Raw genomic sequence first — 49,332 nt, forward strand, 5'->3', positions numbered from 1 at the left:
CACCGTAAAACCTTGTGCTACTCCAAATCCCTTGAGATGTTGAAATGTTCACTCCGTTTGCTGCTTCACTATTTGAAGTATCGAGCTATTCCTCTACCTACTTAACCATTACGCTTTCAGCAACGCCGAAAAGTGAATCAACTTTAATGAGGGAAATCTCTTAAAGAACTGCACTATCCCCTTCTCCCCACTCGCAGGCTAGCGACAGTAATAAACCTCTAACGTTAGAAGTAAGCACTGATAAGGCTTTACTCCGACTTCTCCTCCGACACCATCTTCTCTCTCAATGCCTGCTCCAGGTTATGACGCTCAATTAGCGCCCGATTTTCTGCTTTATTCAGCCAGTCTTCCAACGCTTCGGTCAGGACATCACTCAAATTCCAATCCTTACCGCTATTTTTGAGCGGGACGATCGCCCGTATCAAAAAATCGATGCGAGGTGGGATGTAGGCACGAAAAAGCCTTGGCTTCTCTTCTTCAGGCACACTAAGCACACAGTAAATCTCAAGTCATTCTGCCATAGTCGATTTTCAGGCAGACAAAAATGACTTAGTGCATTTATGCATAAATGCATAAATGTGGTATTTTTGAATCAAGAGCTTCTTGGAGGTCTCAAGCAGATTCCATGAGGTTCCCCTTCGCCCTCTCATTCCCTTTCATCACTATGAAAATCAGCCGAGTTGAAATGAATAGAACAGCTTTGTTTAAGGTTAGTAGTCACGCCATCGCACTGAAATCTGTTCAAGGAGGAAGCAAAACATGCAGTTTCTTCGCTCCATCCCAACGGTTTTTCTAGTTGCCATCAGTATCTTGTTCTTTACGGCTGCACCAGCCGCCGCTGCTCGTGGTCCCGATCCCTGTGAAGGGCGCGATCGCGGTACAGGCATCAACCGCGAAGAACTAAGCAGCTTGATTAATCAGACATTTCCCATACCGATCAACAACCTGAACACCATCTTGAGCGAGTCCCCCACCTGCTGGATTAACCAAAGTGGAGCTGCTTATCGCGCCAAGTGGGACCCGCAGAGTTTACTCATTGTTCTTGTAATCGATCGGACAGATAGAACTGCTGTGACCTATGATTTCTACTTTATTGGCCAATAAGGGTAATAGGTACAATACAGGGGCACAGCCTTACTCGTGCGATTAGCTATGAAACTGCGAGAACTCAAAGAGCGGGTATTTGAAGAGTGGAAAGATCACTGCTGGTTTAAGCGGTCGGTCATTCAGCCTGAGCTGTTTAAGGCAGAAATCAGGAAAGACTTTGGCGATCTTCGCCGTAAAGTTACTTGGGAAAAGGCACTTTGCCGGTTTCGGGCGCTCAACGCCAAAATTGGCTTAGTCGATGCCTACACGCTCATCCTCTCCACCTTCAATTTCACTCCCGACGATTGGGACTACGAGTACCGCCACCAGATCGTTGAAGAGTTTCTCATGCTCCCTAACGGACTGGAGCTAATCAAGCTCGGTTTAGAGCAATTGCTATCGGTAGACTTTACATCAGAGGAAAGAGGTAAGGCTCATGGGTTTTTTGAACTGGTTCGGACAGCAACCAGAGGAGAACTCTCAGGAATCACAACTAAGTCTCCTCGGCAACTCGCAGCCCGTGCGAGGGCGAGTTGATGGAAAGACGGTCAGAAAGGATTTTACGCAAACGGTTCAAGATAAGGGCGGCGACAAGAGAACCCAAGCCCATGCCACAGAGAAGATGACGCGATCGCTTTTTGGGTGCAGCACCGAAGAACTCTATCAGGAAACTGGCGGCAGAGAAGGCGATCGCACAACGCTCCCCCAGGATGCTCAGACCGCTTACATTGTTGGTGAAACTGCTGCGACTCATAGACTCAAAGCAACGCCAATCGAAGGAAACAGATCTCAGAAACACGTTCAGATTGTAGATACGGTTGAAGATGCGTCCAAAGACGTGAAGGGCATCTTCCCCTGGAATTGGTAGAAGTTTTCTCCCTATTCCTATTCTTTTTCAAGCTAAGGCTAAGAGATCATGCAGGGTAAAGCATACAGAACCTTTGACTCTCTATGCCCCTGCATGGCTCCGATCACTGGCGCTGTACTTCCTAATACTCCGATGGCAGAAACAGTACTCCCTGTTGGTAGTACAGCTTCAAGCTTTGGAGCGGAAAGTCTGTGAAAGGAATCTCCTGGGTGACAGCAACATCTCCCTGGTCTCGCTCACACATTAGTCGTGCGGAGCGATCGGGGTTTACTGTCAGTGTCCAGAACTGGATGCCCTGAAGCATCGGGTCGTCCCGGATGCGCGGGTCATTCTGCCAGGAGGCGATCGCATCAATTAATCAGTAGGCCCCACCACGTTCAGCGACGTAGCGAACGCCCTCGGTATAGCGAACGTTAAACCCTGGATGGTGGTAGAGCGCCTCGCTGCCAATAAATTGGGCGAGATCTCCTTCCGTAAGCGGAGTAGTGGGTTGAGTCATAGGGGGATAACCGTGTGAAGTTTACTCCCTAAAGGTGTTTTGCGTTCACCCTTCAGAGCCACCCTGGAAACCTTCTCGCTTGAAAACCGTAGAAGCTTTACCCAGCATGGTCTCTTGCCTTGAAGCAATCTCTTCTACCCGTGCCCTAAAAGTACGGACAGAGTAATAATTTTGAGTTGATGCTTTCAAGCATTATTTCAGTACGAATAGCAAGAAGCCCTTTCCCCGCTTCGGTAGGATAGTGGGTACTCCAAGGTGTCAAGAGTTCGCTTCGCTGCTCCGTTGTCGCACTCTTGACACCTTGGGGTCTCTCCCACATTCAGAGAAGCGTCGGGAAAAAGGCAAAAAATGTTTCATATCCCTTACTAGCTTCCTGCACTGGCCTGATAGATAGCGCTGAAGCTGAAGCAAAATTTCTCTTGACTCGCTCGTGATGCTCCTAGTACGCAAAGAGTGTGTTCTATCTCTACACCGAACACAGCTACTCGTAAGGAGAAAGGTTTTTATGAGCGTTGAAACTCTTGACGTGATTGTTACGGTTTTGATGTGGACAGTCTTTTGGTTTGGAGTGGTTTATGTAGGTGGGGGTTCTTTGCTCTACGCTTGGGATCGCAGTAGCACAAATGCTCATGCTGCGTGTGCGGTTCCTGTGAAGAGTTCAGTTGCTTCAATCCCCTTGTCCTTCACTCAGGAAAGTGCAGAGCAGTTTTTTGTAGGAAGTGGATCAGTGCCCGTTTTTGATTTCTGGCAGGATAGTCAGAGTTATCGAGATCCAAGCTATCTAAACTTGTGGAGCCTTCCTGCTACAGATGGGGCAGTTACGATCGGTTGGAATTCGGCAGCATTGTTTGACCAAGTTTCAACTGAGCAGCGAGAGGGCACAGCGGAACAAAAAGAGTTTGTGCTCAACCTTAAAGGGATGAAGGTCTATACGCTTCACAAAAAAAAGGCTGTGCTCATGAAGGATCTGCCATTTCAGGTACCAGAAAGGATTCAACGGCGAAAGTTACGAGGTGAAGATGCGGTGTATCTTCGCGATCTTGAGACTTTTACGACCGTAGTCGGTTAAAATGAAAACCCTTTGGCGGCAGGGAAAAAGGGAAGACTGGCCGCCACCTTGATCACGATTTTTTAGAAGTCGCTGTGGTTCACAGTACTATCTAGCGACTGTTCTAATTAATGGTTCTAAAGTCAATAATAAGGCAATAGTAAAATTTGTCTTATTGAATGCGCTTCATACGAAATAACGCTACACAATAGTTGAATTAGTTTCTTGATCACTCCCTGCTTTACACAGATAGCTCCCTTCCTTACTGGGTAAAACAACATGGCAGCTAAGCCTTAGTAAGCTGCTAACAATTTCAGACAGCTGGACGTAAGCAATTCAATGAAAAGGGGCTCCTTTGCATTTTGTCTTTCCTATCCATGTTAACTAGCGAACAAATTCAGTTGGAGATTCAAAACCGATTCGGTTTTATTCCTCCCTTTTTTAGTCCAGCCCAACATAGTCCACGAATTCTAAGCTATCTCTGGCACCAAACTCTCTTTGCTTACATTGAGAATCCGCTCCCTGCTCTATTTAAAGAAAAACTCTCTGCCTATCTTTCGCGCTTCTGTACAATTCCCTACTGCATGATTTGTCACAGTTGTACCTTAAGACCTTTAGGTATGCAGGCACAGGAGGTACTGGCACTACTAGAGTCACCACCTCCATCTGAGGTGAATCTTGAGGAACATCTCAACGTTTTGCAGTGTGAAAGAGAACTAACACTTCGTTTAGAACCAGGTTCAGCACTCGAAGCTAGTTTGTTAGCGTGCTGCACTTCTATCTTCCTAAAACCAGAAGTATCTGAATCTTGTCGAAGAGAGTTACTCCGTCTATTAGGGCCTCTGAATTACGAGCATCTCATTGCCTTAATTGCTTACGTAAAAACTTGTCACATGTGGGTCGAAGCTCATCCTGAGATAGCGTATGAAGCAGATAAACGAGTTACAGAGCACCTTGGGTTACTACTACACGAAGAGCCTCGATTAGCTGAGTTTTTTGCTAATTACAAAGAGCGAGTACGGCAAGAATTCCAAAGACAACGTCAACAGCAAGCTGCGCTACCGCCAAATCGGCGTAATGACACTGCCAGTCAGCAGATCACAAGCATCTTTGAAAGCATAACTGATGTTTTCTTTTCGCTTGATCATCAATGGCAATTTACTTATCTCAACGGACATGCAGAGCAATTCTTTCTAAGCAATCGAGCTGCCTTAATTGGTAAGAATATTTGGGAGCTTTCAAACTCATCGATTTTGCTTCCATATCGACAGCAGTGTTATGACGCTCTGACGCAACAAGTCAGTACTACCGTTGAAGTATTTTGTGATTCTCTTAATACCTGGTTTGAAGCTCGTATCTATCCAACCCAGTACGGACTCTCGATATATCTTCAAGACATTACACCTCGAAAGCAAAAGGAAGATAAGCTACAAGCATACATGGCTCAAATAGAGCAAGCATTGAAATTTGACTCAATGCTAAAGCGCATTACTGACAAGGTTCGTGACAGTTTGGATGAAAGTCAGATTTTGACAACTGTTGTTCGAGAATTAGCTCTTGGGCTAGAGGTAGATGGTTGCGATACGGCTCTCTACGATCTTGAACAAGGTACCTCAACTGTCTATTATGAATACTGTCCCTCGTTACCTTCTAAGCAAGGAAGCGTACTGCTCATAACAGATCATCTTGAGCTTCATAATCAGTTTCTTCAAGGTCAAAGCCTCCAGTTCTGCTTGCTATCTTCTAGCCCCGTTTGGTTAGGTCAAAATCGTTCCATTTTCGGCTGTCCTATTTCTGATGAACACGGCGTTCTTGGTGATCTATGGCTATATACTCACCCAAACTATATCTTCAGTGACCCAGAGATTCGATTAGTACAGCAAATATCGAATCAATGCGCGATCGCTATTCGCCAAGCTCGACTCTACCAAGCAGCTCAAGTGCAGGTGGAAAACTTAGAGAAACTGAACCAACTCAAAGATGATTTCCTCAGTACCGTTTCTCATGAACTGCGAGCACCAATGGCAAACATTAAGATGGCAATCCACATGCTCAAAGTGCCTTCAACTCAAGAGCAGCGGGAGCGTTATCTGAAAATTTTAGAAACGGAATGTAAACGGGAGACGGAATTAATCAATAACCTTCTTGATTTACAACAGCTAGAAGCAGATGCGCTTCCCCTTTCATTTGAAACACTGCATCTGCAAAACTGGCTACCTTCAGTCATTGAACCGTTTCAAGTACGTGCCAGTGAGTGTCAGCAAAGTTTGATATTCAATTGGTCTGGTAACTTACCCCCTCTGTTTTCACATCCTCCCAGTCTGGAACGAATCCTCGTTGAATTACTGAATAACGCTTGTAAATATACCGCTGCTGGAGGAAAGATTGCGTTGAATGTTATTCATGCTCCCTACTCCGGTGACAATTTGTCTAATAGCTTATCCGCAATTGTTTTTACAATAGGCAATCAATCTGAAATTCCTGTAGCAGAGTTGCCTTACATCTTTGATAAATTCTATCGAATACCTCAAGCAGATCCTTGGCAGCAACGAGGAACTGGACTAGGGCTTGCTTTAGTTCAGAAGTTAGTAGAGAGATTAGCAGGAAGTATTGAAGTTACAAGCAACAACGAATGGACTGAATTTACTCTTCGATTCTTCGGAAATCAAAGCTGATTCTTGTTCAGAGGTTAAATAAGGCTCTCATAGTTTTTCCACCAAGTAATTTGCGTTCAAAGTAAAGATAGTAAAGGATACTTACATCGATCAAAAATTGCTGCTTGACTCAGGTACAATGCTTACGCATTGATTTCAGAAGTAAAACTGCCATGAAGTTGCCGAGAAATCTTCAGCTTTTGTCGCGCCGACAGTCTCTTCGGCTTATAGCTGGTGCTACGACTGGTCTTATTTTACATAGCTGTGCTCAATCTACTGAAACGGATTCATCTCAAGCAGAAGTAGTCTCAGCATCTATTGGAATTACTTCTTGGATTGGAAATACACCGCTTCACATTGCTCAGGAGAAAGGATTCTTTGAAGAGCAGGGGCTTCGATTAGATGCAAAGGTCTTTAGCACTATTTTGGATGCTTTTCCTGCGTTTGAAGCTGGGCACTTAGATGGATTAAATCCTGTAACGACAGAAGCTGTTTTACTTACCTCACGAGGGGTAGATTATCGAGTCGTTTTAGTTTGCGATACTTCAGTTGGAGCCGATGGAATCTTAGCTCGTAATAGTGTTGCTAGTATTAAAGATTTCAAAGGAAGGCAAGTTGCTGTCCAAAAAGGTGGAGTTGGGCACTTCTTTGTGCTTCAAGTTTTAGAGGATGTAGGCTTAAGCAGCAACGATATTACTGTTATCGATGTACCTCCCGATACAGCGGCAGTAGCTTATCAATCCGGTGAGGTAGAAATTGCCTACACCTTTTCACCTTATATGGAAGAAGCAAATGCTGCCCAGAGCGATGGACGTATCATTTATACCTCTGCTGAAAAACCTGGTGCGATCGCTGACCTGTACATCTTCAAAACACAATTTGTTGAGAACCAAGCGAAAGCTACAGAAGCTTTTGTAAGAGGCATCCTTAAAGGCTTAGATTTCTTAGCTCAAAATCCCGAAGAAGGATTAGCAATCGCGAGTAAAGAGTTGGGTATTACACCTTCTGAACTGGAGGCTCAGTTAAAAGGTTTAGAACTACCGGATTTGCAAACTAATTTAGCGATGCTAAGCGATTTCGACAGCGATCTGTATCTTCAAAATGGAATGGAGAACTTAGCTAATTTCTTGAAGAGTAACAACGAAATTCAAGAGACTCCAGACCTTTCTCAAGTGCTAGAGCCCCGCTTTGTTGAATCGGTTGGTGCTAGTTCCTAGAAATTTTGCTACAGAAACGATACCTAAAACTGTTTGATGCAGTATTAGAAGATTTTCTGAATCTGTTCTTTAATCTCGTCTAGGTCAATGTAGTGATCCGTCTACAAAGGCAGAAAGTTTCTGTCGAATAGAGCGGTTTTAGTGCAATTGTAAATTCTTAAAGCATTAATGAAGCCTGTATAAAGCTTTGAGATTTTTTCTTTCCTAAGGGAGACACTATATAGACCACCCTCTAGAGTTAAGTTGAAATTGAACTCTTTGGGGTTAACTATAGTGAATAAAATATATATTGAAGTTGTTGATACAGATTTTTTTCAGTTCTCAGTACCCGTATTTAAGATAGGGCAGAAGGTTAGAACATCTCAAGGTTCAACTGGCTACATTGTCGGTCTTGATTTCTACCCAGAAGCTAAAACTTGGGCGTACGGAGTCTATTTTACAGATGGGAAAACCCGGTTAATCGAGGAAGATTGGTTCAGTGCTGAGCAGATAGTTGCATCCGACTAGAAGGCATCAGTTTTTGTTCATTAGGAACATGTTTCGCACTTATGTTGCATATGTTATTTTAGGCTCAAGGTATTTTTGCCTGCTTACAGAGTTTCACCTGCTCGCTGCCGGTTTTGAGTCTTTGTACCTTTGTAGCCATGAAAGATACCTTCTTCAGATTAGCTTGCCGAATCAAGTCTTCAGATATCATAGCCAGAAGCGCTGATTATCATGACTTAGAAATCCTTGAACGCCAAGTCATAGCGCTCAATGCAGAACGAGGTCAGACTCATGAATACTTTGTTGAGAGAGTAAAACTCAATGCTTTAATGCCTTGGGAGGTCGTTGCACTAGCAGAACGAGGAATGATTAGCCTGGATCAGCTAGAACGGTATTCAAAGACAGATGCCTACCGCAGCCACACCACAAGCATCAAAGAATTGATTCAGAGAGTACAAGTCAAAGGACTTGAGCAGTCATAAGGCCGGAACCCCTCAGAGTACTCGCCGCTTCTTGGACATTTCCTTGTCGCCTATCTCTAAACCACATCGCCTGAAGGGGATAGTTGAATCTAAAGAAAACCTTAAGAACAGAAGACGGCGTTCTCATATAACTTACATTATCTTTACAGATGGCGAAGTTTCTTCGCAGTTGTTCAAACGGGGTTAGCTTTCATAAAGACCCTGACCATAGACTGCTATAAATACTTAGTGCAGTGCCAGTTCCAATCTAATAGGGGCTGGCATTGTGCTGTTAAATCTTGCTAGGAACCATCTCTAACGCAGCTTGCAGTAACACATCTGGGTCAACAGGCTTAGCCAAATGCTGCTGAAACCCTGCTGCAAGCGCTTGCTCTCGATCTGATTCTTTAGCATTAGCGGTCAGGGCGATCGCTGGCACCTGCCCTCCTTGCTCAACCGTCAACCCTCTGATTCGGCGAATTAGCATGTAACCATCTTCGTCAGGCATACTCACATTACTAACTAGAATGTGTGGTTGCCACTCCAGAACTGATTGGAATGCGTAATTAGCAGAGCTAACGGCTGCTATCTCTGCACCATAAACCTCAAATAAGAAAGCGAGAAACTGGAGATTGTCGCTATCATCATCTACGATTAGCACCTTCAAACCATCCAGCCTGAGATCACCATTGGGGGACATGGATCAGGAACCTTGATAGAAGTTGTGGGAAAAATTTGATATTCCCACAAAAACTTTGTCTTTCGTTAATCCTGCTTCACAAGTTTGAGAATCTCTTGAACTAGCTCATCCGGGTCTACTGGTTTAGGCATAAAATGCTGAAAACCTGATTGTATCGCTCCTTCAGCATCAACTTCCCTGGTGTAGGACGTTACAGCAATGGCTGGAAGTTCGCTCCACGCTCCTTCCAACTGCCTGATCTGTTCGATCAACCAACGTCCATCCTCTTGAGGAAGCCGAACATTGCTGACCAAGATGTCTGGTTGCCGTTGTCCCAACCTCGCTAGAGCTTCAATAGCAGAGGTGGCTAGGACAACCTCGGCTCCGTACTCCTCAAGAATGACCGTTAAAAGTTCAGCCATGTCAGGCTCATCCTCAACAAGAAGCACTGTCAGTCCTGCCAAAAGCGCTTTGTGTGGGAGAGCCTTATCTCCTGTACTTTTCATAGTCGTATCAGAGAACACAACTGCTTCATGAAGACTTATCAAGCGGTTTCTTGTCTCTCCCATGCGATAGATATCGCAAAAGCTGAGTTAGCAATTGTGTCACAGTCTGGAGAGTGATCGCTTTAGTATCCCTTATGACAGAAGGTATTTCACTCTCGCCCTTGTATAGCAGACGAGAAAATTTTGTGCTTAAACCATTAGACCCTGATGAGTCAGTTCAAGAAATTCTTAGGCTTGCTGGGGAATTAGAACATGGAAAGAGCGAAAACGATCCCTAACCCATGATTCTCCTAAGAAAGACTCAGCGATTTGTTTCTAAACTGGTAGAACTATATCTGAGAAGCCAATGCATCCGTAGAATGTCTGGAGTTGAAGATGCCCTTCATCATCTCTTGACTGCCCACAACCCGCCAAGACTCGATTCATGCGAAAACGATGATAGTTCTTAAACATTTGAAGCAAATCGATGAAGCAATCTTCTGTTTCGCCGTATCGAGAGTTAAGAGTTTGATCCAGTTGATGAAGGTTATGCCAGGGGCATTGCATCATGATGTGATGGGCATTGTGGTAGCCACAGTTCAAAAGTAAGAAGTTGAGCCATACGTAACGATGAGAGAGTACGTAAGAGAACGTATTTGCTTGTTCGTAGTCTTGGTCACGCTTTGGTGCAATTTCATCCGGTCTAAACGTTTCGTAAGTATGGAAAAAAGCACCTGTAAACTGAGTGACAACATGCATTCCCGTGTAAGACAGAAAATAAAGTATTACAGCTTTGGGAGATAGTATTCCTAGTGCAGTAAACATCGTCCCTCTAAGCAACAGAAGTACTACGACCCTCAGCCGTTCATCATGTCGTTGAGGATTCCAAAAGGGTGCTGTCAACGCTCGCCACTGCAATAGAAAAGCAATAGCTGGAAAGTACAACCCTTCCAATAGCAGAATGAGTCTTCGAGCAACTGTAGGAAGCTTTTGAATAAGATCCTCAACATCAACAGTGGAAAATTCAGCATGTTTTACGTGATGGGCAATATGCCACCGTTTGAGCTCCCGAAACCGAGCGTAGCAGCCGCCATTTAACCAAAGTACAATGTTGCCAGCGATAGTGTTGGCTTGCCTCTTCTTAAAAACCGAATCGTGCATGAATTCATGCGCCCAAAAAACAGTCAATGCGAGGCTATAGGTTAGCAGGAAGACTCCTAATCCGTTCAGCCAAGCATTTGCAGATAGAAGTAAAGCGGTACCACCGTAATAGCCGCATAGGGTACCAGTCAGAGCGATCGCATTCCACAGCGGTTTTCTACAGAGGTAAACGGTTGCATCTAAATCTGTCAGAGAAGAGAGCATAGTGCTACCTCAGTTACTCAACGTTTAACTTGGAGTTAAGAAAATTAGATGAAGTCAAAAGAATATTTTAGAGTAAGGAATGACAATCAGTTTCAATTTGGTATGGGGAGTTAGACTTGACGATTCCTCTGCCAAATTAGGGGATGTTTTGAGGTTTAATAATCAGGATGGGTTCAAAGTTCCCAACAGCGCAGCGATAATCACAGCAACTTACAAAAATTGCTCTTTTATTATTTCCCGTTGGACTGGCTTAGCAATTCAAAAAACTGGCTGTAAAAAGATTTGAACCGCTGAGAGCCTTACAGGATAGGAGTGAATGAGTCAAAATTTGTAATCTCCTATAATATAGAGTCGCTGACACAGTGGGTCAGCGCTGTCATTACAAGCAGGCTATTCTAAATGGCTCCCATTCGCGTTACTCTCATTGAAGATCATGACCTCACCCGGATGGGACTCCGAACAATGCTCAGTCAGCAGGATGACCTTGAGGTAATCGGAGAAGCTGCAAGTGGTCCTGAAGGTCTGAAATTGCTGCTGAGAGCTAAACCAGATGTTGCCATCGTAGACATTAATCTCCCCGGTATTGATGGAATTGAGTTGGTACGCCAGTTCAGGGAATCGCTGACTGATGAGCTACCTGATGCGGCTCAAACAAAAGTGTTGATGTTGACGATGCAGGATAATGAAGCAGATGTCCTCGCTGCCTTTGCCGCTGGAGCAGATTCCTACTGCATGAAGAATGTGGATGCAGACCATCTGTTTCGAGCTGTTCAAAGCACCCATGAGGGCAATAACTGGATTGACCCAGCGATCGCCCGAGTTGTGTTAGACCATAACAGTCAAATTCAGGCAGAAATTGCAAGTACCGCTGCTCAACCTAACACCGTCGAGATTACAGCAGACACCGAACACATCGACATATTGGCAGTTGCTCCTCTTACTGATCGAGAGTTGGAGGTCCTCCAGCTCATTGTGGAAGGATGTAGCAATGCCGAAATTGGAGAACGGTGCTACATCACTGTTGGCACCGTTAAAACCCACGTTCGTAATATCTTAAATAAACTCAGTGTGGATGATCGAACTCAGGCAGCCGTGCGAGCGTTGCGGGGTGGGTTAGTAACTTAATTCGTTCATTGAATAATTGAACCGTAACCCTAGATAGCTTTAAGCCATGCCTCTATAGGCTTACGAAAGCCGTTTAATAGTCAAAATGCGGAGCGGCTCAAAAATTTAGAATTGATCACATGCTGCGCTTAGCAAGATTAACTGAGATCGCCTGATGGAATATGAATTTATAAGAACGACCAGTTCTGTAATAGTCCAAGCAAGGATAATTGCTTACTACCGTTTCTTCAGACTGTAAAATGCTTTTGACTATGAAATGACTATGAGAGCTAGCAACATACTGGGAAATCGTTGCCTGAGAAGGATTCCATTCGACTGCTTACTTCCTTCACACGGAAGGGGTCACTGGTTCAAATCCAGTATCGCCCATAGATTTTTCTCCTATCGCTGTCGTTCTTAACGATTAAGTATTAAGCTTGCAGCATTATTATCGCTTTTAGCTTAGAAAGCTGAAGCATGGACCGACCGTAGCATATAAAGTGGGCTAACTTTTGCTGCCTGCCTTTCTTAGGCAATCAGTCGGTTAAATGTAATTCGATCGCAAATACCGACTCAGATGTTTCAGCTTTGCAAGGGGGCTAAACAATGTTGGGAGCAGAACGGATGTTACTGTCTCGCTACAGTGTGGCTGTGCTGGTAAGCTTACTGGCGTTGCTCGTAAGGTTTCTGCTGATACCAGTGCTTGGATATGAAGCACCGCTATTGGTCTTCATTATTCCTGTCATGATTAGCGCCTGGTATGGGGGGCTAGCTCCTGGGATGCTAGCAACGGGTTTAACTGCTCTTGTTGGCACCTATTTCTTTGTCTCGCCTTACTTTAGCTTCAACATTGATGGGTTGGAGAACGGTGTACGAATTATCATTTTTCTGATCGAAGGAATACTGATCAGTAGCTTGAGCGAAGCACTGAGAAGAGCCAGGCAGCGGGCAGAAAGAACAGCAGTGGCGTTGCAGGAAAGTGAGGACCAATATCGTCTTCTGGTGGAGGGTGTGAAAGACTATGCCATTTTCATGCTTGACCCCAATGGTCGGATCACAAGTTGGAATACAGGTGCCGAACGACTGAAAGGCTATTCTGCTCCAGAGGTTTTGGGACGGCATTTCTCACTCCTGTTTGCACCAGAGTCCGTTGAGCAGCACCAACCGGAACAGCAGTTGCACACTGCCACTATTGAAACTCGCTATGAAGGACAGGGCTGGCGACGACGAAAAGATGGATCGCTATTTTGGGCAGATGTAGTACTCACTGCCTTGCATGGCGATCGCGGCAATTTACGAGGTTTTGTAGAAGTCACGCGAGATGTCACCGCACGGAGGCAAGCTGAATCAACATTACAAAAAACACTGAAAGACTTGTCTGACGTCAAATTTGCTCTCGATCAAGCGGCAATTTTAGCAATCACGGATGCTCAAGGAACCATTACCGAAATTAATGATAAATTCTGTGAACTCTCCAAGTTCTCTAAAGAAGAACTGATTGGGCAAAATCACCGCATTATTAATTCTGGCTATCATGCCAAAGAGTTTTTCCACAATCTTTGGAGAACAATTACTCAAGGTGAAGTATGGCACGGTGAAATCAAAAACCGCGCCAAGGATGGCACCTATTATTGGGTTGACACAACCATTGTTCCGTTGCTTGATGAGTCTGGTAAACCCGTTCAATACCTTGCGGTACGGTTTGATATTACTTCCCGAAAGCAGGCAGAAGAGGCTTTAGCTCAGGAAAAAGCCACCAGTGATTTGGAGCGCAAACGTTTACGGGCGATTCTCGATATTCTGCCCGTTGGAGTGTTTATTGCTAACGCTAATGGAACGATCATTGACATGAATCCGGCAACTCGTACCATTTGGGGTGAAGAAGCTCCAATGCCAGGAAGCGTGGAAGAATACCGAGAGTATAAGGGATGGCGGTCTGGAACAAATTATCGTCTTTCTAGCCAAGATTGGGCTTTAACCCGTGCCCTTCAGGAAGGACGAACCTACTTAAATGAAGAAGTTGATATTGAAACGTTTGATGGACAACGTAAAACTATTTTGAATTCAGCAGTTCCGATTCTAGATAGAACGGGCGAGACCATCAACGCAGTAACGGTCAACGTGGATATTACCCGACGCAAACAGGCAGAAGAGTCACTCCGTCGCACAGTTCAACGATTAGAAACCTTGCAGCAGATCGATCGCGCCATTCTACAAGCAACCTCCTCTGAAGCTATTGCTCGCTCTGCCCTGCTACGGTTAAATCAGGTGATTGCTTACCAACAAGCAGCGGTTGTCCTATTTGACTTCGAGACCAATGAAGCTCAAGTGCTGGCAGGACAAGTTGACTCTACAAAGGCAGGTTCTATTACCTCGATCGCTTCATTCTCATCGTTAGAGAGTTTGCGCTATCGAGAAACAGTTCGCTATATCGAGGATTTGAGTACCATGCTCCAGCGTCCTCCCATGCTGGAGTATCAGTTTAGGCAAGGAACACGCAGCGTCCTAATTGTTGCTCTGTTGATAGAAGGGGATTTGATCGGAGATTTGTATCTATTTGCTAATGAGCCTGCTGCTTTTGATGTTGAGAATCGGGCGATCGCCCAAGAAATTGCCAATCAGCTTGCGGTCGCAATTCAACAAGCTCGATTGCGAGAGCAATTACAACTCCATGCCGCTGAACTGGAGCAACGGGTAGAGTCGCGAACTGCCGAACTTCAGGAAGCGAATGAAGCGTTGCAGGCATTTGCCTACTCGGTTTCTCATGATTTGCGTGCCCCCCTCCGCTCAATGGCAGGATTGGGAACGATTTTGCTAGAAGATTATGGCGATCGCCTTGATGGAGACGGTCAGGAGTATACACAGCGGATCGTGCAAGCCGCACGAGACATGGATACCTTGATTCTGGATCTATTGGAGTACAGCCGCCTCAGCCGCAGTGACATTCAACTACGAGTGCTTAATCTGAATGCAATCATCGCAGAAGTGCTATCTCATTTGCGATCTGAGATCGATGCAAAACACGCTGAAGTTGTGGTTGAGTCGCCACTGCCTGAAGTCGAAGGGCACTATGCAATCTTCAGCCGGATTCTCACCAATTTACTCACCAATGCGCTGAAATTTACTCGACCAGATCATCAGCCTCAGATTCATCTTTGGACAGAAGAGCGGCTCGATGAAACTGGAGCGTGGGTACGGTTGTGGGTAGAAGATGACGGCATTGGCATTGAACCTAGATTTCAAGAGCAAATTTTTCAGGTGTTTGAGCGATTGCACAGTGCCGAGGTTTATCCGGGTACGGGCATTGGCTTAGCAATTGTTCGCAAAGGAGCCGAGCGCATGGGCGGACGGGTTGGGGTTGAATCTCAAGTTGGTCAAGGAAGCCGCTTTTGGATTGAATTACGCAAGCCCCTTGCATAATCAGAAAAGCGATTATTTTTTAAGCAATGTATATCCTTGTGGCTGACGACGATCCCAATCAACGGCTGTTTATCATTCGAGAATTAGAAAAAGAATTTTCGGGGCTGCAAGTTCAAGAGATTGTTGATGAAAACAGTTTTGAGCAGGTGCTAGGGGGCGATCGCATTGACTTAGCAATCCTCGACTATCAGCTACGGTGGACTACTGGGCTAGACCTGCTCCATCGATTAAAACAACATTCTCCCAATTGTCCAGTGATCATGTTTACTGATACGGCTAACCAAGAAATTGCCGTTGAAGCGATGAAATCTGGACTGGATGACTACATCTTGAAGTCTCCAAAGAATTACATCCGTCTACGAGCGTCAGCCAGAGCCGCTGTAGAACGTACCCAATCAAAGCAGAGAGCCGCTTTACTTGAGGTTCGATTTCAGGCATTGCTAGAGCAACTCAGTATCGGTGTATTTCGGGCAACGCCTGACCATCAGGTAATCGAAGCCAATCAAGCCTTTCTGCAACTCTTGCGAATTAGTTCTCTGGAAGATGAACAAATAAACCAGATCACAAGTCAGTTGTCTCAACCGACAGAACTTGCACCCGGGCAGAAGCGAGAGCGAGAATTGCAGTTGACCAACGAGGGGAATATCGTCTGGATTCGCTTGGCTGAAACTCTCAATTCTGCGGGTGGAGAGGCAGTGATTGATGGGTTAGTGGAAGACATCACAGAAATTAAACATTATGCTGCCCGGTTACAGACCATTCAGGAAGAAGAGCGCCAGCGTTATACTGAACAACTTGAGCAGGAAATAAGCCGCCGGACTCAGGAGCTAGAGGAGGCAAACAAAGACCTGGAAGCCTTTACCTACTCGGTTTCCCATGACTTGCGAGAGCCTTTACGCTCGATCCGTGGGTATGCTCAAATCCTGCTAGAAGACTTTGCTGACCAGCTAGACTCAACGGGGCAAGGCTACGCCGATCGGATTCGAGAGAATGGCGATCGCATGGATCAGATGTTACAGGGCTTATTGTCCTACAACCGCTTGAGTCGAATGACGTTAGCGTTACAGGCGATCGACTTAGATATCGCTGTCAGAGATGTCTTGACTCAATTAGAGCTTCAATTACAACACGCTCAAATCATTGTCGAAGCACCACTGTTTACTGTAATAGGTCATTACTTAACCGTGGAGCAGGTCATTACAAATCTAATCACGAATGCCATTAAGTTCGTGACTCCCGGTGTCCAACCCCGTATCCGAATTTGGAGTGAACCTCGTAGTGAGTTCATTCGTTTGTGGATTGAGGACAACGGCATCGGCATTGCTCCTCAACACCGTGACCGAATTTTCCGTATCTTTGAGCGGTTACACGGGGTAGAAAGCTACCCTGGTACGGGCATTGGGTTAGCGATCGTCCAACGCAGCATAGAGCGAATGGGTGGGCGATCGGGCGTTGAGTCTCAAGTAGGGCAAGGAAGCCGCTTTTGGATTGAGCTACCTACTTTTGGAGAGTAAAATTAATCATTTACTAGCACTGCAAATGATTAATTTTGCAACACAGCTTCTATTCTAAAAATTTCCTTAAGAGCAGATTAGAAAACTTAAATATATACCTTCGATCAAAGCGTTCAACTGCGTTCTGGCGGGGCATCCTAGATATACCCTGTAATGACTCCACTTATTCCCCAAGTGCGCCTACTTCTGGTTGATGACAGTCCCGACGATCGCCTTCAGGTTATCCATATTCTGCGGCGTGAATTTCCTGATTTGCAGGTTGAGCAGGTCAATGATTCTGACAGCCTTCACCAAGCTCTAATGATGGATGGCTTTGATATTGCCATTACAGACTATCGCTTGCGTTGGACGGACGGAATCAGTGTTCTTGAAAAGATTAAATATCGCTATCCAGATTGTCCTGTCATTATGTTGACTGCCAGCGGCACAGAGGAAGTGGCAGTTACGGCACTCAAAGCAGGGCTAGATGACTACTTAATAAAATCACCTAAGCACTATAGTCGGTTACCTAATGCCGTCCGTTTGGCAATCAACCATGCTCGGTACGCCGTCGAACAGCGATGGCAAGCCCAACAAGAGCAGTTGATTACTAGGATCGCCCAACATATTCGACAATCGCTAGATTTAGAAACAATTTTGAGCACGACAGTTGTTGAAGTTCAGCGATTTTTACAAAGCGATCGCGTCTGCATTATCCGTCTCAACCCCGATTGGAGTAGAACCTTAATCGTGGATGCGACTGCCAAAGGGACATCCTCAGTGGCTGGAGTTACCTTTCCTAGTGATCCTGACTTTGATAAGCGTTATGCTCAATTCTTTCGTGAGGGTCAACCCGTCGTGATTGATCAAATTGCTAGTGCTAACGTCACACCTCAGCTCCGGAGTGACCTTCAGCAAATGCAAGTCCAAGCCGCTTTAGCAGTTCCTATCTTGCAGGGCAATAACCTATGGGGGTTGCTCGTGGCTCATCATTGCTCAGCACCTCGGCAATGGAAACCAGTTGAGACAAGTTTACTCCAGCATTTGGCGACCCAGTTGGCGATCGCCATTCAACAGTCCGAGCTGTACCAACAGGTGCAACGGTTGAATGCTGAGTTAGAACAACAAGTAGAAGAGCGAACAGCTCAACTTCAGCAAGCTTTTCAGTTTGAGGCAACGTTGAAGCGCATTACCGATAAAGTGAGAGATTCGCTCGATGAAGATTATATTCTGCAAACTGCTGTTGAGGAGTTAGCAAAAGCGATCGGTGTGAATTGCTGCAATGCGGCCGTGTACGATCTCGAACAGGGAACTTCTGTAATTCGCTGTGAGTATTCTACTGAAGATAAGTACCTGCAAGAAAAAACTATTCAAATGGCAAATTTCCCTCAAGGGTACAACCAACTGTTGAAAGGGCAATATTTCCAACACTGCTCAACGCAACCCCATCCCCGACGAGGACGGGTTGCTATGTTTTCTTGTCCGATTTTGGATGATGAAGGCGTGATGGGTGATCTGTGGTTGATTCACCATGCCGATTACGGCTTTAGTGAACAGGATATTCGCCTGGTTCAGCAAGTTGCCAATCAGTGCGCGATCGCCCTTCGACAGTCTCGTCTCTATCAAGCAGCACAGACGCAGGTCAAGGAGTTAGAGAAGCTTAACCGCCTCAAAGATGATTTTCTCAGTACCGTCTCTCATGAGTTGCGAACCCCCGTTACTAACATGAAGATGGCTATCCAAATGCTGCAAGTTGCTCGGACAGACCAACAGCGACAGCGCTACCTGGAAATTTTGCGATCGGAGTGTAACCGGGAAACCGCACTGATTAGTGATTTGCTGGATCTACAAAGATTAGAAACTTTATCAATTCCTGGAACTTTAGATGAGCCAATTGACCTAATAGACTGGCTTCCTCGCATCATCGCACCGTTTCAAAATCGGGCTCAGGAGCAGCAACAGCACCTCGAAGTTGATGTCTCCCCTGACCTTCCTCGATTACGGGTTAGCCGTACTCACTTAGAACGAGTTCTCGCTGAGTTGTTAAACAACGCCTGTAAGTACACGCAGGCAAATGGGACGATTCACTTCAAAGCTCAAGCTGTTCTTGCGGCTTCAACAGCAGGATCTGTAGTGGAGTTCACGATTAGTAATACAGCAGAAATTGTAGAAACTGAGTTATCTCATATTTTTGAGAAGTTCTACCGGATTCCGAATGCAGATCCTTGGGGACAAGGAGGTACAGGATTGGGACTGGCACTGGTGCAAAAGTTAGTTACTCACTTAGGTGGCACGATTGCGGTTACTAGTACTCAGGGCTGGACGACGTTTTCTGTGCAGCTACCGTGCTCTCGCTAACACAACACTCATGTTGTCCCCTTCACAACCGTTAGGGCTGTACTTCGCGCAGCCGACGCTCCAGGAAGCGACGCTCACTGTCATTTGTAACGAGTTCTAGTGCTCGCCTATAGCTCTGAGTTGCTTCGTTTGATGCTCCGATACGCCGCAATAGATCAGCACGGGTGGCGTGGAACAGATGATAACTGTCGAGTTCGCTAGCGAGTTTGTCAATGAGTTCAAGTGCTGGCTGAGGACTGTCTGCCATTGCGATCGCCACTGCCCGATTCAATGAAACGATCGGTGATGGCTGCAAGCGCTCCAGCACCTCGTAAAGCCGCACAATCTGCGCCCAGTCGGTTTCTTCGGCTCGTGTTGCCTGGCAGTGGAGGGCTGCGATCGCCGCTTGCAGGGCATAAACACCCGTTCCGCCGCGCAACCCTTCTTCTACTAGTGGCAACGCCTCAGCAATCTGTTGGTGATTCCAACGACTGCGATCCTGATCCTCCAGCAGAATCAGATCGCCTGTCTCATCCAAGCGCGCATCCCGCCGTGAGTCGTGCAGCAACATCAGTGCCACCAGTGCCGTGACTTCTGAAGGAGGTTGAGGTGCCATCAATTGCCGCACCAGTTGCCCCAAACGAATCGCTTCTGTGCAGAGGTCAGCCCGCACCATTATTTCGCCTTTGGTCGCCGCGTAGCCCTCATTAAAGATGAGATAAATCACTGTCAGTACTGCCTCTATCCGAGGAGAGAGATCAGCCACCTCTGGCACTTTGTAAGGAATGCCAGCATCCCGGATCTTGCGCTTGGCACGTACCAACCGTTGCGCTAGTGTCGCTGTCGGTACAAGAAACGCGCGGGCAATTTCATCGGTTTCCAGTCCGCCTAACATCCGCAGCGTTAGAGCAACCTGGCTTTCGATCGCCAGTGCTGGGTGACAGCAAGTAAAGATCAGGCGCAAGCGATCGTCTGGAATTTCATCACTGTCATAAGTTGGCTCCTCACTACTAGGAATCAACCCAGATGCCGCATACCATTCTAATTTCTCCGTGAGTCGCGTTCGTCGTCGGAGGCGATCGATTGCCTTGTATCGAGCGGTTCGGATAATCCAGGCGCGGGGAAGATCGGGAATCCCGCTGGTTTGCCACTGATTCACAGCCGCCGCAAACGCTTCTTGTGCTGCTTCTTCAGCGATGTTGAAATCTCCAATCAACCGAATCAGGATGGCGACAATTCGTCCCCACTCCGCCCGGTAGACAGAGGTGATCGCCTGAGTAACATCCGATTTTGTGGTTGGAGCCATACCTGTCACAAAAAAAATTGGGCAAGGTGTCGATTTGAGCAGTTGCCGTTCGACTGACTTACAAAGGAGGCAACAGAAGCAAATTCGATCGTACTTTATAGTACATCTGATCGCATCTATCGCATCTGCCGAGAAAAATTTTGGGTGAGGTGTCGATTTAAGTCATTGCCGTTCGACTCACCTACAAAGGCAAAGAATCAAAGGTAAAGAATGGAGGCAACCGAATGAAATATTTGCTGCTGATATACATGGACGAAAATGTCCTGAGTGAAACCGAGCGAGAGCACTGCTACGTGGAATCAGCACAACTCGCGCAGGAACTTAACTCGAAGGGACAATACCTGGCAACCGCTCCCCTTCACCCCGTTGCAACGGCAACCAGCGTTCGGGTACGTGACGGCAAATCACTGGTGACTGACGGTCCGTTTGCTGAAACCCGTGAACAACTGGGCGGATTTTTTCTGATTGATGCTCAGGATTTGGATGAGGCGATCGCGATCGCCGCTCAGATCCCAGGGGCAAGAGCTGGCACCGTCGAAATTCGTCCCGTGCTTGAAGTTGCGGGATTACCAAAGAGTTAGTACCTGCTTGTTTCAGTTCGCCTAATTCTACCAATCCTTCCACTTCAACAGTTCAGAATCCTTACCCCACAAACTGCAGTCCGAGGAGATATTCCAATGCGATTTATGTTGCTCATGATTCCCCAAGGCTACGAGAGTGCGGCTCCTGGAGCTATGCCGGATGCCAAAGCGGTTGAAGCCATGATGAAGTACAACGAAGCACTGCAACAGGCTGGCGTACTGATTTCCCTTGAAGGGCTCCACCCGCCCTCAATGGGTGCGCGAATTACCTTCAATGGGGGAAATCCAAAAGTGATGGAAGGAGTTTCCCCGAATGTAAAAGAGGTGCTGGGTGGCTACTGGATGATTCAAGTGAACTCAAAAGAGGAAGCCATTGAGTGGGCTTCTCGCTGTCCTGCCTCAGATAACGAGACAATCGAAATCCGTCAAGTGCAAGAATTTGAGGATTTCTCTGAAGATGTTCAGCAAGCTGCAGCTGGATTTGTGGAAATGGAAGCACAGGGAACGACTCGATCAACCGATGAAGCTTTAATCCGAGAACTGTTAGAGAAATGGGCAGACGCAACCCGTTTGGGAAAGCATGATGAAGTTCTGGTTTTCCATGCATCAGATGTCACGATCTTCGATGTGTTGCCTCCGCTGAAGTATGAGGGAGCCGATGCTTATCGCAAAAGCTGGGACGAGTGGCAGCCCACAACCGAAAGTTCCGGTCAGTTTGAAATTCACGATCTCAAAATCACTGCGGGTCAGGACGTAGCATTCGCGTATTGCTTGATCCACTGCGGGGGTACTCAACCCGATGGTGGGACATTCGAAGATTGGGTACGTGCCACGTTTTGCCTCCACAAATTAGCGGGGAAGTGGTTAGTCACTCATCAACATATTTCAATGCCAATCGGCAAACAATCGGGGAACCGTTAGTCGTGCCCTGTAACCCCAACTCATTTTGTCGCTAGCTCAGATCTCGACGCCTAAAATTTCTAACTTCAAACTAAGGAGATTCTTCAATGACAGTTGCAAACATCAACACAAACCACGAAGCTCAAATTCGCCAACTAATTAGCAATCAACAGCGTGCCATTTGCGCCAAAGACGTGGATCAAATCATGTCTCATTATGCCAATGAGGTCATTCTCTTCGATGTCAAACCTCCATTCCAAACCAAAGGCAAAGACGCAGTTCGTCAAATCTGGGAAGACTGTTTGCCTTACTTTCCAAACTCTTTCGAGATGGAAACACGAGACCTCACCATTGCTGTTAATGACAACTTAGCTACTGCCCACTGGTTGTTTCACTTTACAGGGGAGCAAGACCATCCTGCAATGAAAATGTGGCTACGCGCCACTGCTGTTTACCAGAAAAATCAGGGCAACTGGCAGATTTTACATGAACACATTTCGGTGCCATTTGCTCCAGAGACCTCTCAAGCGGTCTTCACGCTTAACCCGTAGAAACATGGTACGAGCGGGTTTGGTAGACCCATTGAATACCTCAAAGCAATCAATGTAATCCCTCCTACAAGGACTAACCCACAAGAGGACATCATGAAAATTAATCCTTATCTCATGTTCAACGGTAATTGCGAGGCAGCGTTCAAGTTTTACGAGCAGTGTCTTGGCGGCAAGATCACGATGATGATGCCTCACAAAGAGGCACCCTCAGCAGAACATGTTTCCCCTGAATGGCATGACAAAATCATGCACGCCTGTCTTGATCTGGGCGATCGCCTCCTGATGGGGTCTGACAGTCCACCTGAATATTCTGAAACTGCTCAAGGCTTCTACGTGCAGATTAGCGTTGCTGAGCCAGCGGAAGCAGAACGAGTTTTTCACGCTCTGGCAGAAAACGGCAAGGTAAAGATGCCGATCGAGCAAACCTTCTGGTCTGTCCGTTTTGGGATGTTGATCGATCAGTTCGGTACACCCTGGATGGTTAACTGCGATCAGGTTGCTTAAGCCTTTGTAATCTCCCTTAAACTCCATCCTCAACGCTTTTCTACCAATACATCTGCAACAAATCACCCCAGGGAAAAACATGACTACCCAAATTTTCGTCAACCTACCCGTCAACGACCTCAAGCAATCAATCGAGTTCTTTACGCACCTTGGTTTCCAGTTCAATCCTCAATTCACTGATGAAACTGCCACCTGCATGATTGTTTCCGAAACTATCTTTGTCATGCTCTTGACCCATGAGAAGTTCAAGACCTTCACACCAAAGGCGATTTGTGATGCCAAGCAAAGTACTGAAGTGCTGGTGTGCTTATCTGCTGAGAGTCGAGAAAAAATTGATGAAATGGTTCGCAAAGCGATCGCAGCGGGTGGAACCACTCACAGCGAACCCCAAGACCACGGCTTTATGTACGCACACGGGTTTCAAGATTTAGATGGACACATTTGGGAACTGATGTACATGGAACCCAGCGCAATTAACTAATCGGAGATTCACAATGATTAAGAACGAAATTGCGCATCCAAAAATTGTTGAGCAAAATGAGTGGCTCACTGCTCGTAAAACCCTGCTTGAACACGAGAAAGAATATACCCGGCAACGCGATCGCATTAATGCCGAGCGACGCAGACTACCCATGATCAAACTTGAGAAGGACTACACCTTTGAAGGATCAAATGGCTCTGTCAAACTAATTGATTTATTTGATGGACGTACCCAACTCATCATTTACCACTTTATGTTTGCTCCGGAGTGGGAGAAAGGCTGTATGGGCTGTACAGGCTATGTTGATGCCCTCGGTGATCTGTCAATGCTGAGCGATCGCGACACAACATTCGTGCTGGTTTCCCGTGCCCCACTGCCCAAACTTGAAGCCTACAAAACACTCAAAGGATGGGCTGTCCCCTGGTATTCCTCCTTTGGCAGTGATTTCAACTATGATTTCCATGTCACGTTAGATGAAAACATCGCACCCATCGAGTACAACTATCGGAACAAAGCTGAGTTAGAGAGAAGGAATGGCTCAAATGTGATGCAGGGCGAGAGTCATGGACTTAGCGTTTTCTTCCGCATTGGTGACGATGTGTTTCACACGTACTCGACTTATGGTCGTGGTGTTGAATCACTCACGGATTCCTACAGCTTGCTGGATATGACTCCCTATGAGCGGCAAGAGGATTTTGAAAATTCTCCCCCAGGTTGGCCCCAGCAGCCGACGTATGGATAATTTCGTAGGGCATGGCATTGCCATGCCCCTACCGAGGAGATTGAGATCCGTGAATTATATCCGCATGCAGCAATGCCGATTTTCCCTAATTCTGAGCGATCGCCCGATGATAGAACTGCGTCATTTCAGCAAACCATTCTTGGCGAGAAGCCTCCCAGGTGTAAAACATGTGTCCACCTTGAAAATGTTTGATGGTTAGATTAGGGCGAACTTCTGGATCAAGCTTCATCAAATCTGCAAGATGGTTGGAGGAAAAGTAGGGCGTGACCAAATCAAATAGTCCATGTGTGATGTAAACCTGCATATAAGAATTGAGCGTCATGCCCACACGCAAATCATCGACTGCACCAATAAAGCCTTGTTTTAACCCACCTTTGAGTTCAAACTTCCAGGCTTTGAAGGTTTCAAAATTGAGCAAATGGTAAGTTAAATTTGTCTCAACTCCTAAAGTGCCGCGTAAGTGACTGTTAATTGCTCCTGTAAATAACCGATCTAAGCCGTCCAGGGTTGGATCGGTTCCTTCATAGAGAGGGCGATCGGGAAAGGGATCGATTGCCGTAATTGAGGCATCATATAAACCCACAATGCGCTGCTGGTCGCGAAGCAACTCTCTAGCAAATACATCAATGCCAATCCGTCCACCTTGCCGAGTAATGAGATCAACTGGCAGTCCCACTAAATCGGCAAACTCCTGATAAACCTGTTGTCGCTCACCACTGGGTAAGGTATCTCCCAGTGCCAAGAGTGGAATTAGCGTTCTGCGGGCAAATACTTCGGCGGCAGCGAGATGAGTTTGCAAATTTTCGCCCACTAACTGAGCGCGATTGTGATGGGCAGCGGCTCCCGCCATTGAAGGAAGTACTGCCGCCCAGGATGTCAAGTTGTAATCGGTTCCTTCTAATAAACTAAACTCCAGGACGGGTGAAATGAGAATTGCCCCTGATAACCCTACACCAAAGTCTTGTTGCAGTTTACGTGCCAGCTTTGCGACCCGAAATCCGCCATAACTTTCGCCTGCAATGAAAATAGGAGACAGCCAGCGATTTTGCTTTGAGAGAAAGGTTTGGATAAATTCTGCCAGTGCCTTTAAATCTCGTTCTACTTCCCAAAACTCAGTTTCTTTCTCTTCTGGGTTTTCAGATTTTGTCTTTTCGTCCGCTTTCGCATCATCTTTCTCGGGCGGCACTGCCCGACTAAAGCCTGTTCCTACTGGGTCGATGAATACCAGATCTGTAAAGCTCAGCCAACTTTCTAAATTATCTACAACTTTAACGGGAGGTTGAGGTAGGGTACCTTTCTGACCAAATGCGACTCGTTTTGGTCCTAATGCGCCCATGTGTAGGTAGGCAGAGGCAGCACCAGGTCCACCATTAAATACAAAAGTGAGTGGACGGGGAGTAGAGTCTTGATTATCTACTAGATAGGCTACATGAAAGAGTTCGGCGATCGCCTTCTCGCGCTCATACAAGGGTTGCCACTGGGCAATCGCAGTGTAATGAATCTCTCCGTTAGGAAGGGAGAGAACGTGAGCTGTGGTGCTAGATTGACGAGTTGTAGGAGTAGTGGAATCGGACATAGTAATGATTGAAACCCAACGTGATTCACAATTAAACGTTAAAAGTCACAGACAAAGATGATTGAACGATTTAATTCTAATGAAACGTACGATCAATGCACAGGCGAGAGGTACTGTTCTACCATACATTTGTCCTGTTCACCTATCTACGCATGAACCAGCCTAGCCCAATCAACCTAATTCAGGAACGCTATGGTGTTGATGGTTTTAATCCCCAACAGTGGAATGAGACGTTGACAGCGCTGCTCTCTCATCGCTCAGTGCGTGCGTATTTGCCAGATCCATTGCCGTCTCATACCCTAGAAACCTTAGTTGCGGCGGCTCAATCTGCTGCCACATCCTCAAATTTGCAAACCTGGAGCGTTGTGGCGATCGCCGATCCAACACGAAAAGACACTCTTGCTCAACTGGCAGGGAATCAGGCACACATTCGCCAATGTCCCTTGTTTCTAGTCTGGTTAACTGACCTGGCACGACTGCATCAGCTTGCCTCACAGCGAGGACTACCTGCCGAAGGGTTAGATTACCTGGAGATGTTTTTGACAGCCACGGTTGATGCTGCCCTGGCAGCGCAGAATGCAACGGTTGCCGCCAAATCTTTGGGGCTGGGCACCGTTTACATTGGCGGAATGCGAAACCATCCCGAACAAGTTGCCGAAACACTCCAGCTCCCACCCCATCTGTTTGCAGTTTTCGGACTGTGCGTGGGATATCCTGACCCCGCTAAACCTGCTGCCATTAAACCTCGTCTACCTCAGGCAGCGGTACTCCACCACGAAACATACAATATCGCGCAGCAAGAAGGGGCGATCGCCCAGTACAACGAAATCATGCAACAGTTTTATCAGTCTCAGCAGATGAATGTAACTGGCGATTGGGTAGAACATTCCCTCAAACGAGTTGCAACAGGACAGGCATTAAGTGGACGCGATCGCTTGAAAGAAATCCTACAGCGTCTCGGGTTTCCGCTGCGTTAGGCTACCAATCATCCCTGACATGTGAAAACACAACAAACCAACAAGCAGGACAGTTCTTGGAACTCACTCTCTGTTGACTGCTCTAAATCTTGCCTTCAAATCGCTGGTTCCAGATGATATTACCCACTACGTTAACGGCTAAGGTGATGGTTCCCACAATTAACGCTAGCGAGGGATTGTAGCCGCTACGACTCAGGTTTTTCATCCACAAATGAGTCAAATCGGATGACACTAACCCATCTGCAATGAGGGGAAATAGATACATCAGTGCTGCACCAATAATGAGCCAACCCACCATAGAGGTAAGCAGAAAAACGGTTTTGGCTGTAGATTGGCTACCCATGAGCGATCGCAGTAAACAACTAACGTCAAGATTATCATGACGATGCGCTGTGTTGGTACTCATGCAGTTGGTGGGCGATCGCTCAAATCGATGACTACTGCGTCATGGTATGGTTTTGCTGATATCCTTATTGTCTCTGAATGCAAGCTAATTTCGGTCGAAAGCAAAACTCAGGCATGACCCTTCATGCTTGACGAGAATAATAGAAAGCTCTACAAAGCCCGTAGTATCGTCCAGCATTACACTCAGTTGAGGATGCTACAGCCTGCTGAACAAACTGTTCTTGATCGGTTTCAAAATCAATGGTCGAGTATAAGAATGCTCGATATTGGAGTAGGTGGAGGGCGCACAACCCAACACTTCTCTAAATTAGTGCTGGAGTATGTTGGTATTGACTACTCTACAGAGATGATTGGGGCTTGCCAAAGGCGTTTTGCAGCATCCTCTGACACAGCTTTTGAAGTTTGTGATGCTAGAGATATGAGTCGATTTAAGGATAATACTTTCGATTTTATTATGTTTAGCTTTAATGGCATTGATTATGTTTCTCACAGCGATCGGTTGAAAGTGCTTCAAGAAGTGAGCAGAGTGAGTAAACCCGGAGGCTATTTCTTCTTCTCCAGCCATAACCTCCAGCGGATAGAACGAGAGTTTAACTGGAGAAATCAAATGAGCCTGAACCCGATCACAACTTATGTCAATTTGGTGATGTTGACTTTATTACGCTGCTTCAATTACTCAACGACTTTGGAGCAGTTAAGTCTATCTACACACGCCACTATTAAAGACGAGTCTCACAACTTTCGCTTAAAAACTTACTATGTTAGACCTCAAGAACAAATTAACCAGTTAGAAACTAACTTTAGCAATATCCAAGTTTATTCTTGGAAAAATGGGTTGGAGCTTAAAACTAAAAATGAGTGGTCCGCTAATACTGATATGTGGCTTTACTACCTGTGTACAATCAAATAATTCACTTCTATAGCATTGGGTAAAAAGATCTGTTTCAAGGTTTTACCAGAGCAGCGGCGATAGATAAGTGATACTGCATTTCTGATTTTGTCCCTACACCCTGTTTTAAGCTACCCACGATCGGAACCGTTTGACGGGCAAAAGGGCTAGCAACTAGTGCAATGTGATGGTCGGCTACAGCTAAGCCCTGAGTAGGGTCATAGCCACGCCAGCCAGCCCCTGGCAGGTAAACTTCTGCCCAAGCATGGAGATGATGTTCTTGAGAAGGTGTAGGTTGAGTATCTGTTTGGCGATCGCCCCCTTCGCCCTCTGCCTCTTTTGGCTCATCCGACTGATAGCCACTTACAAATCGAGCCGCCAGTCCGATCGCCCGACAGGTTTCAACAAACAGCACTGCCAGGTCGCGACATGAACCTGACTTCTGCGTCCAGGTGATCCCAGCCGGAAACGGTTCACCCGTTTCTCGCACGATATATTTGCAGCTTTCGTGAATCCGCTGGTTGAGCGTGGTGAGAAAAGAAATGGTATTGTTCGTATCTTGCCAAATCTCCTCAGCTAGTTGAACTGCAACCGGATCAACGCTGCTCGAAAAGTAAAGGAATTGTCCCCCTAAATAAGGTTGTAGCTGCGTCAGGAGTGAAGCAGGATAGTTAACCGGGAGTTGGATAGCCCAGGATTCTACTAAATAGTCAAAGGGGTTTGTGCGAAAGGTCTCAACTTCTGAAGTGGTGGTGATGGTGAGCGTGGCGATCGCCTCTTCTGCAAACCACAGTCGCAGTTCTGCGTTGCCATCCAGGTCAATATTTTCTACGACTCGAATCGGTTGTGGATCAGTTTCTAGTGAGAAACGGTGCAGCGTTTGAGCAACATCAGAACGGGGGCGTAACCGCAGCACATGAGGAGACAAGGTGACTGGATGCTTATAGCTGTAAGTCGTAGCGTGAGTAATTTTGTAATACACAGTTTAATTACTGAGCTTGGTGCATGGGTTCTAAGGCAAAAAAGGTCTCAAACATCTTTCCTCCAACGCTGTTAATTCGGCTTTGCAGGTCGTCCAAAAACTGATGTAAGCCTCGCTGGGTAATTTCTTCAATTGTCAGGTAGTCTAACTCAGAGCGCAGTTTGCCTAACGTTCGCTCAACTGGATTTTGCCAGGTGCCAGGTAAGCAACCCGTGATTTGACAGAGCGATCGCTCCGCCTGCAATAGACAAAACTGAATGGAGCGAGGAAACTCACGGTCTAAGATGAGAAATTCTGCTACCTCATTTGGGGTAATCCGATGCTGGCATTTGCGATACATTTCATAGGCACTGGCAGATTTGAGTAACGCAATCCACTGCAACTCATCCAGTGCTGTTCCAACATCTTTTACGGAAGGTAACAGAATGAAGTACTTCACATCTAGAATTCGCGCTGTTTTATCTGCCCGTTCCAACAGCCTGCCGATTTGCCCAAAGTGCCAACCCTCGTTGTGAGTCATGGTGGCATCCATTACGCCTGCAAACAGGTGACTGGCCATTTTTACCTCAGAAAAGAAGCCAAACAGTTCTGATAGCTGCTGCATTTGAGAGGCTTCTTTCACCATCAGATAGAAGGCGTTGACCTGTTCCCACATTTCCGAGGAAATGATTTCTCGCACCGAGCGGGCATTCTCTCGGGCCGATTGCAGACAGGACAGGATGGAGTTAGGATATTTAGGGTCAAAGGTGAGAAAGTGAATGACATTTTCCGGTGTGAACTCACCATAGCGCTCCATAAACAAAGGTAAGTCACCGGTTGTGACCACCAACGGCTTCCACTGTTGGGCGACACCGACGGGGGAATCTAGCAGCAGGTTAAAGTTAACATCAACAAACCGAGCTACATTTTCTGCCCGTTCTACATAGCGATTGAGCCAGTAAATTGAATCTGCAACGCGACTTAACATAAGACATAAAAAATGAGTAAGGGTTGAGAGGGATAGGTGAGCAAATTCTAGGTTTTAACTATTGCACCACCCAGGTATCTTTGCTGCCACCCCCCTGAGATGAGTTGACCACCAGTGAACCTTTCCTTAACGCCACGCGAGTCAGCCCACCCGGAGTCACGTAAATGTCTTTGCCATAGAGGATGTAGGGGCGTAAATCAACGTGGCGACCATCAAAATGATCGTCTAAGAAAGTGGGCATTCGCGATAGAGATAAGGTTGGTTGCGCGATGTAGTTGCGAGGGCTGGCTTTGATCCGTTCAGCAAACTCTTCTCGCTGCTCAACAGTAGCGTGAGGTCCAACTAGCATTCCATAGCCGCCCGATTCATTCGCAGCTTTGACTACTAGCTTATCCAAATTGGCTAATACATGGGACTGTTGATCGGCTTCCCAGCAAAGGTAAGTAGGAACGTTGGGCAACATCTGGTCTTCGTCCAGGTAGTAACGAATGATTTGAGGTACGTAGGCGTAGATCACTTTATCGTCTGCGACTCCTGTTCCTAAAGCATTAGCGATCGCCACTCGCCCCTGTTTATAGACCTCAGTTAATCCGGGAACACCCAACAACGAATCTGCCCGGAATGCTTTTGGGTCAATGAAGTTATCGTCTATTCGACGATAGATCACATCAACTCGCTGCAATCCCCTGGTCGTTCGCATTTGCAGATAGCCATCAGACACGACCAGATCTCGACCCTCAACTAACTCAACGCCCATTTGCTGTGCTAGAAAGGAGTGTTCAAAATAGGCGGAGTTATAAATTCCTGGCGTTAGCACCACTACTCTGGGATCAGGCAAGCCTGAAGGAGCCAGATTTAACAGCGTTTCAAGTAGTTGACTGGCATAATCATCCACGGGCTGAATTGCCATTGAGTTAAACACTAGAGGAAACGTGTTTTTCATCACGCGGCGATTTTCTAGCACATAGGAAACACCCGAAGGGCAGCGCAGGTTATCTTCCAAGACATACCATTGACCGCTACGATCGCGCACCAAATCCGTCCCAGTAATGTGACACCAAATTCCCTGTGGCGGCTGCAATTCCATACAGGGTTTGAGAAACCCCGATGCTGAATAAATTAGCTCAGCAGGAATTACTCCATCTTTGAGAATCTTTTGCTCTCCGTAGATATCTGCTAAAAAAAGATTTAGAGCTTGAATTCGCTGTTTTAACCCTTGCTCCAGCCAACTCCATTCCTGAGCTGAAACAATGCGTGGCACAATATCAAACGGAAAAATTCGCTCAGTTCCTTGATTGTCGCCATAGACATTAAATGTTACCCCTAGCTTAAACAAAGCATTTTGGGCAGCCTGCTGCCGTCGCTGAAGTTCTTGTAGAGTCAAGGACTGAATTCGCTCAATCAGCAGCGTGGCTTCGGCTCGGGGTTGCCCCTTTGCCGCAAATAGCTCATCGTAAAAGTCTCCGGGGTTATACTGGTCAATCACAATCAATAGTCCCTTTCAATGCTGCCAGGTGTTTGCTTTCATGCAACGCTACTCGCCTGAGCGCAAACGCTTCTTCAATTTATACCTATTCAATAGAGGGTAGTGGAAACTGCTGACTGTAATGGATGATACAGAAACAGTTTGAATGTAGCCTAAGCAGCATTAGTAATGGGCTGATACAGCGATTACTCACCCTAAATCCACCACCGTTGCGCCTTCACAGAGCCTAAAAATGAGTTGCAAACACAACTATCTTTGGATAGGTTTTCTAATACTTTTCTCCTGTTGGTGAAATCGAGTTTAGTAATAAGAGAGTTTGAACTGACTTAGGTTTCCCTATTGGCTCAACTCGTTTACCATACTCCGTATTCAAAAGGGGGTGAGATATGAGACGACGACGAGTTATTGCCGTTTTGGCGATCGCCATTTTTTTAGGAATTGTATTGCTAACAGGCGCACCACCTCGTGCCCAGGAAGGAGCAGCAGCAGTTGCTAGAGGAAGGGGTGGGGCGGTTGCCTCAGTCGATGCAAGAGCAACCGAGGTTGGAATTGAAGTGCTACAGGCAGGCGGTAATGCAATTGATGCAGCGGTTGCGGCAGCGGCGGCACTGGGTGTAGTCGAACCCTTTTCGGCAGGAATTGGGGGTGGCGACTTTATGGTGATTTACCTGAAGGATGCCGATCGAGTGATCACATTAGATGGACGCGAACAGGCTCCCGCTTCTGCCAGTGTGGATATGTTTAACGATCCCAACAATCCAGGAGAACTGTTACCGTTTTCCCCCGATCGCATCAGCACCGGACTTGCTGTTGGTGTACCGGGCACCCCTCTAACTTGGGCAGAAGCTTTAGGTCGCTATGGCACGATCTCATTGGCAGAAGCTTTAGAACCTGCGATCGCCATTGCTGAAAACGGTTTCGAGGTAGATACAACCTTTGTCACTCAGCTTGAGCAGAATCAAGAGCGATTTGGTGCCTACATTCCTACCCGATCGCTTTACCTAGCGAATGGGCTGCCCGAAGTGGGTTCAACCTTTCGCAATCCAGATTTGGCAAAAACCTATCGACTGCTGGCTGAACAAGGCGTGAATGCGTTCTACCGAGGTGAGATCGCACAAGCAATTGTAGAAACGGTGCAAAACCCTCCCGCACAGGAAATTACACCCTTTGCCGCACTGCCGGGAGGAATGACTTTAGATGATTTGGATGAGTATCATTTACAGGTTCGTCCACCTGTGGCAACCGACTATCGCGGTTACACAATTTACGGTATGGGACTGCCCAGCAGTGGCGGTGTTACTGGCATTCAAACGCTCAATTTAGCGGAAGGTTTTGACCTGGCAACACTCGATCGCGCCCAGGCTTTACACGCCATTATTGAATCCGAGAGGTTGGCATACGCCGATCGCTCTGCTTTTCTGGGCGATCCAGAGTATGTTGATGTCCCTCTTGCAGGTTTGTTGAGTGAGGAGTACACAGCGGAGAGGCGATCGCTTATTGAGAACACTGCCCCACCCGAAGGGAGCGAAGCCCGCACCACAGCAGGCAATCCATTACCCTATCAAACTGATCCCAGTCCCAGCATGACTGCCGCCACTCCTGTTGCTCAAATTGGCGATCACGAAGGGCTTTCCACTACGCACCTGACCGTTGCCGATCGCTTTGGCAATGTCGTTTCCTACACACTCACGATTGAGTCTACGGGTGGCTCTGGCATTGTTGTTCCAGGATATGGATTTCTCCTCAACAATGAGTTGACGGACTTTGACCCCGAAAGTCCTCATCCCAACACCCCAGAACCGGGAAAGCGCCCCCGCAGCAGTATGTCTCCGACGATCGCCTTTGCTCCAGATGGACAAGTGATAGCTTTTGGCTCTCCGGGTGGGTCAACCATTATCACAACAGTTCTGGGAATTGCCTTTAATGTATTTGACTTTGATCTGCCAATTGATGAGGCGATCGCCGCTCCTCGCATCTCTCAACGCAATGGAGGCGTAACTCAAGTAGATAGTGGCTTTGAAACCAGTGAGTTGGGGTTAGCCCTGGCTGAGTTAGGACATGTGCTGGAACCTGTTGCTGAAATTGGAGCCGCTACAGGTATAGCCATTAACCCTGACGGAACAATGATTGCAGCCGCAGAGCCAACTCGCCGAGGAGGTGGAGCAGCCCAAACCGTCGAACCGTAAAACAGTACAGACCTTATATCCTTATCCGAATGTACTGGCGAAATAAAGAACTTACAGCCATCTTCAGATGAATAAGCTTTAGCGTAGGAGCGGTTCGCAAACCGCCCTTACAGAGTACACAAGTGGAAATTGCTGTAAGCCAAACGCTGCCAACCTAAAACGTTAAAATCTGCGACTTCTTCAAGAAGTCGCAGATCTGCTTACACAAACCCAATTTTAGTTAACCGTTACTGCATTGCCTGTTGCCAAAGCATCACCGATGTCTTGCTGCAATGGCTTTGGCTGAACGTACACCACTAAATTAGGCACAATGGTGCCAATGTTTTTGGTGATCTGGATAGGTCTTGCACTGTCGACGGTGTAGGACTGCCCAATTTCCTCAAGCGCACTGAGCAGGCGTTCATTCATGCTGCTATCTGCTGTATTTGAATTAACAAAGCTCAGCAAATTTGGTTCTACTAACAAAACTCGATCAGCTTGGATTGATTTGATGAAGTAATCAGTTCTCGATTCGCCTAGAAGATGACCAGAGCCAAGGTTGAAGCCAGCAGTCACTAGAATCACCAGGCTCAGAGCGATCGCTGCAAGAGGAGCGAGTAGTTTCTTATTCATGGAAGTATTAATGCAGAGCCAACGTGAGTGTATCTAGATATTAACGCAATATGAACTTCTGTAAAGCTTGCTAATCCAAATCTGGCTGTCTCAAGCCTTATCCTTCTGTGGCTAAGAACTGTTGAAGGCGCGTGTCAGTCATTCTCGATTGAGCAACATCGTTCTGCATCAAGCTTTACGGAACGGTGCGCTGCGGTCGCAATTTATTGAGAGTCTGGTTGAGAGTCAGAATGTTTTTCTAAATAAGCGGTCAGCATTTTTCCTAGCAGAGATACTTGCTCATTAAAGCAGGCAGCTTGATCTCCATACAGTCGATTGAGTAACAGCCCCATAAACAAGTTTTTCATGAAATGTTGAAAGGCTGGACTAGTGATCCCGTCAAAGTTGGCCACGGTTTGCTTAAAGCGTTCGTCGGCTTGCTTATTGGCTCTATTGTTTTGATAGGCTTCACAGCCATAGTGACGACAAAAATCAACAGAGATGTAAGTCTCTTTGATTAAACTCTCCTCATTTTTTTGCAGAAATCTTCCCAGCGCATCTACCTGTTCGGTTAGTGTTTTTGCACCTTCTAACTCACGGGTCAGCATGAGAATGTAGTAATCCGCTTTTTCCTGCATGAGCTGCTCAAACAGAGCTTCCTTGCTAGGAAAGTAGTGATACAAAGTTCCAGTAGAAACGCCTAACCCCTGCGCGATTTCGCGCATTGTGACCGCCGCAAACCCTTTTTGGGCAAACAGGTCAAAGGCTCTGTTTAGCAGGTCTTTGCGGTACTCATTATGATCAACAATTTTGGGCATTCGTGACGTTGATATGAAACGTTGAGTTTATCTAGCTTCAGCATACGATGCTCATCTAGATAGTTCATGAGAATTTCGGCTGAAATGCTTCAGGTTTCAGGCGTAATGGAGTTGCTCAAACCAATTAGGTTGCACGCTCTACATCAATCCCATTCGCACTGCTGCAACTGCTGCCTGAATGCGGTTTTCAACGGAAAGCTTATTTAGAATTCCTCGAATGTGAGTTTTGATGGTGTTAGGACTGAGGTAAAGGAGCGTTGCAATTTCGGTGTTGCTACGACCTTCAATCAGCAGTTTTAGAATCTCTAATTCTCGTTTCGACAACCGATTAATTGGTTTGAACTGCCGCAGGGATCTATGTTTTTCTACATAACCCTGCTGTTGACTGTCACTGATTGGGTACTCAATCGTATCACGGTCAGCTTTTTCAGATGCGGAAGGGGTCGGCTGAGGAAGACTTTTTGCTTGCTGCATATCACCACTCCCTGAGGATTTATCTTATATCGAACGTGCGTTATATTTAAGATGACGCTTTTGAGCCGTGAAGTCAAGTAAATGAAAAGATTTCTGAGACTTGTAGAGACGCGATTCATCACATCCTTGCCAAAACATTTCTGGCTGGACAAATTCTAATTTCTATGGTCGCGCGTCCTTAAGTCTGCCTTAATGAGCTGGCAGTTGAGCAAAAAGCCCTTCCCAATCCACCGTGGCTGGTCTTTCACCCTGGTTGATCAGTTCAAACACTTTGTTTTCCGCTGCCAAACTATTCACACTTGCAACACAAGCAGCAGCCACATCAATGCGGCTGGTTTGTCCAGTCAAGGTGTCACCCGTAGCCACTACAACGCCCTGCTTCCCGTTAGTTGTCGCTTTGAGCAAAGTATTGAGATCGTAAGAGGTAAATGGCCCATCAATCAGCCGTCCTGGTCGAACAATGGTGTATGGCAAGCCTGATTGAATCAGTACGGTTTCACCTTTCTGTTTTGCATCCAACACGCCAAAGGCATTTAAGAAGCTGTAGGGTGGTTTATCTTTGTGTTCAACACCACACGATGAGACAAACACAAATCGCTTTAAGTCCTTAGGAGCGGCTGCAATCAGGTTAATCACGCCTTGAGCATCAACCTGTTCAGGACTGTTTTTAGCCTGGGTGCGGCGATAGTCGGAGTCCAAGAACACTTTGCCCCAGTTCAAGACTTGCTGAAAGCCATTGGTTTGTGAGCTGAAGTCAAAATCCCATTTTGCTGAAGGGAAGGCGGTCGTGCCCGTGCAGCAGATGATGTGGGTAATACCCTGGGTTGCAGCGGGAAGGGTCTCAGGTTGGCGGGTGTCGGCGATCGCCACTTCCACTTTGCCGTCAAACATCTGCTGCACTTTCTCAGAACTGCGGGTCATGGCCCGCACTGCGTATCCTTTTTCAAGCAGCTTTGCGACGGTGAGTTGCCCAACGCCCCCCGTTGCTCCTGCAACCAATACTCGCTCAGACACGGGCCTTTCTCCTATTTGTGACACCTTTATTCAAGGCTAAACGAATCATTCCTTGCTCTAATCTCTCGATTGACAGAATGCTACTACCGCAAAAAAACTGGAGTGCGAAGGGTATGACCTCCGTACTCCAGTTAATGCTTGCGAATGGAGTTAGGGAATTATTAGAGACGATTTTGCTTAAACGAAGCTAACCATTCGCGGAGCTGCTCAGCAGCAACGTCTCGACCGCCTAAGCCAAAGGCCAAAGCAATCGCTACTGCGATCGCGCCCAAGAGCAAGCCAAACGCTAGATTGACGATATCGTTAGCAACGCCGATTAGCTGCAATGCGATCGCAGCCGAGAAGGCGATACCTGCAATCCGAGCGACTTGACCCAAGATTTTAGCTTGACGACCACCAGAGCTCGTAATCAAGTTAAAGGCGAGGTTCGCTAAGTATAAGCCAATCGCAAATACCACCAGTCCAGCTAAGATGCGCCCTGCAATCAAGACTATTCCACCTACCAAGGCGGTCAGTGCCGGAATGTTCAGTACATCGATTGCCGCAAGTGCAGCAATCAACATCACCCCAACTAGAACAATGATCCCAGCGACCTCCGAAGGCGTTTTGGTGGGCACCGTAGCAGGAGGAACTCGCCCTTGTAACGCTTCGGGCTGAGCCGGAGGGGGAACTGTAGCAGAGGTAGGGGCTGAAGGGGTAGACTGTAGCCCCAGCCAATAGAAGACGTTGTTAAAGCCAACTCCGGTCAGGACACCCGTTACGAGATCAGAGAGAAACTGTCCGATCACATAAGCAAGAGCCAGAATTAGTCCAGCAGTAAAGATCTGCGGTAGTACCGTGAGAATCTGCTCTAGCATTGCGATCGCTGGCCCAGAGATCGCCTCAATTTGCAGAGCGTTGAGGGCAGCGATCGCCGTCGGAATCAGAATTAAAACATAGACAACGGTGCCAAGAATCCAGGAGAGCGATTGGCTTCCAGATGTCCGGTTCAATCCTAGTCGAGTCCCAATTCGGTCTGTTCCAGTTGCTGCCAGGAAGTTGGTCACAATCCGCCGTACCACTTGAGCAACGAGCCAACCTGCCGCTGCAATCAAAATCGCGGCAAACACATTCGGCAAAATGCCCAAAATTTCATTCAGCAACTCCTGCACAGGAGCCAGCGTTCCTTGCAACCCCAGCGTATTTAAAATTAGCGGCAGGAATAGCAGGAAAATGAACCAGTACAGGGTGTTTCCAATCGTGTCACTGAGAGAAAACTGATTTCTTGAGGACGGTGGCGGAGGCGTAGCCGTGCCAGTTCTCGGATCTACTGCGCCAGTTGTGGAATAACCACCTGGGACAGTGGGATCTCTCACTGCATCCGTTGGGGGAGTGGTGGATGGGCTTTCTACCTGTTGCCCCAACCGCTCATCTATGTTGAAAGCTTTCAGAGTTCGGGTGACAATCAGCTTTACCAACGTTGCTAGCAGCCAGGCAACCCCCAGCAAAATCGCGGCTCCCGCGATGGCGGGCAGGTAGCCAATAATTTGATTTAAGAAGTTGTTGAGAGGTTCAGATACAGCCGTGAGCTGAAGTGCCTGAAGAAACGCAACAATCGTGAAGATAAAAATTAGCCAGAAAACAGCACTAGAGATCCACTTCTCGATGGCTGGAGCTTCTGCCCCTGGCTGTCCGCCCACAACTGATCGAGCTAAACGATTGTCAAGGTCTGTTTGCTTTAAGATTCCTCTGACGATCGCCGCTGCAATCAGTGCAATTAGCCAACCCACTACCAAGATCACAATTGCCCTTAGTAGGTCAGGCAATGAAGAACTCAAATCAGAACCAACCGTCCGCAGCACATCCCCTCCTCTTGCTGGTCTGGTCGTGGGTGCAGATTCTACTTGAGCTAAGAAAGTATAAATGCTGTGCATTTTAGGCATTGAGGTGGAGGCTATCAACGCCTGCGCCATGCCCTGCCATGTTTCGTTCATTATTTCCTCAACTAGCGACAGCAAACGTGAAGATAGCAGCTACCATAGGTGGCTATCATTAGATTGACCAGCGATTCCCTTGCTTAATCTCTCTGGTCAACCGTAAATTACCAAAACTGCGTAAAAGCTACATCAGCAAGGGTAAATTTTGTCTCCGAGCCTTTCATCTACCTTAGTGCTGAATAATACGCTAAAACCTGCGTTTTTAAGGAATAAGTTCTGAAAAAGGGCAACTATCGCGGTGCAGCAGCCAAGATCAATTTAAGGTTACTGTAGAGTAGCAGTTTAGGTTGTGACTCCGACGCATCGGATGCCATTTCGTCAAGTTTTTGAGCAATCGATTCAGATCAAGTCCAGTGCAACGACGGTTGAACGATGTATCACCGATCGCACTTTGATGCACCGCTGGTTAAATCCGGCTTTACGCTGCGATCCCGTTGGCGTATGGAGTACCGAAGTCGGCAGCAAAAGCCGCTTTGTGATTAAGGTTCCATTGATTCAGCCGACTCTAGAAAGTGTGGTGTTAGAGCGGGAACCGGGGCTGATTGTGTGGGGCTTTGATGGGTTCTTTAAAGGGCGCGATCGCTGGGAATGTCAGCCTGATCAAGACGGCACTTATCTGATTAATCGATTTGAATTTGAGATTCCTAATACGATCGTCCGCTATGGCTTTGATCGATTTGCCGCAGATTGGACTAAGCAAGACATGCAGGCTCAGCTGCGACGGTTAAAGCGCTTGGCAGAGCAGGTTTATCAAGGGCTGCAAAAAGTTTAGGGCGAATGTAGGTTGGGTGTAGCACAGCGAAACCCAACACTCACCTAGACCCTAGGATGTACTGTTACTTCCCTCGAAGATGGCTTTGTGTCGTTTATGATAATGTGTAGCTAGTTACGTAAGCATTTACATACTTATGGATTTCTACTCTCAAGTCGGCAAGGTGGCATTAGGTAGCCGTCTGCGGCGATTGAGCGAAACTTTTACAGAGGATGCTGCAAAGATCTATTCGCTCTACGAAACAAACTTAGACCCAAAGTGGTTTCCAGTTTTTTATGTGCTTTCCCATCAAGAAAGTGCATCTATCACTGAAATTGCTCAGAAGATCGGTCACTCACACCCGTCTGTAAGCCAAATTGTCAAAGAGATGAGCAAGAAAAAACTCGTCAAGATTGACAAAAGCGCTGAGGACGCAAGGGTAAGTGTTGTAAAACTTTCTGATATTGGAAAACAACTGATTCCTAACCTTGATAAACAGCAGCTTGATGTCACTCAAGTGGTTGAAGATCTCTTGGCAGAGATGCAGCATGACCTATGGAAAGCGATCGAGGAAGTTGAGTTTTTACTTGCGAATCAAAGCTTTTTTGAGCGGGTCAAAGAAATCCATAAGGTGCGTGAACGTCAGCAGGTTGAAATCATTGATTACAAATCAGAGTTTCACGATGAGTTTAAGCGCTTGAATTATGAGTGGATCGAAAAATATTTCAAGCTAGAAGAAGCTGACCGTCAATCCCTCAATCATCCTAACGAGAAGATTTTGGCAACTGGCGGACACATTTATATGGCTCGCTCTAATAGTGAGATAGTAGGAACATGCGCCCTGATCAAAGTGGATGATGATACCTATGAGTTAGCAAAGATGGCAGTCACCGAAACGGCTAAAGGTAAAGGAATCGGTTGGCTGTTAGGGCAAGCGGCGATCAACAAAGCACACGAATTAGGCGCAAAAACGGTGTTTCTAGAAAGTAATACTGCTTTAGCTCCTGCGATCAATCTTTACCAAAAGCTAGGGTTTCAAAAAGTGGTCAGACCGTCTTCACACTATGAGCGCTGCAATATTCAAATGGAGCTTAAACTCAACTAGCAAAACAGGTTTACAGCAACTAATGCAAAATCTGAGATAGAAACTTCTTCACTCGCTCATCTTTGGGATGATTGAAAAACTCATCAGGAGTTGTGTCTGTGAGCAAGTGTCCTTCTGCCAGGAAGATGACGCGATCGGCGACCTCACGAGCAAATCCGACTTCATGGGTGACACACACCATCGTCATGCCCGACTCTGCCAGTTTTCGCATTACGTCCAGCACCTCTCTCACCATTTCTGGGTCAAGCGCTGAGGTCGGTTCGTCAAACAACATTACTTTAGGACGCATAGCCAGGGCACGGGCGATCGCCACTCGCTGCTGCTGCCCACCTGAAAGCTGTCCTGGATACTTATTTGCCTGGTGAGAAATGCCGACGCGATCGAGCAAACTCATTCCCAGTTCTTCTGCGTCACTTGGGGACATTCCTCGCAGGTGAATTGGACCCAGCGTGATATTCTTCAACACACTCAGATGAGGAAACAGGTTGAACTGTTGAAATACCATGCCGACTTCTCGGCGCACCAGTTCAATTCCTTTGTTGTCGTGAGCGATCGCAATTCCATCAATTTCAATGCTGCCGCCCTGATAGGGTTCCAGTCCATTAAACGTGCGAATAAAGGTAGATTTGCCAGACCCCGATGGACCCATTAGCACAACCACTTCACCCTTATTCACCGTCAGGCTCACTCCCTTAAGCACGTGAAACCCGTTGCCGTACCATTTCTCTACATCTTTGGCGACGATGATAGGTTCAGTGCCCAAGGTTGCCGTACTTGCTGCATTGATTTGAGGCTCAAAAGATGTCATGCCTGATGTGCTCCTGTTTTAAGGATGAGTGCGATCGCCATCGGTCATTTAGCTCGCGAGACTGGTCGGTAACGGTTCACCAAACCATTGAACCGAGATTTCGTTTAAGCGCCCAGACTGCTTTAAGTCAGCGATGATAGTGTTGATTTCTGTTAAAAACTCTGTGTCACCCTTACGCACGCCCACGTAGCAAGGAGAGTCTTTCATGATGAATTTGCTCTCAATCTGCTGATCGGGGTTATCACGAATCAATTTGGCAGCTACTACGTTGCCGGTTGCAATCAGTTCAACCTGTCCAGAGACCAGGGCAGAAGCCGTTAAGCTGTTGCTGGCAAAGCGTTTGACCTCAACTGTTCCAGTGGGTAGCTTGGAAATTTCTAGATCTTCCAGAGAACCTTGTGAAACGCCTATCGTCTGCCCATTCAGTTCTTCAAGCGAAGAAACCTGAATATCCGGGCCGCCGTAGACTCCAGAAAAGAAGGGAGCATACGGTTCAGAGAAGTCGATAATCACTTCACGGTCAGCGTTTTTTCCTAAGCTGGAAATGACCATGTCGGCGCGATCGGTCTGCAAAAACGGAATCCGGTAGTTCCCTACAACCGGAACTAGCTGTAGCTCAATCCCCAGCCCTTTAGCCATTTCATTCGCCACATCAATGTCATAGCCTTGTAGCTGCATCGTGGTGTTGACCGCACCAAAAGGAGGGAAGTCATCGGGAACCGCAACTCTGACGGTGCCCCTTTCCATAATTCTGCTCAGGGTTGAACCGTCTGCATGGGGCAAGACAATTTCTTCAGCTTCAATGGTGGCTAGCGATCGCACCGAAGCGGTGTCTTCTCCAGCAGAGCAGGACGCAATACTTATCGTGATTAACAAACTGGTGAAAAACAAAGCCAACACTCGTCGCAGCTTTGTGTAAAACAGTGCCTTTAACAAATCCCAAACCATTTTTAGCGCTCCCTGCTCAGGCTTTGTAGCTCAGTTTTCGCTCTAAGTGCTGGCTCCAAGTCGAAAGGGGATAGCACAACAGAAAATAGATCACCCCTGCCAGCGAGAAAATCAGCAGGGATTGCAAAGTCACATTGTTAATCTGAGTTGCGGCGCGAGACAGTTCGGTAAATCCGATAATGGAAGCCAGCGAAGTTCCCTTAATCACCTGCACCAGAAAGCCAACTGTGGGAGCAACTGACAGCCTTACTGCCTGGGGCAAAATGATCAGCTGAAGCTGTTTGAAATAGCCAAACCCGATTGCAGAACCCGCTTCCCATTGCCCTTGAGGAAGGGCTTCAATCGAACCTCGCCAGATGTCTGCTAAAAATGCACTGGTAAATCCAGTAAGTGCTAGGGTTGCTGCTTGCAGCGGTGATAGGTTGATGCCAAAAGCGACCGATAGCCCAAAAAATGCCAGGAATAGTTGCAGCAGCAGAGGTGTACCTTGAAAAAATTCAATGTATACCCAACTGATTCCCCTGAGCCACTTATTTGAAGAAATCCGCATTAAGGTAATCGCAGCCCCAACAATACCTCCACCGATGAAGGCAATCAGGGACAAAATAACTGTCCACTTTGCAGCAATTAGAAGATTAATAAAAATTCGAGAGACAGTAAATTCGTCCATCTTTTTTAGCTTTTGTGCTCAAATATCTTACTTAGCGTCTGTACTTAGCAAACTCAAAGAATCGTCTTTCAATTAGAAAAGACAAGAGCTTGATTAACCAAACAATTGCTAGATAGATCAGGGCGATCGTGAAATAGATTTCAAAGCTGCGAAAGGTACGAGCGTTTAGATAATCTCCAGCGAAGGTCAAATCCTCTGCCGCAATTTGTGAGACAACGCTCGTAAACAAGACTGCCAAAATTACCTGCCCAATTAAGGCGGGATAAACATTAGCTAACGCAGGCGGCAAAACAATGTAGCGAAACACCGCTAACTTCTTAAACCCGATCGCCAATCCTGCTTCGATTTGTCCCTTGGCAATGCTTTGTACTCCTGCCCGCACAATTTCGGTTGAATAAGCTCCAAAGTTAACCGCTAGTGAGAAAATCGCAGCTTGCTCTGCGGATAACTTAAGCCCCAAATTGGGCAGTCCGAAGAAGATGAAAAAAAGCTGAATCAGGTAGGGTGTATTTCGAATAATCTCAACGTAGGCAAGCGCAATTCCATCTAAAATGCGATTTTCAGAAGTTCTAAAGGCTGCACCAATGATGCCAATGATTAAGCCAAAGGTAATGGCTAATAACGATATCTTGAAAGTCAACCAGGCTCCAGCCAGTAAAACTCCAGCGTTATCCCAAATGACTCCAAAGTCGAATGCGTAATTCATTTCAAAGCACCGCAGATCTTAAGGATCTAAAGTTTGCTGACTGACTCTGAATCAAACTTTTTAATCAAACAGTTCAGCAGCTATTTGCAGCTTATAGAAACATAGTGACCAATCTGCTTTTGTACCTTGAAATACAGAGTGAAATTTATACAATAATCTTTACGACTTTGAATAAATTTAGGATTACCACTCAGCAGATTTAGGAATCGTCACTAATCCGCTTTAGTAATTGGCGTAGCATTGAGGCATCTTCTGCATCGGGTGTGTTGTCCAGGTAATATTCCAGATCTTGACTGGCTTCTATCCAGCGACCTGTGTGGTAGTAAACCACGCCACGATCGCGCCTCTCTCCGATCGCATCGGGAAACAGCAACAAAATTCTCTCAATCGCTGCCAAGGCTTTGGGTATTTCTCCACGATTCAGGTAGAGCATTTTGAGATTGGTCAGCATTCGCGCCAAAAAATTTTTAGGGGCGATCGCCTCGACAAATTCTGGCTGCAATTCTACGGGTTTGCCGTAAAGTTGGCTTAGTCGCTCTTCACAGTCCGCCGGAAACAAAATTTCCCCTTGATAAAACGGATCGACAAACACCTCCATCTCATCCAAGGCAGGACGAATCAGGAAATGTCCGGGCATTCCCACTCCCACCATTGGAAAGTCAAGCCGTTGGGCAATTTCGAGATAAACCAGAGAGAGCGTAATCGGAATTCCGGTGCGGCGATCGATTACCTGGTTCAAATAACTGTTGCGGGGATCGTAGTAATCTTCAACATTCCCTACAAATTTTAAATCTTCGTAAAGGTATTGGTTGATCGTTTTAATAATTCGCAGCGGGTACTGCTCTTTAGGTAAAAGCTCCTCGACTTCTGCCGCCATTGTATCTAGCGCGTTGGTGTATTCTTCTGCGTCCAGGTCTGGATATTCTTCCTGAGCAATGTAGAGTGCAGCTCTGGAGAGGGCGATCGCCTCGTCAGGTTGGCGAATCTCCTGGTAAAAAAGCTGGCGTGCGCGGGGGAAGTCCATGATAGAGATTAAGGATTAAGGTTTGGATAGGGGCTAGGGAAAGCATTTTGTTCATACCTATTCCCATGCTATCTACTTCATCCTTTATCCTTCATCCTCCCTAGCCCCTGTCCCTCTTCATAGTCGCCTCCGGAGCCGTATTTCCAGGCATCTAGCCAGCGATGAAAGTAGTATTGCTGGGTTGAAGTCAGCGTTCTTGTCCAGGGTTCTACCATTTGTCCGAGAGGGGAAAGAAGGCTGTAAATGCCGAGGTTTGAGTAGTGGATTGTCCAATCTAACAGAGCAGGCAAGCCCACATGAGGAATGACGCGTAGGACTACGCCAGGGTGAAATAGTGCAGTTCTCAGTATTGCTTGGGAGAGCGCAGGAAATTGCACAACGTCTTGTAGAAAAGGCTTGAGAACGCGATCGCCAAGCTGATCCATTTGCTCAAATACAGCCGAGAGCAGGGCATTGATTTGGTCGGGATCAAGTTTTTGGTTGACTCCAGCGCTCATCGCCCGTTGAAATAGCCAGGTGACGGACAGGTTCGGTTGGTAGGGCTGGAGTAAGGCTAAGGCAGAGCGATCAAGCAAATCAGCCTGGAGTGCCTGATTGATGCCTTCGTTCAAACGTCTCAGATGGCGAATCATTGCGCCAAAGCCACCAAAGCTGAGGGGGGATTGGCTGCCGCTGCTGTCACCGATGGGCAGGATGCGATCGCCCACTGGCTGTAAAGGACTTTGCCTATAGCAGGGGAAGAATCCAAACAATGCCCGCTGAAAAGTTAACTGTTCCAACTCAACGTTTTGATATTCCGGCAAAAGGCGCAGGTAATCTTCAAACAAGTCTTCTAAACTGGGGCGATCGGTATGGGCATCCAGGTAAGTAAACAGATAGGTCGTTCTGCCATCACGGGCAGGAAAGGCTTCCCAAAAATACTGGCACTGGTTTTGCAGCGGTGTGAAAGAAGCAAACAGGTCGCCCGTAGGGTTTTCTGGAAATCCCTGAGCGCAACTGCCAACGACCAGACAAACGGCATCTGGTTTTTGTCCCTTTCGCACCTGTTGGGAAATGGGTGAGAAGTGCCCCATCGCGTCTAACAGCAAACGGCTGGTAAACCCTTCTCCTGCTGACACATTCACCCCATTCGGATGAATGGTAGCTGAGCTAAACGCGGTGTGTTCAAAAAGCTGTCCACCAGCCGCTAAAAATTTTGCTTTTAAGGTATCCAGCAGGTAAACGGGATCAACGCCGATGTTGAGAACATCTTTAACCTGAAGCTCAACCCCATCCAGGAATCGGATGCAGGCAGGATTGTATTGGGTGGCGATCGCTCTTTCCAATTCCTCCTGGCTCAGCAACTCTAACTCCGCCAGCACTTCTAGCTCTTTGAGTGAAATATTCCACTCCTGATCGCGCCCGCGCAAAATTCCCCGCTCTAAAACTGCTGCGCGCCAACCCCGCTGAGCTAGGGCGCAGCCCAGCATAATTCCTAAGGTGCCGCCGCAAACGACCACGTCCCAATCCACGCTTTGCAGCGGTTCAGCACTCGTTTCAACCACTGAAGTAGCTGGAATTTCGTCTTGTTTATAGCTTTGCCACAGCCGATCGGCATGGCGCAGCCCACCCAACACGTCGCCAGGTAACTGCGAGAGAATTTCTTCGGTCAGGGTCATAGGAATTTAGGTAGCGCAGCAATATCAGCATCCTAAGGCGATCGCCGCATTTTGTCCGCCAAAGCCAAAGCTAAGGCAAAGGGCGTTTTGAATCGTCACGCGGCGAGGTTCGATAACTAAATCGAGAGCAAACTCTGGCTGACTCAAGCCAACACAGGGTGGCAATATTTGATGCTTTAGCGCCATTAAGCAAAAGGCAATTCCTAATGCCCCGGAAGCGCCTAGGGTATGCCCCGTCGAGCCTTTGGTAGAACTGACGGGCACTCCTTTGGGAAAAATTCGCTGAATTAAGCGGGCCTCGTTGCGGTCGTTTAGCTGAGTTGCCGTACCGTGAGCGTGAATGTAGCCGATCGCCTCTGGAGTTAAGCCACTTCGCTCCAGACATTGCTTAATGGCGATCGCTCCTTCTCGCCCATCGGGATCAGGAGCGCTGACGTGATAGCCATCTGCCGTCAAGCCAAAACCGAGAATGCGTCCGTAGACCTTTGCCGCTCGCTTTTTAGCTGACTCTGCCGTTTCCAGCACAAAGACTGCGCCACCTTCCCCTAGCGCCAGTCCTTCTCGATAGCGATCAAAGGGATAAGCTCCAGTTTGAGCCAGTGCCCCAACCTGAGTAAAGCCAGCCAAGGTGAGCGGCGTGATAGGGGCTTCGACAGCTCCGGCGATCGCCCTTTCGCACTGCCCGGTTTGAATCAGTTCAAAAGCTTGAGCGATCGCCCACAGTCCCGTTGCACAGGCCGCCATTGGGGATAGCACTGGTCCAACTGCGCCTACCTGATGGGCGGTGGCGATCGCCGCTGCATTGGGTAATGTTTCCAGCCAATTTTCAATTCCGTTTTGTCTGGATCGCGCCAGCTTTTCCCACTGCGCCTGCTGTCCCCGACTTGACCCGACGACAATCCCACAATCGGTTAAAGGAGGCTCCAGTTCAGCATCCTGGAGAGCGGCGATCGCCACTCGCACTAGAGGCAACAGCGCACTAGGAGAATTGCCAATTAGCGCTAGAGGACGTGGAGCTAATTCGGGAAAGGGCTGCTGGAGGCAGATTGCGGTTTCTTTAGAGAGCGATCGCCTCCAGGTTTGCTCCAGATTTCCTAACGCTGAAACTAGCCCAATTCCTGTAACTACAACTTCCACCGCAAAGGACTACTGGGGCTCCTCGGTAGGTGCATCGGTTGAAGCTGCGGCTCCGCCACCTTGCAGGTTCTCTGCTCCGGCGGTGACTCTAGCAGACTCGATGCGATCGCCCTGCTGAATCTGATCTACTGCATCCATCCCTTCAGTCACATAGCCAAACACGGCATAGCTACCATCGAGGAAACTCAGATCAGACAACGCAAAATAAAACTGAGACGAAGCCGAATCCGGCAAATTAGACCGAGCCATCGCCACAGCACCACGCGTGTGCTTTAACACAGGTTGTGCGCCACCCGGATCGAGAGTTTGGCTATAGACAGGTTCCTCTGTGCCTTCTGGCTTGATTTCTAAAGGAATGTAACGGGGTGCAGAAGTATCCGGGTCAATAAAACCGCCCGTTCCCAGCTGCTCCGCTGGGAAATTTGGATCGCTGCCTTGCGGGTCGCCCCCCTGCACCACAAACGGCTCTGGCTGCTTCACGACGCGGTGAAATGTTAACCCGTCATAAACTCCACGCTGTACAAGGTCAACAAAATTTCCCGCTGTAATGGGTGCATTGGTTCCGTCTACCTGAATCGTAATAGTTGAACCATTAACAACCATTTCAACCGTTGCCTCACCTTCCAGGCGGGGCAAGTCCGCCGCTTGAGGGCTTGCCTCAACCGCCGGAACAGAGGCAGTTTCGGTCGCAGCAGGATCTGTCGTTGAGGTCGTATCTGCTGCGGGCGAACATCCTCCAACCAGCAGAGCCACCACGACAAAAACTGATACAACCCATTGATTAATCATGATTTTCATTCTTATCAACCAAACTCTTAATGAAAAGCCCTTTCACTACTCGCGCTTTATAGCCCTTCCAAAGGCACACCGAGAAAACGAGCTAACTCAGCTCCCTGATTTTCTAAATCAGACAGTGGCAATGGCTGCCCCACTCTAGTTAGTGGCGTTTCTCCCTTACCCTGGACGCGTAGATAGAGTGCACGACGAGGGTTCAACCCTTCCTTAATGTCAGCTCGAATTGCCTGCACATCCTCTAGGGGATAAGACACCTCAATTCGGCGGTTTTTTCCTGGGAATCCCCATCGGAACACGGTGGCCAACCCAGTCTCTCGGTTAAATTCGTTATACCCACCGCCTACATCCCAGGTAATAATTAGCCAGAGGTAAGCTCCCAACAGCAGACCCAGCGTTCCATACAAACCCATTACGAGTCCCTGTGGAATAAAAATCAGCTGAGTGGGATCGGAAAAGGGCAGCAGGTTGACTTGGAAATAGCTAGAAATTCCAGACAGCAGAAAGCCAGTGGCACCAACGGTGATCACAGTTGCCCACCAGTAGTTGCTGAGACGACGCGACCCCAAAACTTGCTGACGGAATATTTTGTCTTTGTCGGTTGTAGATACGGTTTGTGTAGCCATGATGATCCGCTCAGGTTCGATGAAGTCGGTTCAGAATTAGAGGAAACGTTCAGTCCCCATTATCTAACCTCAAGGGAGTTGTGACATGGAACAAGGCGATAAGACAGGATTTTTCACAAATCTGTTGCTGAGATTATCGTGTCAGATTGTAAAAATTTTCATATATCCCTATCATATAGAAACGTTAAATCCTATCCGGTAACACCCGTCGGTTGCTCGTCAAAGAGCAGGCGTGAAAGGTGCGCTGATCGAAGAGTCAGCTATTTAGCATCTGCCGACGCTAAATTAAAAGTCCGCCTTTTCTACTAGCAGAGTCTCTTTTACGGTAGTAAAAGAGTTATTCTGCCGCCCTTTTGAGGATTTGATGAATATTAAGAGGTTATGAAATGACCATAGCAATGGGGCGCGCCCAAGCGGAACGAGGATGGTTTGACGTCCTCGACGACTGGCTCAAGCGCGACAGATTCGTCTTCATCGGCTGGTCTGGTCTTTTGCTCTT

The 49,332-nt window shown here is 47.2% G+C and carries 45 protein-coding genes and 6 pseudogenes; 26 read left to right on the top strand and 25 right to left on the bottom strand.

What is annotated here, in order from left to right; all coding sequences use genetic code 11:
* Positions 1 to 105 (top strand): annotated as a pseudogene (locus H6F88_RS30065) (IS1 family transposase); the annotation flags it as partial.
* Positions 106 to 248: 143 nt separating this feature from the next.
* Here H6F88_RS30065 and H6F88_RS30070 read toward each other — a convergent pair.
* Complete coding sequence (locus H6F88_RS30070; RefSeq protein WP_190646505.1) at positions 249 to 494, bottom strand: hypothetical protein; 246 nt, start codon at positions 492 to 494, stop codon at positions 249 to 251.
* Between the two features lie 265 nt (positions 495 to 759).
* Between H6F88_RS30070 and H6F88_RS30075 the strand changes: the two genes are divergently transcribed.
* Genes H6F88_RS30075 through H6F88_RS30085 form a run of 3 tightly spaced genes read left to right on the top strand, consistent with a single transcriptional unit; the run spans position 760 to position 1,954 of the window.
* The gene (locus tag H6F88_RS30075; RefSeq protein ID WP_190646506.1) at positions 760 to 1,104 is read left to right on the top strand and encodes a hypothetical protein; all 345 of its coding nucleotides are present in this window, start codon (positions 760 to 762) and stop codon (positions 1,102 to 1,104) included.
* A 48-nt stretch (positions 1,105 to 1,152) separates the two neighbouring features.
* Entirely contained in the window at positions 1,153 to 1,623 is a 471-nt protein-coding gene (locus H6F88_RS30080) for a hypothetical protein (RefSeq protein ID WP_190646507.1), read from the top strand.
* The gene (locus H6F88_RS30085; RefSeq protein WP_190646508.1) at positions 1,607 to 1,954 is read left to right on the top strand and encodes a hypothetical protein; all 348 of its coding nucleotides are present in this window, start codon (positions 1,607 to 1,609) and stop codon (positions 1,952 to 1,954) included. The genes H6F88_RS30080 and H6F88_RS30085 overlap by 17 nt, the downstream gene beginning before the upstream one ends.
* A 121-nt stretch (positions 1,955 to 2,075) precedes the next feature.
* On the opposite strand, the pseudogene H6F88_RS34735 reads toward H6F88_RS30085, so the two are convergent.
* Positions 2,076 to 2,453: pseudogene (locus H6F88_RS34735) on the bottom strand (DUF6876 family protein).
* Positions 2,454 to 2,958: 505 nt separating this feature from the next.
* Here H6F88_RS34735 and H6F88_RS30100 point away from each other — a divergent pair.
* The 5 genes from H6F88_RS30100 (at position 2,959) to H6F88_RS30120 (ending at position 8,340) form a co-directional block, all read left to right on the top strand.
* Positions 2,959 to 3,522 carry a hypothetical protein gene (locus tag H6F88_RS30100; RefSeq protein ID WP_190646511.1) on the top strand — a complete coding sequence of 188 codons (564 nt, stop codon included), beginning with the start codon at positions 2,959 to 2,961 and terminating at the stop codon, positions 3,520 to 3,522.
* A 650-nt stretch (positions 3,523 to 4,172) separates the two neighbouring features.
* Positions 4,173 to 6,176 (top strand): ATP-binding protein, encoded by a 2,004-nt coding sequence (locus tag H6F88_RS34740; RefSeq protein WP_190646512.1) that lies wholly within the window; start codon positions 4,173 to 4,175, stop codon positions 6,174 to 6,176.
* 104 nt (positions 6,177 to 6,280) lie between these two features.
* On the top strand, positions 6,281 to 7,372 hold the full coding sequence (locus H6F88_RS30110) for an ABC transporter substrate-binding protein (RefSeq protein ID WP_242050770.1): 1,092 nt from the start codon (positions 6,281 to 6,283) through the stop codon (positions 7,370 to 7,372).
* Positions 7,373 to 7,615: 243 nt separating this feature from the next.
* A complete protein-coding gene (locus H6F88_RS30115; RefSeq protein ID WP_190646513.1) occupies positions 7,616 to 7,879 on the top strand; it encodes a hypothetical protein in 264 nt (87 codons plus the stop codon).
* Positions 7,880 to 8,016: 137 nt separating this feature from the next.
* Positions 8,017 to 8,340 carry a hypothetical protein gene (locus tag H6F88_RS30120; RefSeq protein WP_190646514.1) on the top strand — a complete coding sequence of 108 codons (324 nt, stop codon included), beginning with the start codon at positions 8,017 to 8,019 and terminating at the stop codon, positions 8,338 to 8,340.
* 271 nt (positions 8,341 to 8,611) lie between these two features.
* Here the strand turns inward: H6F88_RS30120 and H6F88_RS30125 are convergent, their stop codons facing one another.
* The 3 genes from H6F88_RS30125 to H6F88_RS30135 form a co-directional block, all read right to left on the bottom strand.
* On the bottom strand, positions 8,612 to 9,019 hold the full coding sequence (locus tag H6F88_RS30125; protein WP_190646515.1) for a response regulator: 408 nt from the start codon (positions 9,017 to 9,019) through the stop codon (positions 8,612 to 8,614).
* A 65-nt stretch (positions 9,020 to 9,084) separates the two neighbouring features.
* A complete protein-coding gene (locus H6F88_RS30130) occupies positions 9,085 to 9,567 on the bottom strand; it encodes a response regulator (RefSeq protein ID WP_347277764.1) in 483 nt (160 codons plus the stop codon).
* Between the two features lie 252 nt (positions 9,568 to 9,819).
* Complete coding sequence (locus tag H6F88_RS30135) at positions 9,820 to 10,848, bottom strand: fatty acid desaturase (RefSeq protein WP_190646517.1); 1,029 nt, start codon at positions 10,846 to 10,848, stop codon at positions 9,820 to 9,822.
* A 399-nt stretch (positions 10,849 to 11,247) separates the two neighbouring features.
* Here H6F88_RS30135 and H6F88_RS30140 point away from each other — a divergent pair, with 399 nt between their 5' ends.
* The 4 genes from H6F88_RS30140 (at position 11,248) to H6F88_RS30155 (ending at position 19,223) form a co-directional block, all read left to right on the top strand.
* A complete protein-coding gene (locus H6F88_RS30140; protein WP_190646518.1) occupies positions 11,248 to 11,973 on the top strand; it encodes a response regulator transcription factor in 726 nt (241 codons plus the stop codon).
* A 585-nt stretch (positions 11,974 to 12,558) separates the two neighbouring features.
* Positions 12,559 to 15,372: a PAS domain S-box protein gene (locus H6F88_RS30145; RefSeq protein ID WP_190646519.1), complete on the top strand. Its 2,814-nt coding sequence runs from the start codon at positions 12,559 to 12,561 to the stop codon at positions 15,370 to 15,372.
* A gap of 26 nt (positions 15,373 to 15,398) precedes the next feature.
* Positions 15,399 to 16,886, top strand: coding sequence for an ATP-binding protein (locus H6F88_RS30150; protein ID WP_190646520.1), 1,488 nt, complete (start codon positions 15,399 to 15,401; stop codon positions 16,884 to 16,886).
* Between the two features lie 153 nt (positions 16,887 to 17,039).
* The gene (locus H6F88_RS30155; RefSeq protein ID WP_190646521.1) at positions 17,040 to 19,223 is read left to right on the top strand and encodes a GAF domain-containing protein; all 2,184 of its coding nucleotides are present in this window, start codon (positions 17,040 to 17,042) and stop codon (positions 19,221 to 19,223) included.
* Positions 19,224 to 19,254: 31 nt separating this feature from the next.
* On the opposite strand, the gene H6F88_RS30160 is transcribed toward H6F88_RS30155, so the two are convergent.
* Positions 19,255 to 20,508 (bottom strand): RNA polymerase sigma factor, encoded by a 1,254-nt coding sequence (locus H6F88_RS30160; protein ID WP_190646522.1) that lies wholly within the window; start codon positions 20,506 to 20,508, stop codon positions 19,255 to 19,257.
* 224 nt (positions 20,509 to 20,732) lie between these two features.
* Between H6F88_RS30160 and H6F88_RS30165 the strand changes: the two genes are divergently transcribed.
* The 7 genes and pseudogenes from H6F88_RS30165 to H6F88_RS30190 all read left to right on the top strand — a co-directional run bounded on the left by H6F88_RS30165 (position 20,733) and on the right by H6F88_RS30190 (position 24,267).
* The gene (locus H6F88_RS30165; RefSeq protein WP_190646523.1) at positions 20,733 to 21,089 is read left to right on the top strand and encodes a YciI family protein; all 357 of its coding nucleotides are present in this window, start codon (positions 20,733 to 20,735) and stop codon (positions 21,087 to 21,089) included.
* Between the two features lie 96 nt (positions 21,090 to 21,185).
* Positions 21,186 to 21,587: pseudogene (locus H6F88_RS34745) on the top strand (YciI family protein); the annotation flags it as partial.
* A 45-nt stretch (positions 21,588 to 21,632) separates the two neighbouring features.
* Positions 21,633 to 22,010: pseudogene (locus tag H6F88_RS34750) on the top strand (nuclear transport factor 2 family protein); the annotation flags it as partial.
* Positions 22,011 to 22,096: 86 nt separating this feature from the next.
* Positions 22,097 to 22,540, top strand: a complete 444-nt coding sequence (locus H6F88_RS30175) for a nuclear transport factor 2 family protein (RefSeq protein WP_190646525.1) — start codon at positions 22,097 to 22,099, stop codon at positions 22,538 to 22,540.
* 93 nt (positions 22,541 to 22,633) lie between these two features.
* Entirely contained in the window at positions 22,634 to 23,044 is a 411-nt protein-coding gene (locus tag H6F88_RS30180) for a VOC family protein (RefSeq protein WP_190646526.1), read from the top strand.
* 79 nt (positions 23,045 to 23,123) lie between these two features.
* On the top strand, positions 23,124 to 23,525 hold the full coding sequence (locus tag H6F88_RS30185) for a VOC family protein (protein WP_190646527.1): 402 nt from the start codon (positions 23,124 to 23,126) through the stop codon (positions 23,523 to 23,525).
* 13 nt (positions 23,526 to 23,538) lie between these two features.
* On the top strand, positions 23,539 to 24,267 hold the full coding sequence (locus tag H6F88_RS30190; RefSeq protein ID WP_190646528.1) for a DUF899 domain-containing protein: 729 nt from the start codon (positions 23,539 to 23,541) through the stop codon (positions 24,265 to 24,267).
* A gap of 85 nt (positions 24,268 to 24,352) precedes the next feature.
* Here the strand turns inward: H6F88_RS30190 and H6F88_RS30195 are convergent, their stop codons facing one another.
* A complete protein-coding gene (locus H6F88_RS30195; protein WP_190646529.1) occupies positions 24,353 to 25,843 on the bottom strand; it encodes a peptidase S10 in 1,491 nt (496 codons plus the stop codon).
* A gap of 152 nt (positions 25,844 to 25,995) precedes the next feature.
* Here H6F88_RS30195 and H6F88_RS30200 point away from each other — a divergent pair, with 152 nt between their 5' ends.
* A complete protein-coding gene (locus H6F88_RS30200; RefSeq protein ID WP_190646530.1) occupies positions 25,996 to 26,820 on the top strand; it encodes an NADPH-dependent oxidoreductase in 825 nt (274 codons plus the stop codon).
* An 82-nt stretch (positions 26,821 to 26,902) separates the two neighbouring features.
* On the opposite strand, the gene H6F88_RS30205 is transcribed toward H6F88_RS30200, so the two are convergent.
* Positions 26,903 to 27,226: a hypothetical protein gene (locus tag H6F88_RS30205; RefSeq protein WP_242042234.1), complete on the bottom strand. Its 324-nt coding sequence runs from the start codon at positions 27,224 to 27,226 to the stop codon at positions 26,903 to 26,905.
* Positions 27,227 to 27,349: 123 nt separating this feature from the next.
* On the opposite strand from H6F88_RS30205, the gene H6F88_RS30210 reads away from it, so the two are divergent.
* On the top strand, positions 27,350 to 28,135 hold the full coding sequence (locus H6F88_RS30210; RefSeq protein ID WP_190646531.1) for a class I SAM-dependent methyltransferase: 786 nt from the start codon (positions 27,350 to 27,352) through the stop codon (positions 28,133 to 28,135).
* A gap of 34 nt (positions 28,136 to 28,169) precedes the next feature.
* Here the strand turns inward: H6F88_RS30210 and H6F88_RS34755 are convergent, their stop codons facing one another.
* The 3 genes from H6F88_RS34755 to H6F88_RS30225 are packed head-to-tail and all read right to left on the bottom strand — an operon-like array spanning position 28,170 to position 31,552.
* Positions 28,170 to 29,096 (bottom strand): transglutaminase family protein, encoded by a 927-nt coding sequence (locus H6F88_RS34755; RefSeq protein ID WP_190646532.1) that lies wholly within the window; start codon positions 29,094 to 29,096, stop codon positions 28,170 to 28,172.
* A gap of 7 nt (positions 29,097 to 29,103) precedes the next feature.
* Positions 29,104 to 30,063, bottom strand: a complete 960-nt coding sequence (locus tag H6F88_RS30220) for an alpha-E domain-containing protein (protein WP_190646533.1) — start codon at positions 30,061 to 30,063, stop codon at positions 29,104 to 29,106.
* Between the two features lie 58 nt (positions 30,064 to 30,121).
* Positions 30,122 to 31,552, bottom strand: a complete 1,431-nt coding sequence (locus H6F88_RS30225) for a circularly permuted type 2 ATP-grasp protein (RefSeq protein WP_190646552.1) — start codon at positions 31,550 to 31,552, stop codon at positions 30,122 to 30,124.
* A 383-nt stretch (positions 31,553 to 31,935) separates the two neighbouring features.
* Between H6F88_RS30225 and ggt the strand changes: the two genes are divergently transcribed.
* Entirely contained in the window at positions 31,936 to 33,735 is a 1,800-nt protein-coding gene (gene ggt, locus H6F88_RS30230; protein ID WP_190646534.1) for a gamma-glutamyltransferase, read from the top strand.
* 216 nt (positions 33,736 to 33,951) lie between these two features.
* On the opposite strand, the gene H6F88_RS30235 is transcribed toward ggt, so the two are convergent.
* The 5 genes and pseudogenes from H6F88_RS30235 to H6F88_RS30255 form a co-directional block, all read right to left on the bottom strand.
* A complete protein-coding gene (locus tag H6F88_RS30235) occupies positions 33,952 to 34,347 on the bottom strand; it encodes a hypothetical protein (RefSeq protein ID WP_190646535.1) in 396 nt (131 codons plus the stop codon).
* A 203-nt stretch (positions 34,348 to 34,550) separates the two neighbouring features.
* Entirely contained in the window at positions 34,551 to 35,144 is a 594-nt protein-coding gene (locus H6F88_RS30240) for a TetR/AcrR family transcriptional regulator (protein ID WP_190646536.1), read from the bottom strand.
* Positions 35,145 to 35,282: 138 nt separating this feature from the next.
* Positions 35,283 to 35,468 (bottom strand): annotated as a pseudogene (locus tag H6F88_RS33710) (LuxR C-terminal-related transcriptional regulator); the annotation flags it as partial.
* A 339-nt stretch (positions 35,469 to 35,807) separates the two neighbouring features.
* Positions 35,808 to 36,632: an NAD(P)H-binding protein gene (locus H6F88_RS30250; protein ID WP_190646538.1), complete on the bottom strand. Its 825-nt coding sequence runs from the start codon at positions 36,630 to 36,632 to the stop codon at positions 35,808 to 35,810.
* Positions 36,633 to 36,793: 161 nt separating this feature from the next.
* The gene (locus tag H6F88_RS30255; protein WP_190646539.1) at positions 36,794 to 38,605 is read right to left on the bottom strand and encodes a mechanosensitive ion channel; all 1,812 of its coding nucleotides are present in this window, start codon (positions 38,603 to 38,605) and stop codon (positions 36,794 to 36,796) included.
* A gap of 310 nt (positions 38,606 to 38,915) precedes the next feature.
* On the opposite strand from H6F88_RS30255, the gene H6F88_RS30260 reads away from it, so the two are divergent.
* Together H6F88_RS30260 and H6F88_RS30265 are read left to right on the top strand one after the other, a co-directional pair.
* On the top strand, positions 38,916 to 39,380 hold the full coding sequence (locus tag H6F88_RS30260; protein WP_190646553.1) for an SRPBCC family protein: 465 nt from the start codon (positions 38,916 to 38,918) through the stop codon (positions 39,378 to 39,380).
* Positions 39,381 to 39,516: 136 nt separating this feature from the next.
* Entirely contained in the window at positions 39,517 to 40,464 is a 948-nt protein-coding gene (locus tag H6F88_RS30265) for a bifunctional helix-turn-helix transcriptional regulator/GNAT family N-acetyltransferase (protein ID WP_190646540.1), read from the top strand.
* A 19-nt stretch (positions 40,465 to 40,483) separates the two neighbouring features.
* Here the strand turns inward: H6F88_RS30265 and H6F88_RS30270 are convergent, their stop codons facing one another.
* From H6F88_RS30270 to H6F88_RS30310, 9 genes are all read right to left on the bottom strand, one after another.
* The gene (locus tag H6F88_RS30270) at positions 40,484 to 41,272 is read right to left on the bottom strand and encodes an amino acid ABC transporter ATP-binding protein (RefSeq protein WP_190646541.1); all 789 of its coding nucleotides are present in this window, start codon (positions 41,270 to 41,272) and stop codon (positions 40,484 to 40,486) included.
* Positions 41,273 to 41,320: 48 nt separating this feature from the next.
* Complete coding sequence (locus H6F88_RS30275; RefSeq protein ID WP_190646542.1) at positions 41,321 to 42,220, bottom strand: transporter substrate-binding domain-containing protein; 900 nt, start codon at positions 42,218 to 42,220, stop codon at positions 41,321 to 41,323.
* A 16-nt stretch (positions 42,221 to 42,236) separates the two neighbouring features.
* The gene (locus H6F88_RS30280) at positions 42,237 to 42,890 is read right to left on the bottom strand and encodes an amino acid ABC transporter permease (RefSeq protein WP_190646543.1); all 654 of its coding nucleotides are present in this window, start codon (positions 42,888 to 42,890) and stop codon (positions 42,237 to 42,239) included.
* Between the two features lie 31 nt (positions 42,891 to 42,921).
* Positions 42,922 to 43,596 carry an amino acid ABC transporter permease gene (locus tag H6F88_RS30285; protein WP_190646544.1) on the bottom strand — a complete coding sequence of 225 codons (675 nt, stop codon included), beginning with the start codon at positions 43,594 to 43,596 and terminating at the stop codon, positions 42,922 to 42,924.
* Positions 43,597 to 43,795: 199 nt separating this feature from the next.
* A complete protein-coding gene (locus H6F88_RS30290; protein ID WP_190646545.1) occupies positions 43,796 to 44,620 on the bottom strand; it encodes a SirB1 family protein in 825 nt (274 codons plus the stop codon).
* A gap of 77 nt (positions 44,621 to 44,697) precedes the next feature.
* Positions 44,698 to 46,278, bottom strand: a complete 1,581-nt coding sequence (locus tag H6F88_RS30295; RefSeq protein WP_190646546.1) for an FAD-binding oxidoreductase — start codon at positions 46,276 to 46,278, stop codon at positions 44,698 to 44,700.
* A gap of 24 nt (positions 46,279 to 46,302) precedes the next feature.
* Positions 46,303 to 47,415 (bottom strand): beta-ketoacyl-ACP synthase, encoded by a 1,113-nt coding sequence (locus H6F88_RS30300; RefSeq protein WP_190646547.1) that lies wholly within the window; start codon positions 47,413 to 47,415, stop codon positions 46,303 to 46,305.
* A gap of 9 nt (positions 47,416 to 47,424) precedes the next feature.
* Positions 47,425 to 48,213, bottom strand: a complete 789-nt coding sequence (locus H6F88_RS30305) for a peptidylprolyl isomerase (protein ID WP_190646548.1) — start codon at positions 48,211 to 48,213, stop codon at positions 47,425 to 47,427.
* Between the two features lie 47 nt (positions 48,214 to 48,260).
* The gene (locus H6F88_RS30310) at positions 48,261 to 48,833 is read right to left on the bottom strand and encodes a photosystem I assembly protein Ycf4 (protein ID WP_190646549.1); all 573 of its coding nucleotides are present in this window, start codon (positions 48,831 to 48,833) and stop codon (positions 48,261 to 48,263) included.
* A gap of 386 nt (positions 48,834 to 49,219) precedes the next feature.
* Between H6F88_RS30310 and H6F88_RS30315 the strand changes: the two are divergent.
* Positions 49,220 to 49,332: pseudogene (locus H6F88_RS30315) on the top strand (photosystem II D2 protein (photosystem q(a) protein)); the annotation flags it as partial.

The sequence above is a fragment of the Oculatella sp. FACHB-28 genome, from assembly GCF_014696015.1.
Taxonomy (GTDB): Bacteria; Cyanobacteriota; Cyanobacteriia; order Elainellales; family Elainellaceae; genus JAAUTN01.

Coding starts and splice junctions, on each gene's coding strand:
- H6F88_RS30075 (WP_190646506.1), top strand. CDS start 760: ATGCAGTTTCTTCGCTCCATCCCAACGGTTTTTCTAGTTGCCATCAGT.
- H6F88_RS30080 (WP_190646507.1), top strand. CDS start 1,153: ATGAAACTGCGAGAACTCAAAGAGCGGGTATTTGAAGAGTGGAAAGAT.
- H6F88_RS30100 (WP_190646511.1), top strand. CDS start 2,959: ATGAGCGTTGAAACTCTTGACGTGATTGTTACGGTTTTGATGTGGACA.
- H6F88_RS30120 (WP_190646514.1), top strand. CDS start 8,017: ATGAAAGATACCTTCTTCAGATTAGCTTGCCGAATCAAGTCTTCAGAT.
- H6F88_RS30125 (WP_190646515.1), bottom strand. CDS start 9,019: ATGTCCCCCAATGGTGATCTCAGGCTGGATGGTTTGAAGGTGCTAATC.
- H6F88_RS30130 (WP_347277764.1), bottom strand. CDS start 9,567: ATGGGAGAGACAAGAAACCGCTTGATAAGTCTTCATGAAGCAGTTGTG.
- H6F88_RS30135 (WP_190646517.1), bottom strand. CDS start 10,848: ATGCTCTCTTCTCTGACAGATTTAGATGCAACCGTTTACCTCTGTAGA.
- H6F88_RS30140 (WP_190646518.1), top strand. CDS start 11,248: ATGGCTCCCATTCGCGTTACTCTCATTGAAGATCATGACCTCACCCGG.
- H6F88_RS30145 (WP_190646519.1), top strand. CDS start 12,559: ATGTTGGGAGCAGAACGGATGTTACTGTCTCGCTACAGTGTGGCTGTG.
- H6F88_RS30150 (WP_190646520.1), top strand. CDS start 15,399: ATGTATATCCTTGTGGCTGACGACGATCCCAATCAACGGCTGTTTATC.
- H6F88_RS30155 (WP_190646521.1), top strand. CDS start 17,040: ATGACTCCACTTATTCCCCAAGTGCGCCTACTTCTGGTTGATGACAGT.
- H6F88_RS30160 (WP_190646522.1), bottom strand. CDS start 20,508: ATGGCTCCAACCACAAAATCGGATGTTACTCAGGCGATCACCTCTGTC.
- H6F88_RS30165 (WP_190646523.1), top strand. CDS start 20,733: ATGAAATATTTGCTGCTGATATACATGGACGAAAATGTCCTGAGTGAA.
- H6F88_RS30175 (WP_190646525.1), top strand. CDS start 22,097: ATGACAGTTGCAAACATCAACACAAACCACGAAGCTCAAATTCGCCAA.
- H6F88_RS30180 (WP_190646526.1), top strand. CDS start 22,634: ATGAAAATTAATCCTTATCTCATGTTCAACGGTAATTGCGAGGCAGCG.
- H6F88_RS30185 (WP_190646527.1), top strand. CDS start 23,124: ATGACTACCCAAATTTTCGTCAACCTACCCGTCAACGACCTCAAGCAA.
- H6F88_RS30190 (WP_190646528.1), top strand. CDS start 23,539: ATGATTAAGAACGAAATTGCGCATCCAAAAATTGTTGAGCAAAATGAG.
- H6F88_RS30195 (WP_190646529.1), bottom strand. CDS start 25,843: ATGTCCGATTCCACTACTCCTACAACTCGTCAATCTAGCACCACAGCT.
- H6F88_RS30200 (WP_190646530.1), top strand. CDS start 25,996: ATGAACCAGCCTAGCCCAATCAACCTAATTCAGGAACGCTATGGTGTT.
- H6F88_RS30205 (WP_242042234.1), bottom strand. CDS start 27,226: ATGAGTACCAACACAGCGCATCGTCATGATAATCTTGACGTTAGTTGT.
- H6F88_RS30210 (WP_190646531.1), top strand. CDS start 27,350: ATGCTTGACGAGAATAATAGAAAGCTCTACAAAGCCCGTAGTATCGTC.
- H6F88_RS30220 (WP_190646533.1), bottom strand. CDS start 30,063: ATGTTAAGTCGCGTTGCAGATTCAATTTACTGGCTCAATCGCTATGTA.
- ggt (WP_190646534.1), top strand. CDS start 31,936: ATGAGACGACGACGAGTTATTGCCGTTTTGGCGATCGCCATTTTTTTA.
- H6F88_RS30235 (WP_190646535.1), bottom strand. CDS start 34,347: ATGAATAAGAAACTACTCGCTCCTCTTGCAGCGATCGCTCTGAGCCTG.
- H6F88_RS30240 (WP_190646536.1), bottom strand. CDS start 35,144: ATGCCCAAAATTGTTGATCATAATGAGTACCGCAAAGACCTGCTAAAC.
- H6F88_RS30255 (WP_190646539.1), bottom strand. CDS start 38,605: ATGAACGAAACATGGCAGGGCATGGCGCAGGCGTTGATAGCCTCCACC.
- H6F88_RS30260 (WP_190646553.1), top strand. CDS start 38,916: ATGCCATTTCGTCAAGTTTTTGAGCAATCGATTCAGATCAAGTCCAGT.
- H6F88_RS30265 (WP_190646540.1), top strand. CDS start 39,517: ATGGATTTCTACTCTCAAGTCGGCAAGGTGGCATTAGGTAGCCGTCTG.
- H6F88_RS30270 (WP_190646541.1), bottom strand. CDS start 41,272: ATGACATCTTTTGAGCCTCAAATCAATGCAGCAAGTACGGCAACCTTG.
- H6F88_RS30275 (WP_190646542.1), bottom strand. CDS start 42,220: ATGGTTTGGGATTTGTTAAAGGCACTGTTTTACACAAAGCTGCGACGA.
- H6F88_RS30280 (WP_190646543.1), bottom strand. CDS start 42,890: ATGGACGAATTTACTGTCTCTCGAATTTTTATTAATCTTCTAATTGCT.
- H6F88_RS30285 (WP_190646544.1), bottom strand. CDS start 43,596: ATGAATTACGCATTCGACTTTGGAGTCATTTGGGATAACGCTGGAGTT.
- H6F88_RS30290 (WP_190646545.1), bottom strand. CDS start 44,620: ATGGACTTCCCCCGCGCACGCCAGCTTTTTTACCAGGAGATTCGCCAA.
- H6F88_RS30295 (WP_190646546.1), bottom strand. CDS start 46,278: ATGACCCTGACCGAAGAAATTCTCTCGCAGTTACCTGGCGACGTGTTG.
- H6F88_RS30305 (WP_190646548.1), bottom strand. CDS start 48,213: ATGAAAATCATGATTAATCAATGGGTTGTATCAGTTTTTGTCGTGGTG.
- H6F88_RS30310 (WP_190646549.1), bottom strand. CDS start 48,833: ATGGCTACACAAACCGTATCTACAACCGACAAAGACAAAATATTCCGT.